The sequence below is a fragment of the Chryseobacterium shigense genome, assembly GCF_900156575.1.
GTDB lineage: Bacteria > Bacteroidota > Bacteroidia > Flavobacteriales > Weeksellaceae > Chryseobacterium > Chryseobacterium shigense.
The window spans coordinates 403,700-461,370 of sequence record NZ_FTNY01000004.1 but is presented as its reverse complement, the minus strand read 5'-3'; the positions used below and the strand labels follow the sequence as shown (position 1 = coordinate 461,370).

At 37.0% G+C, this 57,671-nt stretch carries 51 protein-coding genes and 1 tRNA gene (2 of these 52 running past the window's edge); 25 read left to right on the top strand and 27 right to left on the bottom strand.

Translation table 11 applies throughout. From position 1 onward, the window contains the following. Window positions 1-904, bottom strand: partial view of a tail fiber domain-containing protein gene (locus BW964_RS15635; protein WP_084175919.1) — the 5' portion only. Its footprint begins 83 nt before the window's first position; only the first 904 of its 987 coding nucleotides appear in the window; its start codon is at window positions 902-904; its stop codon lies off the left edge, out of view. 212 nt (window positions 905-1,116) lie between these two features. Continuing rightward, window positions 1,117-1,187: transfer RNA gene (locus tag BW964_RS15630), tRNA-Gln, on the bottom strand. A 98-nt stretch (window positions 1,188-1,285) separates the two neighbouring features. Here BW964_RS15630 and BW964_RS15625 point away from each other — a divergent pair. The 4 genes from BW964_RS15625 (at window position 1,286) to BW964_RS15610 (ending at window position 4,743) form a co-directional block, all read left to right on the top strand. Then, a complete protein-coding gene (locus BW964_RS15625; protein ID WP_076508544.1) occupies window positions 1,286-2,317 on the top strand; it encodes an AMP-binding protein in 1,032 nt (343 codons plus the stop codon). Window positions 2,318-2,417: 100 nt separating this feature from the next. Further along, on the top strand, window positions 2,418-2,810 hold the full coding sequence (arfB, locus tag BW964_RS15620) for an alternative ribosome rescue aminoacyl-tRNA hydrolase ArfB (protein WP_076508542.1): 393 nt from the start codon (window positions 2,418-2,420) through the stop codon (window positions 2,808-2,810). A gap of 395 nt (window positions 2,811-3,205) precedes the next feature. After that, entirely contained in the window at window positions 3,206-3,586 is a 381-nt protein-coding gene (locus BW964_RS15615) for a GreA/GreB family elongation factor (RefSeq protein ID WP_076508988.1), read from the top strand. A 182-nt stretch (window positions 3,587-3,768) separates the two neighbouring features. Continuing rightward, the gene (locus tag BW964_RS15610; protein ID WP_073334290.1) at window positions 3,769-4,743 is read left to right on the top strand and encodes a deoxyhypusine synthase family protein; all 975 of its coding nucleotides are present in this window, start codon (window positions 3,769-3,771) and stop codon (window positions 4,741-4,743) included. A 256-nt stretch (window positions 4,744-4,999) separates the two neighbouring features. Here BW964_RS15610 and BW964_RS22580 read toward each other — a convergent pair whose 3' ends face one another. Continuing rightward, window positions 5,000-5,146 carry a hypothetical protein gene (locus tag BW964_RS22580; protein WP_165789172.1) on the bottom strand — a complete coding sequence of 49 codons (147 nt, stop codon included), beginning with the start codon at window positions 5,144-5,146 and terminating at the stop codon, window positions 5,000-5,002. A 115-nt stretch (window positions 5,147-5,261) separates the two neighbouring features. Here BW964_RS22580 and BW964_RS15605 point away from each other — a divergent pair, with 115 nt between their 5' ends. After that, window positions 5,262-5,558 carry an MGMT family protein gene (locus tag BW964_RS15605; protein WP_076508540.1) on the top strand — a complete coding sequence of 99 codons (297 nt, stop codon included), beginning with the start codon at window positions 5,262-5,264 and terminating at the stop codon, window positions 5,556-5,558. A 536-nt stretch (window positions 5,559-6,094) separates the two neighbouring features. Here the strand turns inward: BW964_RS15605 and BW964_RS15590 are convergent. The 6 genes from BW964_RS15590 to BW964_RS15565 form a co-directional block, all read right to left on the bottom strand. Then, on the bottom strand, window positions 6,095-6,475 hold the full coding sequence (locus tag BW964_RS15590) for a helix-turn-helix domain-containing protein (protein ID WP_076508987.1): 381 nt from the start codon (window positions 6,473-6,475) through the stop codon (window positions 6,095-6,097). A gap of 501 nt (window positions 6,476-6,976) precedes the next feature. Further along, a complete protein-coding gene (gene htpG / locus BW964_RS15585) occupies window positions 6,977-8,869 on the bottom strand; it encodes a molecular chaperone HtpG (protein ID WP_076508534.1) in 1,893 nt (630 codons plus the stop codon). Between the two features lie 106 nt (window positions 8,870-8,975). After that, window positions 8,976-9,701, bottom strand: coding sequence for a phosphodiester glycosidase family protein (locus tag BW964_RS15580; RefSeq protein WP_076508532.1), 726 nt, complete (start codon window positions 9,699-9,701; stop codon window positions 8,976-8,978). A 75-nt stretch (window positions 9,702-9,776) separates the two neighbouring features. Next, window positions 9,777-10,784 (bottom strand): recombinase RecA, encoded by a 1,008-nt coding sequence (recA, locus tag BW964_RS15575; protein WP_034749257.1) that lies wholly within the window; start codon window positions 10,782-10,784, stop codon window positions 9,777-9,779. A gap of 179 nt (window positions 10,785-10,963) precedes the next feature. After that, window positions 10,964-12,175: an oxygenase MpaB family protein gene (locus tag BW964_RS15570; RefSeq protein WP_076508985.1), complete on the bottom strand. Its 1,212-nt coding sequence runs from the start codon at window positions 12,173-12,175 to the stop codon at window positions 10,964-10,966. Window positions 12,176-12,272: 97 nt separating this feature from the next. Next, window positions 12,273-13,034 (bottom strand): LuxR C-terminal-related transcriptional regulator, encoded by a 762-nt coding sequence (locus BW964_RS15565; protein ID WP_076508531.1) that lies wholly within the window; start codon window positions 13,032-13,034, stop codon window positions 12,273-12,275. Between the two features lie 434 nt (window positions 13,035-13,468). On the opposite strand from BW964_RS15565, the gene BW964_RS15560 reads away from it, so the two are divergent. After that, window positions 13,469-14,758 (top strand): hypothetical protein, encoded by a 1,290-nt coding sequence (locus tag BW964_RS15560; protein ID WP_076508529.1) that lies wholly within the window; start codon window positions 13,469-13,471, stop codon window positions 14,756-14,758. Between the two features lie 86 nt (window positions 14,759-14,844). Here BW964_RS15560 and gap read toward each other — a convergent pair whose 3' ends face one another. From gap to BW964_RS15540, 4 genes are all read right to left on the bottom strand, one after another. After that, window positions 14,845-15,849, bottom strand: a complete 1,005-nt coding sequence (gene gap / locus BW964_RS15555; RefSeq protein ID WP_073334309.1) for a type I glyceraldehyde-3-phosphate dehydrogenase — start codon at window positions 15,847-15,849, stop codon at window positions 14,845-14,847. Between the two features lie 30 nt (window positions 15,850-15,879). After that, window positions 15,880-16,866, bottom strand: coding sequence for a 6-phosphofructokinase (pfkA, locus tag BW964_RS15550; protein ID WP_076508527.1), 987 nt, complete (start codon window positions 16,864-16,866; stop codon window positions 15,880-15,882). A gap of 83 nt (window positions 16,867-16,949) precedes the next feature. Then, complete coding sequence (locus tag BW964_RS15545; RefSeq protein ID WP_076508525.1) at window positions 16,950-17,822, bottom strand: DUF4846 domain-containing protein; 873 nt, start codon at window positions 17,820-17,822, stop codon at window positions 16,950-16,952. Between the two features lie 58 nt (window positions 17,823-17,880). Next, window positions 17,881-18,222, bottom strand: a complete 342-nt coding sequence (locus BW964_RS15540) for a winged helix-turn-helix transcriptional regulator (protein ID WP_076508523.1) — start codon at window positions 18,220-18,222, stop codon at window positions 17,881-17,883. Between the two features lie 96 nt (window positions 18,223-18,318). Between BW964_RS15540 and BW964_RS15535 the strand changes: the two genes are divergently transcribed. Continuing rightward, window positions 18,319-18,957 carry a peroxiredoxin-like family protein gene (locus tag BW964_RS15535; RefSeq protein ID WP_076508983.1) on the top strand — a complete coding sequence of 213 codons (639 nt, stop codon included), beginning with the start codon at window positions 18,319-18,321 and terminating at the stop codon, window positions 18,955-18,957. Further along, window positions 18,954-19,754: a DNA alkylation repair protein gene (locus BW964_RS15530; RefSeq protein WP_076508522.1), complete on the top strand. Its 801-nt coding sequence runs from the start codon at window positions 18,954-18,956 to the stop codon at window positions 19,752-19,754. The genes BW964_RS15535 and BW964_RS15530 overlap by 4 nt, the downstream gene beginning before the upstream one ends. Window positions 19,755-20,452: 698 nt before the next feature. Here BW964_RS15530 and BW964_RS15525 read toward each other — a convergent pair. After that, window positions 20,453-21,211 carry a TIGR03915 family putative DNA repair protein gene (locus BW964_RS15525; protein WP_076508520.1) on the bottom strand — a complete coding sequence of 253 codons (759 nt, stop codon included), beginning with the start codon at window positions 21,209-21,211 and terminating at the stop codon, window positions 20,453-20,455. Between the two features lie 104 nt (window positions 21,212-21,315). Here BW964_RS15525 and bla point away from each other — a divergent pair, with 104 nt between their 5' ends. Continuing rightward, window positions 21,316-22,203: a class A beta-lactamase, subclass A2 gene (gene bla / locus BW964_RS15520; protein ID WP_076508519.1), complete on the top strand. Its 888-nt coding sequence runs from the start codon at window positions 21,316-21,318 to the stop codon at window positions 22,201-22,203. Between the two features lie 35 nt (window positions 22,204-22,238). On the opposite strand, the gene BW964_RS15515 is transcribed toward bla, so the two are convergent. Then, the gene (locus BW964_RS15515; protein WP_076508517.1) at window positions 22,239-23,498 is read right to left on the bottom strand and encodes a putative DNA modification/repair radical SAM protein; all 1,260 of its coding nucleotides are present in this window, start codon (window positions 23,496-23,498) and stop codon (window positions 22,239-22,241) included. 143 nt (window positions 23,499-23,641) lie between these two features. Between BW964_RS15515 and BW964_RS15510 the strand changes: the two genes are divergently transcribed. The 5 genes from BW964_RS15510 (at window position 23,642) to sucC (ending at window position 28,754) form a co-directional block, all read left to right on the top strand. Further along, entirely contained in the window at window positions 23,642-24,970 is a 1,329-nt protein-coding gene (locus tag BW964_RS15510) for a hydroxymethylglutaryl-CoA reductase, degradative (protein WP_076508516.1), read from the top strand. Window positions 24,971-25,136: 166 nt separating this feature from the next. After that, complete coding sequence (locus tag BW964_RS15505; protein ID WP_076508514.1) at window positions 25,137-26,216, top strand: hypothetical protein; 1,080 nt, start codon at window positions 25,137-25,139, stop codon at window positions 26,214-26,216. Window position 26,217: 1 nt separating this feature from the next. After that, complete coding sequence (locus BW964_RS15500) at window positions 26,218-26,604, top strand: DUF423 domain-containing protein (RefSeq protein ID WP_076508513.1); 387 nt, start codon at window positions 26,218-26,220, stop codon at window positions 26,602-26,604. A gap of 69 nt (window positions 26,605-26,673) precedes the next feature. Continuing rightward, a complete protein-coding gene (locus BW964_RS15495) occupies window positions 26,674-27,357 on the top strand; it encodes a hypothetical protein (protein WP_123911934.1) in 684 nt (227 codons plus the stop codon). A 206-nt stretch (window positions 27,358-27,563) separates the two neighbouring features. Beyond that, window positions 27,564-28,754 (top strand): ADP-forming succinate--CoA ligase subunit beta, encoded by a 1,191-nt coding sequence (sucC, locus tag BW964_RS15490; protein WP_076508509.1) that lies wholly within the window; start codon window positions 27,564-27,566, stop codon window positions 28,752-28,754. A gap of 496 nt (window positions 28,755-29,250) precedes the next feature. On the opposite strand, the gene BW964_RS15485 is transcribed toward sucC, so the two are convergent. Next, window positions 29,251-30,135 (bottom strand): mechanosensitive ion channel family protein, encoded by an 885-nt coding sequence (locus tag BW964_RS15485; protein WP_076508508.1) that lies wholly within the window; start codon window positions 30,133-30,135, stop codon window positions 29,251-29,253. A gap of 95 nt (window positions 30,136-30,230) precedes the next feature. Between BW964_RS15485 and BW964_RS15480 the strand changes: the two genes are divergently transcribed. Then, a complete protein-coding gene (locus tag BW964_RS15480; RefSeq protein WP_076508506.1) occupies window positions 30,231-30,866 on the top strand; it encodes a peroxiredoxin in 636 nt (211 codons plus the stop codon). Between the two features lie 102 nt (window positions 30,867-30,968). On the opposite strand, the gene BW964_RS15475 is transcribed toward BW964_RS15480, so the two are convergent. From BW964_RS15475 to BW964_RS15465, 3 genes are all read right to left on the bottom strand, one after another. Continuing rightward, window positions 30,969-31,562, bottom strand: a complete 594-nt coding sequence (locus BW964_RS15475) for a hypothetical protein (protein WP_076508505.1) — start codon at window positions 31,560-31,562, stop codon at window positions 30,969-30,971. A 160-nt stretch (window positions 31,563-31,722) separates the two neighbouring features. After that, entirely contained in the window at window positions 31,723-32,238 is a 516-nt protein-coding gene (locus tag BW964_RS15470; RefSeq protein WP_076508981.1) for a hypothetical protein, read from the bottom strand. An 89-nt stretch (window positions 32,239-32,327) separates the two neighbouring features. Then, window positions 32,328-34,598: a TonB-dependent siderophore receptor gene (locus BW964_RS15465; protein WP_076508503.1), complete on the bottom strand. Its 2,271-nt coding sequence runs from the start codon at window positions 34,596-34,598 to the stop codon at window positions 32,328-32,330. A 187-nt stretch (window positions 34,599-34,785) separates the two neighbouring features. On the opposite strand from BW964_RS15465, the gene BW964_RS15460 reads away from it, so the two are divergent. Next, entirely contained in the window at window positions 34,786-35,841 is a 1,056-nt protein-coding gene (locus BW964_RS15460) for a Gfo/Idh/MocA family oxidoreductase (RefSeq protein ID WP_076508502.1), read from the top strand. A 184-nt stretch (window positions 35,842-36,025) separates the two neighbouring features. Here the strand turns inward: BW964_RS15460 and BW964_RS15455 are convergent, their stop codons facing one another. Then, on the bottom strand, window positions 36,026-37,921 hold the full coding sequence (locus BW964_RS15455; protein ID WP_076508500.1) for an ABC-F family ATP-binding cassette domain-containing protein: 1,896 nt from the start codon (window positions 37,919-37,921) through the stop codon (window positions 36,026-36,028). 242 nt (window positions 37,922-38,163) lie between these two features. On the opposite strand from BW964_RS15455, the gene BW964_RS15450 reads away from it, so the two are divergent. After that, window positions 38,164-38,676: a 5' nucleotidase, NT5C type gene (locus tag BW964_RS15450; RefSeq protein ID WP_076508498.1), complete on the top strand. Its 513-nt coding sequence runs from the start codon at window positions 38,164-38,166 to the stop codon at window positions 38,674-38,676. A gap of 143 nt (window positions 38,677-38,819) precedes the next feature. After that, window positions 38,820-40,466, top strand: coding sequence for an alpha/beta fold hydrolase (locus tag BW964_RS15445; RefSeq protein ID WP_076508497.1), 1,647 nt, complete (start codon window positions 38,820-38,822; stop codon window positions 40,464-40,466). 85 nt (window positions 40,467-40,551) lie between these two features. On the opposite strand, the gene BW964_RS15440 is transcribed toward BW964_RS15445, so the two are convergent. Then, complete coding sequence (locus tag BW964_RS15440) at window positions 40,552-41,415, bottom strand: glycoside hydrolase family 25 protein (RefSeq protein WP_076508495.1); 864 nt, start codon at window positions 41,413-41,415, stop codon at window positions 40,552-40,554. A 65-nt stretch (window positions 41,416-41,480) separates the two neighbouring features. Between BW964_RS15440 and BW964_RS15435 the strand changes: the two genes are divergently transcribed. The 5 genes from BW964_RS15435 (at window position 41,481) to deoC (ending at window position 45,963) form a co-directional block, all read left to right on the top strand. After that, window positions 41,481-42,743, top strand: coding sequence for an NAD(P)/FAD-dependent oxidoreductase (locus BW964_RS15435; RefSeq protein WP_076508494.1), 1,263 nt, complete (start codon window positions 41,481-41,483; stop codon window positions 42,741-42,743). Beyond that, window positions 42,740-43,411, top strand: coding sequence for a tRNA (guanosine(37)-N1)-methyltransferase TrmD (trmD, locus tag BW964_RS15430; protein WP_076508492.1), 672 nt, complete (start codon window positions 42,740-42,742; stop codon window positions 43,409-43,411). The genes BW964_RS15435 and trmD overlap by 4 nt, the downstream gene beginning before the upstream one ends. A 374-nt stretch (window positions 43,412-43,785) precedes the next feature. After that, the gene (locus BW964_RS15425; RefSeq protein ID WP_076508491.1) at window positions 43,786-44,727 is read left to right on the top strand and encodes an endonuclease/exonuclease/phosphatase family protein; all 942 of its coding nucleotides are present in this window, start codon (window positions 43,786-43,788) and stop codon (window positions 44,725-44,727) included. A gap of 16 nt (window positions 44,728-44,743) precedes the next feature. After that, the gene (locus tag BW964_RS15420) at window positions 44,744-45,214 is read left to right on the top strand and encodes an Lrp/AsnC ligand binding domain-containing protein (RefSeq protein ID WP_073334366.1); all 471 of its coding nucleotides are present in this window, start codon (window positions 44,744-44,746) and stop codon (window positions 45,212-45,214) included. Window positions 45,215-45,219: 5 nt separating this feature from the next. Continuing rightward, complete coding sequence (deoC, locus tag BW964_RS15415; protein ID WP_394333903.1) at window positions 45,220-45,963, top strand: deoxyribose-phosphate aldolase; 744 nt, start codon at window positions 45,220-45,222, stop codon at window positions 45,961-45,963. A 36-nt stretch (window positions 45,964-45,999) separates the two neighbouring features. On the opposite strand, the gene dusB is transcribed toward deoC, so the two are convergent. Both dusB and BW964_RS15405 read right to left on the bottom strand, forming a co-directional pair. Continuing rightward, window positions 46,000-46,995, bottom strand: a complete 996-nt coding sequence (gene dusB, locus BW964_RS15410) for a tRNA dihydrouridine synthase DusB (RefSeq protein ID WP_076508487.1) — start codon at window positions 46,993-46,995, stop codon at window positions 46,000-46,002. 204 nt (window positions 46,996-47,199) lie between these two features. Further along, window positions 47,200-50,391 (bottom strand): hypothetical protein, encoded by a 3,192-nt coding sequence (locus tag BW964_RS15405; protein ID WP_076508486.1) that lies wholly within the window; start codon window positions 50,389-50,391, stop codon window positions 47,200-47,202. Window positions 50,392-50,577: 186 nt separating this feature from the next. On the opposite strand from BW964_RS15405, the gene BW964_RS15400 reads away from it, so the two are divergent. Both BW964_RS15400 and BW964_RS15395 read left to right on the top strand, forming a co-directional pair. After that, a complete protein-coding gene (locus tag BW964_RS15400) occupies window positions 50,578-51,333 on the top strand; it encodes a T9SS-dependent surface endonuclease, AS87_RS02955 family (protein ID WP_076508484.1) in 756 nt (251 codons plus the stop codon). Window positions 51,334-51,421: 88 nt separating this feature from the next. Continuing rightward, complete coding sequence (locus BW964_RS15395) at window positions 51,422-52,255, top strand: lamin tail domain-containing protein (RefSeq protein ID WP_076508482.1); 834 nt, start codon at window positions 51,422-51,424, stop codon at window positions 52,253-52,255. Window positions 52,256-52,585: 330 nt separating this feature from the next. On the opposite strand, the gene BW964_RS15390 is transcribed toward BW964_RS15395, so the two are convergent. The 4 genes from BW964_RS15390 to BW964_RS15375 form a co-directional block, all read right to left on the bottom strand. Next, on the bottom strand, window positions 52,586-55,408 hold the full coding sequence (locus BW964_RS15390) for a gluzincin family metallopeptidase (RefSeq protein WP_228431967.1): 2,823 nt from the start codon (window positions 55,406-55,408) through the stop codon (window positions 52,586-52,588). 54 nt (window positions 55,409-55,462) lie between these two features. After that, entirely contained in the window at window positions 55,463-56,842 is a 1,380-nt protein-coding gene (gene pyrF / locus BW964_RS15385) for an orotidine-5'-phosphate decarboxylase (RefSeq protein WP_076508479.1), read from the bottom strand. A gap of 123 nt (window positions 56,843-56,965) precedes the next feature. Continuing rightward, window positions 56,966-57,307 (bottom strand): YkvA family protein, encoded by a 342-nt coding sequence (locus BW964_RS15380; RefSeq protein ID WP_073334454.1) that lies wholly within the window; start codon window positions 57,305-57,307, stop codon window positions 56,966-56,968. 84 nt (window positions 57,308-57,391) lie between these two features. Next, window positions 57,392-57,671 carry the 3' portion of a TlpA family protein disulfide reductase gene (locus tag BW964_RS15375; RefSeq protein WP_076508478.1) on the bottom strand. Its footprint extends 260 nt past the window's final position, so only the last 280 of its 540 coding nucleotides appear in the window; the start codon falls outside the window, past its right edge; its stop codon occupies window positions 57,392-57,394.

The window sequence follows — 57,671 nt, the reverse complement described above, 5'->3', positions numbered from 1 at the left end:
TTATAGCTTCCACCAGCACGGCATCATAATCTCCGTAGGCCGTTTGCAAATAGCCTTTGGCATCTTGGGTTACTTTATCAGGGAAGACCTCCTGTATATTTTGGGCGATAAAACCCATTTGTTTTTCTTTCGGACGAAGAATTCCTGTTTTATCATCATTCCAGTAGTAGTAAACTCCTTTCAGTCGAAGCAGTTTTTCCAGGGCTTCATTGCCGGAGATTTGCTTAATGTCTTTTTTAAGGCGTCCGTCAGAATTGGCAAGCCATGCTCCGGTAGTTGTTTTAGAAGCTTCCCCCTCTATCTCCAGAATATTTGTGATGGCCGATCTGCCTATCCCAATCTTACCGTCCTGACCTATGGTCATTCGTAAAACACTTGAATTCGTATCATTGGGGGTCGTGTAGAATTCTATTCTGGTTCCCTGTGCTGTTGTTGTAAAATTCTGAGTTGCTACAGCCATGATCCTAGAAGAATTTAAAGAAGTGCCGGTGTAGCCATTTCCTGTGTTTCCTACAAAGGTAATGGCTCCTATATTTGCTCCCGATACTAAAGCTTGGTTGATACTCCTGTCAGTAGACTCATTTTTTCTTAATGCGAAGAACGCAGGACCTGCTCCTCCAGCTCTTTCATTGATTGATCCGTTCACATCACTTAAAATGTGAAGATTGGCTTGTGGATTAGTTACTCTTATTCCGACTTTAGCATCGTCGGTTACGGTTATTGATTCTACATCTGAAGAATTTCTAACTTTAAATGATTTGGTTGATGAAGCGTTTGATTTGCCTACGACATCTAAAGTAGCTTGAGGACTAGAGGTGTTAATTCCTACCTGTCCACTTAGAGGCAAAAAAAAGCCGACAATAAACAGGAAATAAAATTTGAAAATAATTTTTGAAGTCATCATATGGTAAATTTTGGTTACCTCAAATTTACAATAATATTTTTCTTGATATAAAATTTTAACAAAAAAAATATTTATTATAATGATTATTTAAAATAATATTCTTATGGGCGGTTGTTACACCTAAAATAAGAATAAAGGTTAGGGTATTAACAAGATTTTGTATTGAGAAATAAAAAAAGCCTTGAAAATCTATTGATTAACAAGGCTTTAAGTAGACCCACAGGGATTCGAACCCCAACTGATGGTACCAAAAACCAGAGTGCTACCGTTACACCATGGGTCTCTTTATTTTGGTGAGGCAAATTTACAGCTTTTTTCTTTAGATACAAGAAAATTTTAAAGTTTTTTTTACATTTACACTCCTTTTTATTTCATACCATCATGCACATAGACTTCAAGAATCTCAATATTAATAATTTATCCTCTCAAACGGATTTCGAATATAAATTGAAAAATTTTTTAGAGGAGTGGTTTTCCAATGGGGAGACCGTAAAAGTACAGACTTCAGGTTCCACAGGGATACCGAAAGTTTTTGAAATCGAAAAAAAGAAAATGATTAATTCTGCAGTGATGACCTGTGATTTTTTGGGTTTAAAAGAGGGAAACAAAGCATTGTTGTGCCTTCCGGTAGACTATATTTCCGGAAAAATGATGGTGGTACGATCTATTCAGAGAAAATTGAAACTGATCGTAACTGAACCCTCTCTAAAGCCAACCGAATATTTAGACCAGGAAGTTGATTTCTGTGCTATGACTCCACTTCAGGTGGAGAACTCGCTGGACAAACTGCATCTGATTAAAAATTTAATCATTGGGGGAGCTGCTGTTTCTGAAAATCTGAAAGAAAAAATACTTAATACAGAGCTGCTTTCCCGTACTTCAAACCGCATTTTTGAAACCTATGGAATGTCTGAGACCCTTTCGCATATTGCTTTAAAACAAATCATTCCCAAACCGGAAGAGTATTTCACTGCTTTCGAAAACGTATCTATCACCACAGATGAAAGAGGATGTCTGGAAATATGGGCACCCAATGTGAATGCTGAGGTGCTTAAAACGAATGATTTAGTTGAAATTAAGAATGGAAAACAGTTTAAATTTCTGGGACGTATCGATAATGTCATCAATTCCGGTGGAGCGAAAATTTTCCCCGAAACACTGGAAGCGTTAGTCAAAAAAGAAATTCCGAATGAAGCTGTATTTTTAGGAATTGAAGATGATCGTTTGGGACAGAAACTTATTTTGATCATCGAAGGAGAAGAATCTGCAGATCTTTCTGAAAAAGTTTTAAAAATACCCTTCGAAAAAAGTTTTCACAAACCCAAAGAAGTTATTTTTACCGAAAAAATTCCCAGAACCCCAAACGGAAAAGTCAACAGAATAGAACTCCATAAAATAATAACCCAAAGCTAAAATATCTCCCCGCCTCTCATCTCTTCATCTCTCATCTCTTAGTCTATCATCTCTTCGTCTATTATCTATTAATCCATTATCTTTAACCCATCTCCATCCTATGAAAGATTTCTCAAAAGAACTGAGCTTTAAAACTTCCCGCAGCAGTGGGGCAGGCGGTCAGAATGTCAATAAAGTGGAAACTTCGGTAACCGTTCTTTGGCTGGTTGATGAATCCGATTTTTTTAATGAGTATCAAAAAGAACTTATCAGGGGCAAGCTAAAAAACAGAATCAATGCTGAGGGCTATATGTTCCTGACTGTTTCTGAAAGCAGAAGCCAGCTGATGAATAAAAATAAGGCGATTGAGAAAATTATTGATCTGGTTAACAAAGCCTTAATCGTTCCTAAAAAAAGATTGGCCACCAAACCTTCAAAAGGGCAGAAGCAGAAAAGACTCGATACCAAAAAGAAAATTTCCGAGAAGAAAGATAACAGGAAGTTTAAGTTTTAGAGCTTCGTTTTTTTTAGATTCTAGGTTCGGGTTGCAGATCAGGAGATTTGAGTGAGGCAGTTTAGGATAGGTTTTCCTTTTGTATGTCGGGATTTTTGATTATCTTAGGGGTATTATTTACAAACCTTAATTTATGACAGCAATTATTCCTTTATCTGCAGAAAGCCACGCTAATGGCCTTTTGTTGTCGCTGTTATACTTACATACAGATTCTTTTCTGAAGAGTTCCAAGGACTTTATCAATTAAGCCCTGTCAGGATCCACGACAGGGAAAGTATTCCAATTTATTCACGTATTTATTGTTGCAGTTTTCTACAGGAGAAAAACTGAATATAAGTGCCATCCTGCATTGGATCACTGGAATAGCTGCATCTACTCACTTAAAAGAATTAAAAATGTCCAACCATATTACTGTAACCACCGGAATTTATGATGCGATAAAAGATACACTCAGAAGAAAAAAGGTAAGCATGCCGGAAGAGAAAAGGCTTATTGAAGAACTAAGGAAAGCCAAACAGGTTTTGAGAAGAGATCTTCCAGATGACGTAGTCACTGTTGACAGAAAGGTAACGATCAAAGACCATACCCGGAATTTCGAGCACGAATATGTTTTCGTTGCCTCCGTAAAAGCTAAACCCGCAAAAAACAAATATTCCATCTTGTCAGATATTGCTTTGGCAACTGTCGGGTACAGAGTGGGAGATATCATCGACTGGCCTTTCCGGGATGGTGAAAGGAAGATCGAGATCTTAAAAGTAGAATCTTGTCACGGGTAGTTCCCGTTTAATCTATATTTGTTAGATGAAAGTACGGCCCTGAGGCCGTACTTTTTTTTATACATCAGGAACAAGGAAGCTATTTTTTATCATTTGTTAAAAAAGGATGTTCACGGAAGAGTTTCTTGAAGGACCCATGTCGCATTCCGTTTTTAAGTTTTATCTTTGCAAAAATTAAAAAAATGAGCAAACCGATTTCTGAATTTATAGAGAAATATTATCTGCACTTCAATGCGGCTGCATTGGTAGATGCATCTAAAGGGTATGTTGCACATCTTAAAGATGGCGGAAAAATGATGATCACTTTGGCAGGTGCGATGTCTACTGCTGAATTAGGGAAAATTCTTGCAGAAATGATCCGTCAGGGAAAAGTTGATTTTATCTCTTGTACAGGCGCTAACCTTGAAGAAGATCTAATGAATCTTGTGGCACACTCTCACTACGAAAGAGTTCCTCATTACAGAGATTTAACGGCACAGGATGAGTGGGCTTTATTGGAAAGAGGACTGAACAGAGTTACCGATACCTGTATTCCTGAAGAAGAAGCTTTCAGAAGACTTCAGAAGCATATCGTGGAGATCTGGAAAGATGCTGAAGCTAAAGGTGAGCGCTATTTCCCGCATGAATTCATGTACAAAATGATCCTTTCAGGAGTTCTTGAGCAGTACTACGAAATTCCAAGAGAAAACTCATGGATGATCGCTGCGGCAGAGAAAAACCTTCCAATCGTGGTTCCGGGATGGGAAGATTCTACGATGGGTAACATTTTCGCTTCTTACTGTATCAAAGGTGAGCTTACCGCAACTACTATGAAATCAGGAATTGAATATATGATGTACCTGGCAGACTGGTATACTCATAATTCAGCTGGAAAAGGAGTTGGTTTCTTCCAGATCGGAGGAGGTATCGCAGGAGATTTCCCAATCTGTGTAGTGCCAATGTTGTATCAGGATATGGAAATGCATGACGTTCCTTTCTGGTCTTATTTCTGTCAGATCTCAGATTCTACAACATCTTACGGTTCGTACTCAGGAGCGGTTCCCAATGAAAAAATCACATGGGGTAAACTGGATATCACTACACCGAAATTTATCGTTGAAAGTGATGCAACCATCTGTGCACCACTGATGTTCTCTTACATCTTAGAAAATTCTTAAGAATCACTTCTTATCAAAATACAAACGCTTCAATTCACTTTGAAGCGTTTTTTTATTGTTGTCCTCGTCATTGCGAGCGAAGCGAAGCAATCTCATTAATACACCATACATTATACATTATACATTATACAAAAAAATGGCGTGCCCCTCACTACCGCAATCCCAATCCTCGGGTCGGGCTCTTTCGGGCTCCACTTCGTTCCGGTACGCGGTACCGCTCGCTTCGCTCGCGCCCTCCATATCCCTCACGCGAGGTTCAGTCCAGAGAATTGACCAGCACAAAATAACGGTAGGCTAGAATTCCCTTCTCCATTTTACTGAGACTGTTCGGATCCTTGTTGCTCAACTTGGGGAGCATCTTTTTATTCACTGCATTCAGCAGTTGGAAAAATGATTTTTTCATACCTTTATATTTAAAATCAAACCTCATTGAACTATTAACCATTCAAAAATGATGCAAAAACGGTTAAAATTCACTGAGCCCCTTATTTTCACCGCTAAACAACCCCTGATTGACTATGGACGAAATTTTCAAACAACAGATTTACGAGATTACCCGACTGATTCCCAAAGGAAGAGTTTCCTCTTACGGAGCTATCGCAAAAGCGGTAGGATATCCCAACCATTCCCGTCACGTAGGAAAAGCGATGGGAGGATGTCCCGAAGATGTTCCGGCACATCGTGTGATATCAAGTTCCGGAGTATTGTCTGTTCCTGAATTTCAAAAAAGACTCGAAGCAGAAGGTATTACCGTCGAAAATTTAAGAATCAAAGATTTTAAAAAACTCTTTTGGAATCCGCTTGATGAGATTTAGAATTGAAGATTTTAGCGTTAAGATCAGGATATTTTGGTTCATCAATAAAACGAAAACCAATGAAACCCATTTCTCATCCCTATTCCTTTTTATCGCTTTATTTTCAAAAGTCCAGATGCATTCATGAAAGAAAAGATAAAACAGGGCCTTCCGATCAGGGAAAGTTGGTTTTTGACAATACTATACTTCAGGCACTAAAGTCTTTATCCAGTCAAAAGGAGATCACCTGGAAGGATTGGTCAATAGTAAGGACAAATTTTGAAAGCCATTGATCCATTATAATAAAAAAGAGGTTCCAGCGGCAAAGCCGCTGGAACTCCCTAAGAAAAAACGGTCATTCCTTACTGCACCGATAGATGTTAGATTTCCCATCACATTCCCCTTCTTTGAAGGGGTGGATTTTTGCCTGCAAAAAGACGGGGTAGTTAAAAATAGACATAGCCAATGACCATCATAAAAAAATGTCCTGAATACTCAACAGTATTCAGGACATTTAATGAAATATATTCGTTATTTTAAAACGGTAACCTTATTTTCTATCTTCTTCCTTTCGGAGTTTTCAGTTCTTCTTTTAATCTTGCATTTTCCTCTTTCAGTAAAGCAATATAGCCCTGAAGATTCTCAATAATCGATCCTGGGATGTTATTAAACTGCTGATTGATATTTCCTCCTGAAGCAGCTCCATTAAATATGGGATGATCATTGTTAATAACGACCTTGGATTCCTCTTCCTCATAAATTTCCTCTACAGAAACATCCAAAAAACGGGCAATTTTGTCCCATTCATCTTTAACGATTCTTACATCACCGCTTTCCTTTCTGCTGTAGTTGGATACATCAGTCGCGATAATATCAGCGATCTGCTGCTGAGTATAGCCTTTTTGTTTTCTGACGACGCGTAATTTTTCTTTTTGCATATCCGACATTTTATACAAAAATGGAAAAAAAGGATAATGTGCACAATAGAAAATGGAAAAAATGTAGAGTAGGAGGTTGAGATTTAAGGAAAAGTGAAGAAAAAGTTTAGAATATCAAAGGTATTGCATCAATGTCTTTATTATTTACGCTTTTGTTTTTATATTTTACACGCAAAGGCGTAAGGTTTTTAAAATGTATCATTTTTTAAAACGCAAGAAAATCAAAGATTTTCAGCAAGAGGAAAGTGAGCGTTTAGTTTTTTGATTTATATGATTTGCAAAGAATCTGGATTGATTATAAAATTATTTCATTTCTCGTAATATTATCGGTGTACAATTTTATCGGAGATAAAATCTTTGCGCCTTAAAACAGTATGATATAAAAAAAAATTTTGCGTCTTTTCGTTTCCCTAACTTCGCATTCGGTTTGATTCAAATTTAAAGCATAAAAAAAGACTGCTCCCAATATGAGAACAGTCTTATTATTTTTTAGAGTATTGATTATTTCTCCAGTTGTTTATAGCTTCTCTGAATAAAATCTGTCAGGTCTTTTCCTTTAAGCAGATTCTGTGAAAGCTTCGCAAGATCCAGAGCATACTTGATTAAAGTTTCCTTTTCTTCAGGACTTTCAGTCTTTAAGATCTGGTTTGAAAGTTCACTGTTTGAATTCACTACCAGATTATACATTTCCGGGAAGCCACCCATTCCAAACATACCACCGCCGCCGGTAGCTTGCATCTCCTTCATTCTTCTCATGAATTCAGGCTGCGTGATCGTAAACGGAGCGTCATTGCTGTCAAGATCTTCAAGCTGTACAGTGAATTTGGCATCTTTTACAGCCTCTTCCACGTTCTTCTTTAAAGATTCTTTTTCAGTTTCAGTTAATTTAGAAATGACAGGCTCATCTTTTTTGATCAGGTTATTAATATGATCTGCATCCACTCTTGCAAATGAGATTTTCTCCTTTGATGTTTCCAGTTTCTGGATCACGTGAGAAATGACAGGCGAGTCTAATAACAGAACGTCATACCCTTTATCGTTAGCCGCCTGAATATAGCTGTGCTGTTCATCTGCATTGGTTGCATAAAGAATAACAGTGTTACCATCCTTATCCGTGTGCGAAGGCTGAATCTTTTCGATCAGCTCATTCCATAGGAAGTATTTTCCATCTGTAGTAGGATATAACGTGAATTTATCTGCCTTTTCAGCAAATTTCTCTTCGGTGATAATTCCGTATTCAATAACGATTTTGATGTCATTCCATTTTTTCTCATAATCTTCACGGTTTTCGTTGATCAGAGAAGACATTTTGTCGGCCACTTTTTTAGTGATGTAAGAAGATATTTTCTTTACAGCACCGTCCGCCTGAAGATAAGAACGGGAAACGTTCAACGGGATATCCGGAGAATCAATGACTCCTCTCAGAAGCATAAGGAAATCGGGAACGATTCCTTTTACTTCATCCGTTACGAATACCTGATTTTGGTACAGCTGGATTTTATCCTTATCAATATTTAAATTGTTGCTCAGTTTCGGGAAGAATAAAACGCCCGTAAGATTGAACGGATAGTCAACATTCAGGTGAATATTAAACAATGGCTCTTCAAACTGCATTGGATAAAGCTCGTGGTAGAACTTCATATAATCCTCACTCGTCAGTTCGCTTGGGGCGATCGTCCATGCTGGTGTTGGGTTATTGATGATATTATCCACTTCTTCCGTTTCTGCAACAGCGTCTTCCGGAGCATCTTCCGGTAATGGAAGCGTATGAGTTTTGGTCCCGAATTTAATCGGAACTGGCATGAATTTATTGTATTTTGAAAGCAGTTCACGAATTTTTGCTTCTTCTAAAAATTCGGTTGAATCTTCTGCAATATGAAGAACAATCTCCGTTCCTCTGTCTGTTTTGTCAGTGGTTTCCTCAAGAGTGAATTCCGGACTTCCGTCACAGATCCATCGTACAGCTGGTTCATCTTTGTAAGATTTCGTGATGATTTCCACTTTTTCAGCCACCATAAATGCAGAATAGAATCCAAGACCAAAATGACCGATAATTCCGGAGTCTTTTGCAGAATCCTTATATTTCTCAAGGAATTCTTCAGCGCCCGAAAAAGCAACCTGGTTGATGTATTTTTCAACCTCTTCAGCCGTCATCCCGATTCCCTGATCGATGATGCGAAGTGTTTTTTGTTCTTTGTCGATTTTTACTTCAAGCTTCGGATTTCCGTATTCCACTTTAGCTTCTCCGATACTTGTTAAATGCTTTAATTTTAAAGTAGCATCCGTGGCATTTGAGATAAGTTCTCTCAGGAATATTTCGTGATCACTGTAAAGAAATTTTTTGATGAGAGGGAAAATGTTTTCCACAGATACATTAATATTTCCTTTAGTCATAATATTTTAGATTTTTTAATTTCCTTATTATGCTCAAAAAAAATACCGATTTGAACAAACTGACAGATTGGCATTTTTTTTCTGTGGGCTGCAATCCTGAAACTGGTTACTTTTCTGTGGTAACACCAATCATGACTCCGAAATCTCCATCTTCCTGAACCCAGTTTGCTTCCGGGAAATAAGCTCTTGAGACAAAACCGTCAAGATATAATGCATTTTTGCACCCCAAGCTCTTAAAGAAGGAAGCAAAGTGGTAAAAGTTTATTTTTTTCTTAGACATCACAAAAACCGGATGCCCATTTTTCAAGATTCCGACACCGTTTCTGATATTTAAATTACCAGAGTTTCTTTGAAAAATGGGATTTATTTTTCCATTGATGATCAACATAGGACCGGATTGCGTCGCAAATTGTATATCGGAATCTGTTTTGAAATTTTCAGTGGGAATAATGGCTGATTCGTTAGATTTTGTTTTATAAAAAATGCCATTGGGTTGTAAGTAGAAATTTCCTTCACCCTTCAATGTATCAATGGGATGTAAAGTTTTAAAATTTTCTATGTATAATCCTTTAGGAATATTGTTTTCAATGAACATGCCGCCATTCATAGCGAATTTTAAATTCTGATTTTTAATGTTAATGTAATTTTTTAAATTCTCAATATTTCTTAAAGGCTGGTTTTGATTATTTTTCCAAAAAAATTCTATTGTCTCGTTTTTTGTATCGACGGGATAGACGACGAAATCAGGGTTGATCTCTCTGTCTTTTTTACAGGATAAGAAAAATATAAATACCGAAATACCGGCTATTTTGGATAGATTATTCAGCTTCATTTGAGTTTTTATTTAAAATTACACAAAAAAAAAGACAGCCCGAAGACTGTCTTAAAGGTATAGATTGAAAAAAAATTATTTCACTTTATTTTTCAATTCTTCTTTGATTTTATTTTCTAATTCCTCAGCTAGCTCAGGGTTGTCTTTCAACACATCCTTTACAGCGTCACGACCTTGTCCCAATTTAGTTTCTTCATAGCTGAACCAAGAACCGCTTTTCTTTACAATTCCCTGTTCTACAGCCTGATCAAGAATTTCTCCTGTTTTTGAAACTCCTTCACCGTACATAATGTCGAATTCAGCTTGTTTGAAAGGTGGCGCTACTTTGTTTTTTACAATTTTCACTTTCACACGGCTTCCTACTGCTTCATCTCCGTTTTTAATAGGTGCACTCGCTTTTCTGATATCTACTCTTACAGAAGCGTAGAATTTCAATGCGTTACCCCCTGTAGTTGTTTCAGGGTTTCCGAACATTACCCCGATTTTTTCTCTCAACTGGTTGATGAAAATGACGGTACATTTTGTTCTGGAAATGGTAGCAGTCAGCTTTCTCAATGCCTGAGACATCAATCTTGCATGAAGACCCATTTTAGAGTCTCCCATTTCTCCTTCAATTTCTGCTTTTGGAGTTAATGCTGCAACGGAGTCAATAACCACAATGTCGATTGCTCCTGAACGGATCAGGTTATCGGCAATTTCCAGAGCCTGTTCCCCGTTGTCCGGCTGAGAAATAATTAAGTTTTCAAGATCGATTCCTAATTTTCCTGCATAGCCTCTGTCAAAAGCGTGCTCTGCATCAATAAATGCTGCAATTCCACCTGCTTTTTGAGCTTCTGCAATAGCGTGAAGTGTTAAAGTTGTTTTACCGGAAGATTCAGGTCCGTAGATCTCAATGATTCTTCCTCTGGGATATCCGCCTACTCCAAGAGCGATGTCTAATCCCAAAGATCCGGAAGGAATCACTTCAATGGTCGTATCAATTGTACTGTCACCCAAAGTCATTACCGTTCCTTTTCCGTATGTTTTATCTAGCTTGTCAAGCACTAATGCAAGTGCTTTTTTCTTATCGTCTATGTTGCTCATCTGTTGTTAAAATAATTGCTCAAAATTACGGAATTTTACCGTCAAAAACTAATAATATTTACTGTGAAAAACTGTTTTTATCGTTAAATAATAATAATGTTTTGAGGCTGATGTTATTCATTACGAATGGAATGTGAAGTTTTATGATTCAAAACATAAAAAATATTTTTTTCCCTTGACTATACTGGCTGCCCAGTATTGTTCTGTCGAAAATTTGAATTTTTAGTCACTCGGAGATAGTCTTCCAGTACTTTCATCTGGTCTTTGTCGCCTTTTTTTATTCTTGCATCCCGGCTTACTATGGTATCATAGATTTTGTTGAATATGATCTTTGTTTTGGGAAACAGTTTTCTGTTCAAAACCTCCGGGATCTGAAGTCTTTTGCATACCTCATCATCCAGCAGAAACCAGGTACAGCAGATGTGCAGATATCTGAGATTGGTCCTCTGGAACTTAAATTTTAAAATTGGATTTTCCAGAGATTCATTTAGTAAAGAATGCGCTAGCAAAATAGAATCTTTATCGGAAGGAGGCTGAACAGAAGTCCATAAATGAAAAAATTCTGTTGCCTGCTTTTTGCTGTCGGGAAGAAGTTGTTCAGGAATTCCCAATAAGTATCCTACATATTTCCAAAGATGAAAAATTCCTTTTTCCTCTTCTTCTGAAAAGGTATTTCCCAATTTTTGAAGACTGTGAAGAAAAACAAGACTGAAACCAATATACGTAGCCATCATATCCCATGAATTGATAGGCTCACCCCAGTTTTCCGTATCCCATTCCTTATCATATTTCTTGATCGAAAGTCTGGCGTACGAATGGATCAGGCGGGTCTTAATAGCAAATTCATAACCTTTTGCGTGAATTTGGAGCGCATCATACCGCGTTGCATTGACCCAAAAGTCCAGCGTTTCTGAAAGACGTTTTACCGCACCTTTTTTCAGAGCCTCAGTAGCGGTGAGGGGTTTATTAAGATAGGCATAATCATAACCGCCGATCAGACAGTAATCCCTTAATGAGATCAGCGAGTCAACATTACTTCTCATGCAGAGCTCTGCGCCGCTTTTCAGCAAGCTGTAGTCAAGCCAATCCGGAATCTGCTGGGTCTGGCTGAAAAGTTTTTTTACGCTATCAGGAACGGCATCTGTTTCAGATACTCCGTTTCGGATATAATTTTCAATTTCTCGTGAGGCTTCATGAAATTTTTTAGTAAAATAAACCTCTTTTACCACTTCATCTCCCACCTCATCTACATGATAAAAATAGCGTGAAAACTTTTCAAAGTCCTTAAAATTCACCTCAGCTCCCGAAAAGTCGATCAGTTGTTTCCCGTTTCCTTTTTCCCAGAAATGTTTGAAATGAGGAGAATCTTTAAAACGCGGCTGTAGTATCATGTTTTCCATTATTATAAAAATACAAGTTTTACACCGAAATGGACTGGTGAGATTTATCAGCCTTTCATTAGGTATCCTGACGAAAAATAGCAAATCATTAGATAAGTCCTCTTTCAAAGGCTTTCTTGACAAGCTCTTTGCAGTTTCTGGAATCTGTTTTTCGTAAAATGTTTTTTCTGTGGGTACGCACTGTATGTTCAGAGAGGATAAGGGCCTGGGCAATTTCAGGTCCTGAATATCCTTTTGTGATAAGGGCCAGAATTTCCATTTCTCTTTTCGTTAAATGTTCAGGGAAACTCTCAGGTTTCGAAAACGAGTCCAGTTTTACCTGATGAAAGTCATTTCTGGGACCTATCCCTGAAATCAGGACGGTGTAAGGATTTTCTTTTGTGATATGATGGATGTTTATCGCCTGAATAGGAATTCCGGTTTCATCTTCCATAGTGATCACAGACTGGTGATGGAAGAGTTCATAGTTTCCTTCCGCTGTTTTCATTCTGAAACAATAGCTGCATTTGATGTAAAGCTGATGTTCGAAACCTATTTCTGTCATTTTGTCGATCAGAGTCTGTTCAGCTTTCATCACAAATTCTATATCATCAGGGTGGGTGAGGTCTATAACTTCTTTTAAATTTTCAGGATAACTGTCGAGCCCGTGAAGTCTGAGGATATTTTCATGATGATGGGAAAGCGTACTATTGGTAAGATTGAGGGCATAATAATAAAACTCGCCGATGGCAAACATTTCACTGATAATGCGCTCAATAGGTGGTTTATCCTGGATAATTCTATCTCTTCTTACGCCTGGGTATGTATTCCAGACTTCAATAAGAGGGTGTTTTTTTTCTGAATTCTCCATGAATTAATTGGTTTATGCTAAAATAATTAAAATACTTGCAAAATACCACAAAAGGGGGATTTTTTTACGATGATAAAATTTTAAACTTTGTAATAACTAATAACCAGGAAAACTCAATTTACTTTATCCCGTTTTGTTTACTGATTGAATTTATTCTATAATTCATTTTTAATCAAGAAAAAAATAATTAAACAAAGCATAAGCGGACCGCCTGAACGGCTATTGAATAAGAAGCTTTAATGAATGTTATAAAACAGTTTACTCTTTTCTTTTTAGTTGTTTGAAAATGATAAACTTATAGCCTCTCGTTGCTGGGGGGCTTTTCTTTTGGCTTAAGTCTTATCTTCCCATTCCTTATGGTATCTTTAAAATCACCCGAACGGGTAATTTACTTGTATTCATGGATTTTTAAACTTTGTATAAAACTAATAGCCATGAAAACATATGTATTACTATTGTTCCTGCTTTGGCTGGGAATGTTCAAATCTCAGGGAAAGCCAGAAGAGGATGTTAAAGGTTTACTTAAGACTTTAGTAGATAAGGATTTAGATTTTATCAAAGAGAGGTCGGGAAAATATACTCCTATTGTATCTGCGTACACTTATAACCAAATGGTGAAGAAAGATTTTTCTATGCTTGTTACAGGATCTACAGAAAATAATCAGGTGGGAAAGTATGCAGCGCTTTCCATTGATAAAAATGAGCAGAGTTTTTCCTTGAGTCCCATTATTTATATACCTGAAAAAAAAGACGAAGAAAAATTTAGACATGTTTTTTCAATAAATACCAGTGGAAAACTTAATAATAACGGCTTTTTTGATTTTTCAAATAGAAAATTGTTAAGAGTAGGGGGAAGCTGGACCGCACTTTTATCTTCAAGATATTCTTATGGTGAATTATCTCGTGAAACCCGGGATAAAAATAAAGAAATTTATGGGTTAGTACGGGAAGATTTAATAAAAAAAATGGATTCTCAAGACAAGTTGGAAAAAATTAAATCTGATCAATCGGACTATAAACAAGTGTACCATCAGGAGGTTGAAAAATATGAAAATTTAGTGTACAAAAATATTTGGACTACAAAATTTTTAGCATGGACGAAGCTTGATGTCGGTTACTCCGAAGATAAACTTAAAATAATAGATAGCATTAATGTCCAGAATTCAGTGATGGACCCTATGAATAAAAGCATTAGCGGGGCTTATTTTTCCCTATCCGGAAATATTTATTATGGCTCGAGAAAAGGTTTTGGATTATATCTGAATGCACAATTATCATATTCAAAAAAGACTTCTCTTTCTGAAATATTCTCAACGGTAGAATGGAACAGGATCCGGTATGGAAGTGGAACCAATAATACCGTTTATTATGATATAGAAGAGCATAGTGTGTATATTACCAATTTTAATACGCTTAAGCAAAAATATAAACGAGATATTTCTGTACAAGTTCTCTGCTTTATACCACTTGGGCAATCCAACTTGATAGGTTTGGATGTAGGTTATCAGAATAAAGAGTTTATCACACCTGGTACAACTACTTTTACGAGTAATAAGAATATTTTCAGTGTTGGAATTATGTTTCCGCTGCGAGATAAAGATGGAAAGACCACCATCAATATTGAGCCTTTCTGGCGTAATACTTCTTTCAGTAATTACGATGAAGGAAAAGAGGAAAGTTTTTGGGGTGTGAAATTCGGGGTTCCTCTAAATCAGCTTTTCTAAAATAGATTATAGTTTATTCTACGATACTAAGAACAAAAAACCTTCCCATCGGGAAGGTTTTATATTACTTATTTGCTCATTACTGATTATAAAGAAGCAGAATGAATCAGCATATCTACCAATTTGTTTGAGTAACCCATTTCGTTGTCATACCAAGAAACAAGTTTTACAAAGTTTGGAGAAAGCATGATACCAGCGTCTTTGTCGAAGATAGAAGTTCTCTTATCTCCTACGAAGTCCTGAGAAACCACTGCATCTTCAGTGTATCCTAAGATTCCTTTTAATTCACCTTCAGAAGCAGCCTTAATAGCAGCACAGATCTCATCGTAAGAAGTAGCTTTTTCTAATCTTACCGTAAGGTCAACTACAGAAACGTCAACAGTGGGTACTCTGAAAGACATACCTGTTAATTTTCCGTTTAATGAAGGGATTACTTTTCCTACCGCTTTAGCAGCACCTGTAGAAGAAGGGATAATGTTGTTAAGAGCAGCTCTACCACCTCTCCAGTCTTTAGCAGACGGTCCGTCAACAGTTTTTTGAGTAGCTGTTGTAGCGTGTACCGTAGTCATAAGACCTTCTACGATTCCGAAGTTATCGTGGATTACTTTAGCTAAAGGCGCTAAACAGTTTGTTGTACAAGAAGCGTTGGATAAGATTTTGATATCGTCAGTAAGCTCCAGGTGGTTGACACCCATGACGAACATCGGAGTGTCGTCTTTAGATGGAGCAGAAAGGATTACTTTTTTAGCTCCGGCGTTGATGTGAGCCTGAGCAGAGTCTTTAGATAAGAAAAGACCTGTAGATTCTACGATATACTCAGCACCTACTTCATTCCACTTTAAGTTGTTAGGATCTTTCTCAGCAGTTACTCTGATTTTTTTTCCATTTACGACAAGATCGTTACCTTCTACAGAAACTTCTCCCGGGAAAATACCGTGTACAGAATCATATTTTAACATGTAAGCCATGTATTCTGCGTTGATTAGGTCATTGATTCCTACTACTTCAATGTTATCTCTTTCAGTCATTGCTCTGAAAACAAGACGTCCAATTCTACCAAAACCGTTGATACCTACTTTGATTGTTGACATAATAGTTTGTTTTAGATTTATAAAAAATAATTAGATTGCTAAAATTTCCGAAATCAGTAAAAGATCTTTATTGATTTCATTATGTTTTTTAATGGCATCTTCGATAGGCGTGTATACCATATCATTGGAACGCATTCCGGCCATTACATTTGTTTTTCCTTCCATTAATCCCACTACGGCACCGTAGCCCAGTCTGCTGGCCAAAACCCGGTCTGCACAGCTCGGAGAACCTCCTCTCTGAATATGTCCCAGGATCGTTACCCGGATGTCATAATCAGGAAATTCTTCCTTCGTCTGATTTGCAAGATCGTAGATGCTTCCCAGTTTTTCACCTTCAGCAACGACCACGATACTGGATGCTTTTCCTGTTTTTTCAGCTTTTCTGAAGTTTGCGAAAAGATCCTGCATGCTGTCTTTTTTCTCAGGAATAAGAATGTCCAGTGCACCAGTGGCCAGTCCGCTGTTTAAAGCAATAAAACCGGCATCACGCCCCATCACCTCAACAAAGAAAACCCTGTTGTGGGAAGTAGCCGTATCACGAACCTTATCAATAGCTTCCATCGCTGTATTCAAAGCAGTATCGTAGCCAATGGTATTATCCGTTCCGAAAATATCATTGTCAATAGTTCCCGGTACACCGATGACCCTGATCCCGAATTCTTCGTAGAAGACCTTGGCTCCGGTAAAAGTTCCGTCACCTCCAATACATACCAATGCATCGACACCGTATTTCACACAGTTGTCATAAGCTTTCTGACGTCCTTCCGGAGTTCTGAATTCTACGGATCTGGCAGATTTCAGAATGGTTCCGCCCTGGTTGATTATATTTTTTACGGAACGGGGACCCATTTTCAGGAAATCATCATTGATGAGCCCGTTATAGCCTTCCCTTACTCCGTAGCATTCGATATTATAATAATTGGCGGTTCTTACCACCGCTCTTAATGCTGCATTCATACCTGGAGAGTCACCTCCTGAAGTAAGAACTGCAATTTTTTTTACAGCACTCTCTTTCATCTAGTAAAAAATTTCGAACACAAATTTACAAAAACAAGTTCAGATAATGGCAGTAAGTTGAGAAGAGTTTTGAATATATATAATTAAAAGCTTCTAAAATTTGTAGGTTTAAAAAAATACCTCGCTGTTTTGGTTTCAGAAGAATTTACATCAAGACGGTACCATGACGAAATATTTTTATCAAAAGGATTGGATAGCATATGAATAGATTGCGCCGGAGTGAATCCCTGGCTTAATAAAAATAACTTTTCACCTTCCTTATTCTGACAGACTCCGGAAATGAAAACAATATGTCCCGGACTTCCCGGAGTGATCAGGATATCACCGGTTTTGAGATCTGAAGTTGCTGCGACCGGTTTTGTTTCCTTATTCAATGAAATAGTTCCGGCATAATTGAAAATCAGATCAAGGTATTTTCTGAAATTGGGGTACGAATCATCAAAATCTGCTGTTTTTCTAAAACTCACCGAATTTCCATTCACGAAAGCCCGGATACCATTTTTATAATCATTCCAGGAAACCAGATCACCACTGGTAAAATGAAATCTGATCTCGTCAAATTTTTTAGCTTTATACAAATACTCAGCTCTCAGACGGATGGCTGCATCAGCACACTGTTGCAGATCTTTATTTCCGGTATCGATATCAAAAACAGCTTCATGAACGTCCTGCGTGGCAATGGGAGTTCCGTCATATTTTAAAATGGGAGTTCCGTAAGGTTTCAGCTTGAAATTTTCAATGAAATATCCGAAAGAGCCAGGTTGACTCTCAGCCCATGTATATCCTTCGGGAGCCGAGAATCTTTCCCTGATGGTATTTTTATCTTTATTGATTTGAACGGAACCCTCCGACACCTGAGTTCCGGGGATTTCGATTGTGCTTCCTGATATCTTTTTATCTTTGCTGCAGCTTGAAATAATGATGGTCAGTATCAGAATAAGAATATTTTTTTTCATGCAGGTTCTGTTTGATGACAAATATCCGGGATTTTGGTATATGAAGTGAAATATAACTTTAAACTTTCTCATTTTCAGGGATCAAAAGTTTTCCCCAATCATTCAGATGCCAGAGGATTTCTACCAGTTTTTCTCCAAGCTCTGTTAAGGTATATTCAACCCTTGGAGGTAATTCATTAAACGATTGTTTAACCAAAATACCGTCTTCCACCATCTCATTAAGCTGCTGGTTCAAAACTCTGCGGTCCACCTTAGCAATTCCCCGAAGAAATTCACTCGGCCTTTTTTTACCTTCATTGATCTGCCACACAATAGGAATTTTCCATTTTCCACTGATGGTATTGACGGCTACTTCCAACGGACAGATTTTATTTTCCTCAGCTTTCTCCTTTGTTTTCATAAAATTGACTTTTTTATCCCTATGGGTGAAAAATATGCGTTATTGCCTATTCTGATTCACTTTTACACCTTTGTAAAAATAATAAAATTTATAAAGATGAATACTCTGGCCCAACAGATTCACGAATTAAATCATACCTTATCTTCACAGCTTCCCAAGGAAGTTTTGCAGGCCTTTGAAAAATCTATTGAAGAATTAAAAACCAGTAATCTGGAAGAAAGTTGTCTTAAGGTAGGTGATATAATGCCTGAATTTTTTCTTCCCAATACTTTCGGACAAATACTATCGTCCCGGGAAATTCTTAAAAAAGAAAAAATAATCATGGCTTTTTACAGAGGAAACTGGTGTCCGTATTGCAATCTCGAGCTGAGGTCTCTTCAGGAAAAACTTTCAGAAATAAAAGGAAAAAATACTTTTTTGGCCGCTGTTTCTCCACAAACTTTACATCACTCTAAAACTACAGTTGAGAAAAATAACCTTGGTTTTGATGTTTTGACAGATGCCGGCAATACTTTTGCGAAAAAGTTAGGGATCGTCTTTCAGTTACCGGATTTTCTACTCCCTTATTACAGAAGTCTCGGCATTGATCTTACCGATTTTAATAATAATGAAGAAAATACACTGCCGGTTCCCGCTGTATTTGTAATTGATCAGGAGGGTTACATTATTTTCAGGTTTTTAGATGTAAATTACATGAACAGATTGGATATTGAAGAACTTATTAAAGTATTATGACAGAAAAGCGAAAAGGAGCCCGTTCCATCAAAGACATTCCAAATGAGATTCTTGAAAAGCTAAATCGGGGAGAGATTGAAAGTGTCAATCTTACAGAATGGCTGGCGGTAGATCAAAGACGGTTGCTGGAAAATTTGCTTCAGCAGAATCACCGTACAGAATATTTGAAACCTATTGTAGAAAATGTAGACCAGCTGAAAAAACAAACCGTTAATACCATTAATGAAACCATTGGAATTGGTTTACTTAGTCTGGCTTCTAAAAATAGTGATGATGAATTTCTTCTCAAACTTTCAGCCCATCCGGCAGATCTTGTACGTTGCTGGGCTTCCTATACCATTGGACGAAATAATAATTTGAAAATTAAAGAAAAATTAGACAGGATTAAGCCATTTGCTTCCGATTCTCATTTTGGAGTAAGGGAAATCTGCTGGATGGCAGTGCGTCCGGATATATCCAAAAATCTTGATGAAAGCTTATCTGTTTTATCAGATTGGACGCTGCATGACAATGAGAACATGAGACGTTTTGCCAGCGAATCTACAAGACCGAGAGGAGTTTGGTGCGAACATATCGATGCTTTAAAACAAAATCCCGGACTTGGACTGAAAATTCTCGAACCTTTACGGTCAGATTCTTCAAGATATGTGCAGGATAGTGTGGGAAACTGGTTGAATGATGCAAGCAAATCACAACCTGAGTTTGTCATAGAAACCTGCGAGGAATGGCTTAGGGAAAGCCCAGGAAAAGAGACACAGTATATCGTAAAAAAAGCTATGCGAACCCTTAAAAAGTAAGACTTATCCACAAAGAAAGAATGGTGATGTAAGTTTTTCATTACATATGTCACGGATTTTCAAATTTTTAAATGATTTTTTCAAACCTCTATTCTCGTTGATCATAGAATAATTTGCTCCATTTGACAGGAAAAATAAGATTGAAAAAGCCTCAATGTTAACGGAATGTTAACTTAAAAAAGTTATCCACAATATGAGTTTTTGATTAATGTGAATTATATATCTCATGAAATGAATGATTTAAGTAATACAAATCAAAAAGGGACTTTAAATCAGGTCTTTTTTCACCGAAATAAAAAGTTATCCACAATGTGGAATGATTGATTCAGATTTTAGAACTTATTTCCAGAGATCAGCTTTTTAATCCGAACTCAGCGATAAGAAAATTTAATTGATAAAGACTTGAAGCGGGAAGGACGAGGTTGAAAGTTATTATTGGGTTTTCATTTTTAAAAGATGTCATAAAATTTGATTTCAAATAGCTTTAAACGCTATGATCACAAAATATTTTTAATTAAACCTGAAAAAAATGTTCGCAAAGGTGTTCCACTCAGCAAAGACAGGTTGCTGTTTTTGCTGAGTGGAACACCTTTGCGATCAAAAAAATAAAAGAATCATTGCGTTATATTATATATGATCAGGATATTGACAAGCAATTTTATCCCGAACGCACGTTATTTAAAATTTCTTAGGATCTGTTACCATTTTTCAGTCAGATATTTCCAGTATCTTTTCGGAACATGCTGTACATGCAGTTTTAAATTCTTCCTTTCCGTTATATTGGTCTTCGTAAAATAACGCTGCCAAAGCGTTTGGTAATTCTGTTCCTCATCATGGAATTTCTGCTGGTACTGGTGAAGGTCTAGTTTTTCTTCCGGATAAAAAAACTCACAGTTTTCCAGGTCGTACAAAATTCCGTAATTCCGTCTCAGATCGTAGATCATCCATTTTTGATCCTGATAGCGGTCTTTAAAATGTTTCCGGATCAGAGGAAGAACATCAAAGTCCGGATCTATTTTGGCAAAGAAAACTCCGTCCTGCATTTTTTCAAACCTGACAAAAGCGGTCATTCTGTGCCTTTCACGATCTACAGATTTACAGATTTTTGATATTTTCAGCATGTCTTCATCAGCATAATTCTGAAGAATATTTTTATCCGAATGCTTGATAGATTGTTTGACAGCAGAAAGAATGAGATGCTCCCGTTCCTGATCTTCGGACAGGAAAGTTTTCAGGAGCTGATGAACGCCCGATCTTCCGATATTCTCTTCCAGTTTTTGGAATACCCTGTCCGCTTTATCACTTTGCGTGATCACTTCATGAATCTCTGCAAAGATATTTTCCTGATAAAAATTTTGTTTCCCTGCAATTTCTACATCTTGATAACGGTATTCAAAGACTTCAAATACTGCAGTTAAAAGCCCGTCGAAACTTCCGTCATAAAGTAATGTGGTCATGATGATCAGATAAAATTATTTTTTACTACAAAAATGGGTTGGTCTAAGTATTTATTTTGTTTCTTTGAAAGAGTAGTCAAACTTACAAAATAGAGACGGTAAAGATGATAAAAAATATTTTTTTAACGCTGATATGTTTAGTTAGTATTCAGCTGAAATCACAATCCCTTCAGCAATTAAAAAAAGACTTACAGCAAATAATTTCTACAAAAAATGCAACATTTGGAATTTCTGTCAAAGGAATTGAAGACCAAGATACTTTAAGCATTAATGGAAATAAGAGAATGCCGATGATGAGCGTTTTTAAATTTCATATTGCATTAACAGTTCTGGATCTCGTGGATAAAGGTAAGCTTCAGTTGAATCAGAAATTTTTCATTAAAAAAGAAGAACTTCTTGCCGATACATGGAGCCCGATGAGAGATGAATTTCCGGAAGGGAATATGAATCTGACCCTTGACCAACTGTTAAGATATACTGTTTCGCACAGTGATAATAATGGCTGCGATATATTGCTGGAGATTATCGGTGGAACTCAAACGGTTCAGAAATTCATCAATAAAAAAGGAATTAAAGATTTTACCATCCGATTCAACGAGCAGCAAATGTCCGGAGAAAACCTCTATACCAATACCACAACTCCTATCGCAACGACCGAACTTCTTGAAAAATTTTACAAAGGAAAAGTATTGAAGGAAAACACGACAAGATATCTGTACAAAATAATGGTGGAAACCTCAAGAGGGCTCACATGGATGAAAGCGGGTTTGCCTGAAGGTACCGAACTGGCACACCGTACGGGAATTTCCGGCACCGATGAAAAAAATCTCAGAGCAGCAATGAACGACGTAGGTATTGTAACGCTTCCCAACGGGAAACATTTCATCCTCTCAATATATCTGAAAAATATTACAGAAGATAGAGTAGTCACAGAAAAAACGATTGCTGACATTACTAAGACCGTATGGGAATATTATTTGAAAAAACCATAAACTAAACTTTTCCTGCCCGGTTTTTAAAATCAGCTTTAGAACAAAGTCAGCTGTTGCGAGAACTGATTGTGAAACTTGGAAGAACTTCCGCCGATCAAGAGTTTTCTTAAATTCTTATCGGTCAGATATCGTAAATACGCATTGCCTGCGTTAAAGTCAATGAAATATTTTGCCCGGTTGACCGCAGCGCCCAGCTTTTTCAAATGATCCATATTTAAAACCTGAAAACGACGGGCCTGAACAATTTTCTGTGCAGTTTTTACACCAATTCCCGGAATCCTCAAAATCATTTGATAATCGGCAGTCTGCAGATTAATAGGGAATTGGTGAAGATGTCTCAGAGCCCAGCTCAGTTTAGGATCTACCTCCAGATCTAAAAACGGCATATGAGGATCTAAAATTTCTTCCGCTTTAAATCCATAAAACCTCATCAGCCAGTCCGACTGATACAAACGGTTTTCACGAAGCATAGGAACTTCCGTAGTCAGAGAGGGGAGTCTTTTATCCTCCAAAACAGGAACATATCCCGAATAATACACCCTCTTCATGTTGAAGTTTTTATAAAAGTGATCCGCCACTTTGATGATCTGTAAATCGTTTTCATTGGTGGCTCCTACGATCATCTGTGTAGACTGTCCTGCAGGCGCAAACTTCGGGACTTTTCTGAAAATTTTCTTTTCATCTTTATACTGAATAATGCCTTTCTGGATATAGCGCATCGGATTGATCATATCCTGGCGGTTCTTTTCAGGAGCCAGTAATTTCAGACCGCTTTCTGTTGGGATTTCCAGATTCACGGAAAGCCTGTCTGCGTAAAGAGCGGCTTCCTGCATCAGCTCATCACTGGCCCCCGGAATAGATTTTAAATGAATATACCCGTTAAAATTTTCTTCAGTCCGTAATTTTTTGGCTACTCTTACAAGACGTTCCATTGTCGTATCTGCATTTTTGAAAATACCGGAACTTAGAAACAATCCTTCAATATAATTTCTGCGGTAAAAATTAATCGTCAGATCCACTACTTCTTCTACTGTAAAACCTGCTCTTTTAATATCATTGGAACTTCTTGAGACACAATAGGCGCAGTCGTAAATACAATGATTGGTTAACAGAATTTTCAACAGCGATACACATCGTCCGTCTTCCGTATAAGTATGACAAATCCCGCTTACGGAACTATCTCCCAAAGCGCCTTTTTTATTCTTTCTCGTCCCTCCGCTGGATGAGCAGGAAACATCGTATTTCGCAGCATCCGCAAGGATTTCAAGTTTTTCTTTCAGGCGTTCAAAATTCATATTTTTAACCGGATGTTATATTTTGTATCAATATTTTATTCAAAAATAGTTACAAAATTTATAATTATCACTCTTTTTCGATAGAAGTTATCAACAATGGTGACTTACAAAATTACTATCTTTACCCCTATTAAATTTATGCTATGGATCATAAACCGGTAGAAGGTTTTTCGAAACTTACCAAGCAAGGCAAAATAGATTGGCTTGTGAGCGAATACCTTGAAGGAAACGAAGAATATCAAAATATACTAAAACAATATTGGAATGAAAATGCTGATCTTCAGAAACTTCACGAAGAGTTTTCTGAAAATACGATCTCCAATTTCTATATGCCTTACGGAATTGCTCCGAATTTCCTGATCGACGGAAAGCTATTCGCCCTTCCAATGGCGGTAGAAGAAAGTTCAGTAGTCGCTGCCGCTTCCAAGGCGGCTAAATTCTGGATCGATAAAGGAGGTTTTAAAACAACCATTATCAACAATGAAAAACTGGGACACACCCACTTTATATTTAATGTAGAATCTCATAAGCTTCAGCATTTTTTCAATTTTAATCTGAAGAAAAAGTTGTATGAAGCTACGGAAGCGATCACAGCCAATATGAGAAATCGCGGCGGGGGAATTTTGGATATTAAATTAGTTGATAAAACTTCTGAAATGCCCAATTATTACCAGCTTAAAGCAAGTTTCGATACGGTAGATTCCATGGGTGCGAATTTTATCAATTCATGCCTCGAGCAGTTTGGAAAAACATTGAAACAAGAAGTAGCCACAAGCGAAGATTTTACACAGGAAGAAAAAAGCTCGCTTCAGGTGGTGATGAATATTCTTTCCAACTTCACGCCCGACTGTCTTGTGAGAGCTGAGGTTTCCTGTAAAATCGAAGATTTGAAGGACGATAGTGGTATTTCCAATGAAGAGTTTGCAAGAAAATTCAAACAGGCGGTGACCATCGCTGAAATAGAACCTTTCCGTGCCACAACGCACAATAAAGGAGTGATGAATGGAGTAGATGCTGTAGTCATTGCCACTGGTAACGATTTCAGAGCTACAGAAGCCTGCGCACATGCCTACGCTGCAAGAGACGGACAATATAGATCTTTAACTCACTGCACGATAGACAACGGAATTTTCAGATTCTGGATTGATCTTCCGATTTCTGTGGGAGTTGTAGGAGGACTTACGAATTTGCATCCTTTGGTGAAATTCTCTCTGGCCCTTCTTGGAAAGCCTTCTGCACAGGGATTGATGAGTATTCTGGCTGTTTCCGGTCTTGCCCAGAACTTTGGAGCGCTTCGTTCTTTAGTGACCACCGGTATCCAGAAAGGACATATGAAAATGCACTTGTTGAATATTTTAAACCAAATGGGAGCTACAGAAGCCGAGAAACAACATTTTGTAACATATTTTAAAGATAAAACAGTAAGTCATCATGAGGTTATTCATGAGTTTAACCGATTAAGAGCTCAATAATGCTGCAGATCATTTTACCTTTACTATTTATCACCTTCGGAATCTTTTTAAAGAAAACGACATCCCCGGGATTCAGAAGTTCTAAAAAATTTTCCACTCTCTTTATGATATTGGGGATCTCGACTCTGGTTGCGAAAATTATTTTAATCTATATAAAATCCAAATAGTGAAACGGAACCTATTCTTTTTCCTGTTGATATCAGGTTTAAGTTTTTCACAACAGAAAAATATAAAGATCAGTGATCTCCAGCCGAAATCTGAAAATGCAGTATTTCCAGTGGTTTCCTATGTGGGAAATCCCTTGGTGGAAGCTAAGATCAATACTTTTCTGCAGGTCAATGAACTGGAATATGTTCCGAATTCAGGTTCTGATCCTTTTAAGAAGGCTTCTACGGCTACGAATTCCTATGGCAATTATCTCTATTTCTACAGCTGGGAGAAATTGGAAACCCCTAAAAATATTGTAAGCATCGGGATGGACGGGGAGGCTTCGGGAGCGTATCCTGAAGGGTTTTCAAAGTGGATTAATTTTGATGTAAGAACCGGAAACTTTATCAACTGTCAGGATTTATTTCAACCCAATTCGGTGAAAGCAGTTGAAAATATCATCAACCAAAAAGTCAAAAAGAGAGTTAATGAATTTCTTTCAGAATTAAAATCTGATAAAAATCCTACTGAAGAAGTGCAGGATCAGATCGCGATGTATGAAGACTGCTTTATGGAGCATACTTTAGAATACATCGGATATTATTTTGGCAAAGATAAGCTGACTTTTGTGGCCGGAAGGTGTTCCAATCATGCGATGCGGGCACTGGATGATCTGGGAAGCCACACCATAGAAATTCCTTATAAAGATCTTGAGAAATACTGGAGTACCTATGCGAAAAATCTTTTATCTGGATCTGAAAAAACTGATAAAACGCGCTTCCAGTATAAATTGCTGAAAGGAAAAATTGACCATAAATACCCCATTACGGTTTTTATCAAACATCTTTACACCGATAATAATGAGAATTCTTTTTCAGCCATGTATTGGTATGATAAAAATAAAAAACTGATAGAATGGGAAGGGAAGATCAGCGAGGATCATATTTCCATTACGGAAAATGATTATTACGATGAAAAATTAGAAAAATGGGTTCCAAGGGCTTTTATAGAAGCGGATAAAAAAGGAAACAAGATCATCGGAACCTGGCAGGATCACAAAACAAAAAAATATTTAAATCTAGAATTAGAAGAATTATAAAATGAAAACAATTACTTTAATTTTCGGTGCTGCCTATGGGATGCTGTCTGTTATTCTGGGAGCCTTCGGAGCACACGCTTTAAAAAAGATACTGTCTGTGGAAAGACTTGAAAGTTTTGAAACGGGAGTGAGATACCAGATGTATGCTGCCTTCTTTCTATTGATTGTTGGATACATTCTGAAATTTGATACTTCAGCACAAAAATGGATCTCCATTTTAATGATTGCGGGAACAATGCTGTTTTCTTTCAGTATTTATTTCCTTAGCTTACAGGATTATCTGGGGGCCAACCTGAAATTTTTAGGACCTATTACTCCACTTGGAGGTCTTTTTATGATTATAAGCTGGGCCATGCTGATAGGGTATTTTGCTAAAACAAAAATATAATCAGCGGAATTCTGGTTACCAACATCAGTTTCGAATATTGATACCACTTGCTCACCTTAAAATCAACAAATGAATAGCCGCTTTACCTTATTTTTGATGACCCTCGTTATCTTTTCTCTTAGTGTTCAGACAACACAAGCACAGGAGAAGAAGAAATGGCAGAACCGGAATATTTTAACGGAAGTGAAAACTATTCAAAAACGTTTTTCTGATAGCATCAGTCATTATGATTACAAAAAAAATGCTGATCTGTACAGTAAGAAATATAAAGGTTTTTACATTGAAAAAATAAGGAATCTGGAAAGCCTGTACCAAAGTATACTCGATCAAGAGACCATCATCGGGAAGGTAGATAAAAGTATTTTATTTAAAACAACAAATGGAATACAGGTAGAAAACACAGTAGTGCCGGGAGAAATAGTCTCTCCGAATGGAGTCAAAAGTAAATCTGTGGATATCACCGAGGTAGAGAATTATCAGCAGCTTGAAGATTTAAAAAAACGGTTGACTGTTGATTTTCCGGTTTACTTAATAGAAGATGAGGAAGGAACCTATCGGTGCCAACTGAATTTTATCATTGATGTGGATGGGAAGTTCAAAAAAGTACAATACAGCGGATCGTCCGGTACGGAATTTAAGATCATCAGTGCCTTATTCCTGTATGCCATCGGAGGTTTGGAAAAGCCTTTGTATTATGATAAAAAGCCCATTATACAGCTTTTTTCCCAGCCGATTGTATTAAGGTTTCAATAAAAAAAGATTACCCTATTTTCAGGCTGGTGAAATTCCATTTATTGAAAGGCAGTCTGAAAATTACCCGACGAATAAAGCAAAATTGATATATATGTTAAAAATCAAGTTTCCGGTCCCTTAATTTTTAGGCCAATAAACTTGAACTTCCATGTCTTTTTAGTAAATTTGTCAACCTTTAAATTTTAAAATAAAATAATAAAAATAATATGAATCTTCACGAGTATCAATCAAAAGAGATTTTATCAAAGTACGGAGTTGCTATCCAACGTGGTTTCGTAGCGAACAATGTAGAAGAAGCTGTAGCAGCTGCTGAAAAATTGACTGCTGAAACCGGAGCTCAGGCTTGGGTGGTAAAAGCACAAATTCACGCAGGGGGTCGTGGTAAAGGTGGTGGTGTAAAGTTCTCTCCAAACATGGATAAACTTAAAGAAAACGCTCAAAACATCATCGGAATGCAGTTGGTCACTCCACAAACTTCTGCTGAAGGTAAAAAGGTACACTCTGTTTTGGTTGCAGAAGATGTTTATTATCCGGGAGAAACTGAAACTAAAGAATTTTATGTTTCTATTCTTTTAGATAGAGCTGAAGGTAAAAATACAATCGTATATTCTACTGAAGGAGGTATGGACATTGAGCACGTTGCAGAAGTAACGCCTCATTTGATCCACAAAGAAATCATTGATCCTGCTTTAGGTCTTCAAGGTTTCCAGGCTAGAAAAATTGCTTTCAACCTAGGTCTTGAAGGAAATGCTTTCAAAGAATTCACAAAATTCATTGCCTCTCTTTACAATGCTTACACGGGAATTGATGCTTCTCTTTTCGAAATCAACCCTGTGTTGAAAACTTCTGATAACAAAATTATCGCTGTAGATGCTAAAGTAACTTTAGATGGTAACGCATTGTTCCGTCACAAAGACTTAGCTGAACTTAGAGATACAAGAGAAGAAGATCCAATGGATGTGGAAGCTGGTGAAGCTGGTCTTAACTTCGTAAAGCTAGATGGTAACGTTGCTTGTATGGTAAACGGAGCTGGTCTTGCAATGGCAACAATGGATATCATCAAATTATCTGGTGGTAGCCCTGCTAACTTCCTTGACGTAGGAGGTACTGCAGATGCTCAGAGAGTACAGACTGCTTTCGGAATCATCTTGAGAGATCCTAACGTAAAAGCAATCCTGATCAATATCTTCGGAGGTATCGTAAGATGTGACAGAGTAGCTCAGGGTGTTGTAGACGCTTACAGAGCGATGGGTAGCCTTCCGGTTCCATTGATCGTGAGACTACAGGGAACTAACGCTGTTGAAGCTAAAAAATTAATTGATGAGTCAGGTCTTCCTGTACATTCTGCCATTACTTTAGAAGAAGCTGCAAACAAAGTAAAAGAAGTTTTAGCATAAGCTGAACTTTTAAATAAATTGAGAAACCGTTCCATTTTTTGGAGCGGTTTTTTTTATTTTTAACCACAAAAGGCACAAAAGTTTTTTTACACTTAAGTTTATTTCAAGTTTAAATTCAGGCAGCAAAAGAGAGCGCCTAAGTTTGATAAAAAATCATAGATCTTTTGGAAAGTAAATTTAAAACATTAAGACTTATTAAGATGGTAAGAATATTAAGGTTTAACTTCGTTTGAAGGCGGGAAGCTTAAAAAATCAGTTGATTTTTTCTTAACCTTAGATCCTTCATTAATCTTATTGTTTTAAAAAGTGTGAAATGAAAATCTGTAAGAGATAAGAAAATATAAGACAAAAGGTTTTATTGAGCACTTAATATATTTTAAAGCTAAAGTACTTTAATGATTCTGTAGCCAGCATTCTTCAGAAAGGCAGCTTGAAATTAAAACACCGTAAATAATTTGAAGCATAAAAAAGCCGCTTAAAAAAAGCGGCCGATATTTTATTTGTCCTGATTTTCAGCGGGAAGAGATTCGCCATTCGTTATACTGATACTTGTAGGCGTTACCAGATGGATGTTGTCTGCATCCAGACGCTCCTTGATCTTCAGATAAGCCTCGCTTTTCAACTGAACCATATTGGCTCCTACCTTCATCCAGAATTTTGCCTGGAGGTTAAAATTGCCCTGTTTCAGATCGGTAAAAATAACTTCTGAAGTATCCAGACGGTCTACACTGTCAAGACTTTTAATAACATCAAGCATTCCTTTCTGTGCTTTGCTGATATCTTCATCCGCAGGAATCTCGAAATTTAAAATAATTCTGCGCTGCGGAGAAGCGGTAATATTATAAAAAGGAGCATTAAAAATAACCTGGTTAGGAATATAAGCCTTCTTGCCGTCATCAGTAATGATCTTCGTGGTCAGAAAACCGATTTCCTGAACCGTTCCGGAATGAGCTCCGATGGTAATATAATCTCCTATTTTAAACGCCTTATCAATCCCGATCAGCATTCCTGAAAAGATACTGGATACCAGATCCTTTAAAGCCACCCCGGCAATGACCCCGGCTACCCCTAAACTTCCGATAAATTTCCAAAGGAAACCACTGAAGCCCATAATTTCAAGGGCAATAAACGTTCCCATCATCATGATCAGAAATCTGAAGATGCTGATTAAGGTCACCAGAGAACTTTCCTTCTGGCTTTTAGGGAAGAATTTATGAAATAGTTTTACAGCCCCTAAACTAAGGTACTTGCTAGTTATAAGAAAAAAAGAAAAGACTAAAATTCCGACAATAAGTTTGGGGGTAAGTTCGGCAAACCTCATATACCAGCTTTCCAAAACCCTGTAAATAACATCTACGTAGCGGTGTCCAATGTTCTGCATGAATAAAATTTTTGATTAAAGATATAAATTTCTAACAAAAAATTTGCCAGTTCAAAAAAGTCTACTAAATTTGTAGACTAATAAAGCAGAATATTATGTCAATTAAATTAGGAGATACAGCACCGAACTTTCAGGCAGAGACTTCTTTAGGTGATATTAAGTTTCATGAATTTTTAGGTGATTCATGGGGAATCCTGTTCTCGCATCCTGCAGATTACACGCCCGTATGCACTACCGAATTAGGGTATACTTCGAAACTGAAATCAGAATTTGATCAAAGAGAAACCAAGGTCATTGCTTTAAGTGTAGATGGAGTAGAAGACCATCAGAACTGGATCAAAGATATCAACGAAACCCAGAACACGGATGTCCAGTTTCCTATTATTGCAGACAAAGACAGAAGAATTTCAGAACTCTATGATTTTATTCATCCGAATGCGTCATTGACTGCTACCGTACGCTCTTTATTGATTATTGACCCTGATAAAAAAGTAAGACTTATTATCACTTATCCGGCTTCTACAGGAAGAAATTTTAATGAAATTTTGAGAGTACTTGACTCTCTTCAGCTTGTAGATTCCCATAAGGTTGCGACTCCTGTCAACTGGGAAAATGGTGAAGATGTTATTATTCCACCCGCCATTTCTACGGAAGACGCCAGGAAAATATTTCCGAAAGGCGTGACAGAAATAAAGCCGTATCTGAGATATACGCCTCAACCCAATACATGATTTATTTGATTTTTTATAGTTTAGTTTTAATTTGTACGAAAATCGCCCCGAAAAATTTTTCGGGGCGATTTCAATTTTTTTATTCGGAAAATTAGAAAATGATTAATTTCTTACATCATTCGCTACTTCCTTAGCTTTTGAAGTAGGTAAGTAAATACTAAATCCTACGTTGAAAGTAATATTGGAATTTAATCCTTCGCTACCAAATCCTGCTCTTCCTTTATATTTCACTAGACCTTCCAAACCGATATTAGGCGTAATGAAATAAGAATAACCCGGACCTGCACCGAAATCTAAACCGGTTGTAGAGTCTGCATTTTCCACTGATCTTCCTCCGATACCTACGTTACCTTCAAGGAACCATCTACCGTGGTGAAGTAAGTTATCCACCCCTTTTTCTCCCGGTGATAGATAATAACGTCCCAAACCACCTACACCATAAGTAAATTCAGTAGGGCTGCCATTCGTTACTTTATTGATACCTAAGTCTACATATCCCCCTACAGCAACATTATCCTGAATGAAGTAAGCTCCTTTAGGCTGAATACCGATATTGTATCCTCCACCAGTATTTAAACCGAAATTACTTGATATTAAGCTACTTCCTACCAGCCAGTTCCCTTTTTGAATCTGAGCATTAGCCGTTGCAGTCAAACCTGATACTGCCAATATTCCTGCAAAAATTAGTTTTTTCATAATTTATTATTTTAATAATTAAATGTGATCATTTATACGTTAAAGAAAAAACAAGAAATGTGCCAGACTTCTTAATTTAAGATAAAAACTCAGAATAACTGTTAATTTAAGGTTAATTGAAATGTGAATTATTCGGTTGATTTTTTGATGATTTTATAATTTACAGACAGAGAAGAATTACCGATATAATAAGGCCTGCGATTGTAAATTTGATCCCTCGCTTGAAAGCTTTTGTTTTAGGATTAAACATCCAGAAACTTGAAATCACAAAGAAAAATAAAGAAATCCCAAAAAAGGTATTGAGAGGGGATAATGTTTCCTTAGATTGAGATTTATGAAGCTTTACCATCTTATCCAAAACAAAAGGAAGCTCCATTTTGGAATATTGAGCTTTTCCTGATGCCGCATCATAAGTTCCACGCTTAAAGTGAAGAATATTCCCTTCTGTTTTTTCTACTTCCAGACCCTTGATCTTCAGCTCCTTTCCCAATTCTTTTTCTGAAAGATGGGCAGCAATGGTTTTATCATATTTTTTTTCCTTTTTAAGAAAATCCGTATCCCTGTAAACCAGTAAAACTCCGCTCAGTGCATATATAGCCATGATTCCCGCAAGAAAATATCCCAGATAGCGGTGTGTGATTCTCATAAAAGTTCTGGTGTCCTTGATTTTATCCATATCGTATTGTTTGTTTTTTAAATTTAAAAATGGAAACTGCAAAAATGCAATTTCCACTTTGAATGATAAAATTATTGTCGTATTAAATTCTAAAGCTTGTAAGTCAGCGTAAAATAATAGTTTCTTGGAGTAATAGGATTCACGGAATAATTTTCGTGTACATTATAATTTTCTACATCAAACAGGTTGCCCACTTTCCCTTGTATTGAGAATTTTTTCCACTCGTACCCTACGGACACGGTTACTGTTGTGTAGTCTTTTAATTCAAAAATTCGGCTTACCCCATTTCTTGAAGCTAAACTGTTGCTTCCGGTTTTGGTGTCATTCCAGCCTGCCAGACGATTACCGATATAGTAGGCTCCTGCCCCTATTTTTAATCCCTTGGCAAAACGGGTAAATTTGTAGAATACGGAAGCATTGGCTGTAGTAGCCGGAGTTCTTACAATTCTCTGTTCTTCCACATATCCAAATTGTTCCGGCGTATCAAGGTAGATCGAATTATTATAAGAAAAACCTCCGATAATTGATAAGTTCTCACTAGGATTTCCCGTAATATCCAATTCTACGCCACGGCTTCTCATTTTTCCTGCGAAATCTTTTAAAAGCCCGTTAGGATCTATCTGTAATCCTGCATCATTTAAAGCAACCTGATAATAATTTTTGTATAAAATCTGGTAGACTGTAAGATTAATCGCCAGGGCATTATTCCATAGGTTTTTCTTGGCTCCTACTTCGTACTGGTCAATATAGGTAGGTTTAAGCGCCTGGTCCTGTCTGTCTAAACCAACATTATTAGAGAATGAATTGGTATACGTTGCAAATACCGAGAGATTACTGTCTGGCATATAGACAATACCCGCTTTTGGAGACAGAGCCATATCGGAAGAGCTTGAAAATGGAACATCAGGAGTCGTATGATCCTTGAAATTTTCTTTTCTTGTGCTTTTGTTTTCTACATAAGACCATCTTAAACCTGCCAGCACCTTGAATTGCTTGGAAATACTGATGAAATCCTGAGCATATACTCCTACTCGCTGGGTTGGGATTCTTGAGCGTTCAAATTTGGCTACGTGCTCAGACGTAGGCATATTTCCTCCTGCCCATGTAGAAGGATCATCCAAGTAAACAAGTCCGTTAGGATTTCCGTTGGTACCATACAAATAGGCGGTGCCATAAACAGCCTTTTTAGGATCAGCAATGGTAGGATCATAATAGGTATAGGAATCTGCAAGACCATAATCAGCATCTGCTCCTATTAAAACCTTATGATTGATTGTTCCGGTGTTGAATTCACCATTAATATTGGCTTGAAACGAGGTGTAATTCTGTTCGTTATAAGTTCTGTTTAAAGGTCTTTTCCAAGCCAGTCTGTTGCCTGTTGTATATTCCCATTGTACCCTTTCTGTTGAAAAGTAGTCCTTGGTATAGTTTTGATAAGAAGCGGTAGCATTCAGAGACCATTTTTCATTAAACTGATGGTTAAATGTAATATTAGTAGACAATTGTTCTACATTTTGATATTGCCAGTCGGTTCCTAAAAAAGCATTTCTTGAAAGAAGGTTATTCATAGAGTAGCTTTTATCAGCATTGGTGATTGATCCAATACCAAAATCCGGTGTGAAATTATTCTTCAGATAATCTGCTTCTACAATTAACTGAGATTTTGGACTTATATTAAATAAGAATGAAGGATTAAAATAATATTTTTCAGATTGTACAACATCTCTGAAACTTTCAGCATATTCGTAAGCACCGTTGATCCTGAAAGCTATATTTTTAGATAAAGGACCATAAAGATCAACAGTCGGTTTATAAGAATTCCAGCTTCCTCCGTTAAGACCTACGCTTCCTCCAAAATTGAATTTAGGCTTTTTGGTAATCATATTAATAATACCTCCTGCAGCAGTATTTCCATAAAGCATGGCGTTAGCTCCTTTTAATACTTCAACTCTTTCAAGACCGCTTACTTCCGGAAAAACACCGCTATTGACTCTGGTTCCGTTTTTGAAAATATTATCATTTCCTAAAATAAAACCACGCCCTCCAAAACTATCCTGAGAATTCCCTCTCGAAGAAGTAACATACATACCGTTTACATTCTGAAGAACATCACTTAGCTGTTTAGCCTGCTGTTGCTCAATGATCTCATGCGTTACAATAGAGATGGCCTGTGGATTTTCCATTACCGTAAGTGTAGACTTGGTAGATAATGTTCTTGCCTGATTTGGATTTCCCGTTTTGTGAAGGTTGATGTCTTCTATCGTCTGGGATCTGATGGTATCTGCTTCCAGATTTTTCATCTGAGCATCTACAGACAAGGCGGCCAATAAAAGTCCTAGAGAAGCTAGCTGTTTTTTCATTTCTTATTTTTATGTAGAATAGTTTTAAATAGCGGCAAAAATAAGAATTCGAAAAGGATTAATTTAGAATTAATAAAAATAATAAAATGATTTTTGTCATATTTTAAGAATGTAATAAAAGGGTCGATTCTAGCTGAAGGCTGTCAAACTGAGGATTATTGAATATATTTGTTTAAAAATTACACCTATGCAATTGGTAAAAGCAGGGCTTTGTGCCTTTGGAATGAGCGGAAAAGTGTTTCATGCTCCGTTTTTAAAAGAACATCCCGGATTTTTTATGGCTGCTATCGTAGAAAGAAGCAAAGAAGAATCTAAAGAGAAATATCCGGAAGCAACTATTTATCGTTCCGTAGAAGATATGCTTCAGAATGCAGATATTGAACTGGTCATCATCAACACCCCTGTTCAGACGCATTTCGAATATGCTAAAATGGCGCTCGAAGCCGGTAAAAATATAATCGTTGAAAAACCTTTTACCGTCAGTGTATCAGAAGCAGAACAACTTGTAAATCTCGCAGAAGAAAAAGGACTCTTTCTAAGTGTTTATCAGAACAGAAGATTCGACCGTGATTTTTTACAGGTTCATAAAATAATGAGTGAAGGGAAACTGGGAGAGATCAAAGAAGCTGAGATCCGTTTCGACAGGTTCCGTACGACGCCAAGTGGAAAACAACATAAAGAAGATCCGGAGCAGACCGGTTCAGGTTCACTTCATGATCTGGGGGCTCACCTTGTGGATCAGGCAGTACAGTATTTCGGCTATCCGGAAAAGCTTTTCGCTGATGTGTTTTCCATGAAAGGAGAAGAATATGCGAATGATTATTTCGAAATTCTCCTTTATTACAAAAATAACTTAAGGGTGAGACTGAAATCATCTGTATTTACCAAAGAAGCTCATTATGCGTATGCTATTCACGGAGAAAAAGGAAGCTTTCTGCAGGAAAGGACTGATAATCAGGAAAACGAACTGGTTGCCGGAGCCATACCCGTTTATGGTAATGAATGGACAGAACCATTAAAAGGAACAGATGGAATCTTAAACTTTTTAAATGAGAATTCAGAAACAGAAAGAATTCTGACTTCCAGCGAATCCGGAAATTATATGGATTACTACCAGCAGATCTATGAATACATTGTCTTCGGATACGCACTGCCATCTCAGGGGAGAGAAGTGGTTCAGAATATGAAGATCATTGATGCCTCTCTGGAGAGTTCAAAAGGGGGTAAAATAGTTGACTTGTAAGAGAGTTGTAAATTTTGAGTTATGAGTTATGAGTTATGAGTTATAAGTGATGAGTTATTAGTTTAGAGATGCGTGTTTCGAGTTGACATTATTATTAAGACAATTCGAAATTCTTATTTTCTCAAGTATTTGAAGCCTTACTTTCTACTAACTCATCACTCATCACTTATAATTTAAAACTTTTTTAAATTTCCTGAAGCTCAAGCCATCTCATCTCATATTCCTCAAGCTTTTCAGAAATGGTTTCAAGTTCAGCAGATAATTTTGCCACCTTTTCGTATTCCGTTTCATTATTAAGCTGATCCATGATTTTGGCTCGCTTTTCTTCAAGCTCAGGCATTTCTTTTTCTATAGTTTCCAGTTCCCGTTGTTCTTTGAAGGACATTTTTCTTTTTGGGGCAGAAGCTTGGGTTACTTCCGGTACAACTACAGCCACAATTTCTTTTACAGGTTCCGGTTTGGATGCTGCATTTTTTTCCAATGCATCCTCGCGACTTTTAGCATCTCTGTATTCTGAGAAATTTCCGATAAAATCTCTGATTTTTCCTTCCCCTTCAAAAGCCAGAATATGGTCAACAATTCTGTCCATAAAATACCTGTCGTGAGAAACAATAATCAAGCTGCCCTGAAAGTTCAATAGAAAATTTTCAAGTACCGTCAAAGTGGGAAGATCCAGGTCATTCGTAGGTTCATCAAAGATCAGGAAATTGGGATTCTGATACAAAATGTACATCAGATGCAATCTTCTTTTTTCACCTCCGGAAAGTTTTGAAATAGGCGAATACTGCGTCTGATCATCAAATAAGAATAATCTCAGAAACTGTGATGCAGAGATTGTCTTTCCGTTGGCTAAGGGGAAGTTTTCAGAAATTTCCTTAATGAAATCAATGACTCTTTCCTCTTCTTTATATTTAAGGCCTTTTTGTGAAAAATATCCGAATTTGATGGTTTCTCCCGTTTCAATTTCTCCGGAATCCTTCGGTTCAAGCCCCTGGATGATATTCAGTAAGGTAGATTTTCCGGCACCATTTTTTCCTACGATTCCTACTTTTTCGCCCCGCTGAAACTGATAGCTGAAATCTTTTAATAATAATTTATCACCATAGCTTTTAGAAATATCCCTAAGCTCCAGAATTTTGTTTCCAAGCCTTTTCATTTCGAAATCAAGCTCCAGAGATTCTTTTCTTGTATCGGTTTTGGCTATTTTTTCAGTCTCATAAAAGTCATCTTGTCTGGATTTCGATTTTGTAGTTCTCGCTTTGGGCTGTCTTCGCATCCATTCCAGTTCTTTTCTGTAAAGATTGTTGGCTTTATCGATGGTGGAATTCATATTGTCCTCACGAATCATTTTGTTTTCAAGATAAGTTGCATAAGATCCATTATGGAAATACAGATTTTTATCTTCCATTTCCCAGATAATTCCGCAAACAGCATCCAGGAAGTACCTATCGTGAGTTACCAGAATTAGCGTTATTTTGGCTTTACTCAAATAGCTTTCAAGCCACTCTACCATTTCTACATCAAGGTGGTTGGTAGGCTCATCCATGATCAGAAGGGTATGACGATGCTCAGCTCTGGTTTCCGTCAGTAATTTGGCCAGGGCCACACGCTTGATCTGTCCTCCGGAAAGGGTTCCCATTTTAGCGTCCAGATCTGTGATTTTCAACTGGGACAGAATTTGTTTCATGTCATTCTCCAGATCCCATGCTTTATGAATTTCCATTTCAGCCAAAGCTTTTTCAATGAAATCATAATCTGTGGAAAGAAGTGATTTATGATAATTCTTTAACGCCTGTATAGGAGCAGAATCAAGCGTCATCATAAATTCATCAATAGTAAGGTCAGAATCAAAATCGATTTCCTGGTCAAAAAGAACAACCTGGATGTCTTTATTAATGTTTACAGTTCCGCTGTCTGCAATTTCTTTCCCCATTAATATTTTAAGAAGGGTAGATTTTCCGCTCCCGTTTTTAGCAACAATGGCTATTTTATCACCTTCATTTACATGAAAATTGATATTTTGGAACAACACTTTGATGCCATAAGATTTAGTAAGATTTTCGACAGAAACGTAATTCATTGGAATGTAATGGTTTGATATTGATTTTGTATTGAGCGGCAAAAGTACGAAAATGTAACTAGAAAACTTTTACCCAATGCGCTTCAACTGGCCAAATTTAAATTCAGAGAATAATCTTGAATAACAATATTTTAAGATGTATTAATACATAGGATACGAGCCTTCACCAAATCATTCCTTAATTTTGGAGGCCCGGAGGCTTGATTTTTGATGCTAATGAATGCTAAATCTTATTTAAAATAATGAAAAGAATAATTGTAGACATGGATGGGGTAATGGCAGATGTGTATCATCAGCTGGTCCAGTTTGAAAAAAGAGATTCAGGTAGAGAAATTGAAGTCAATGGTCTTGTGGGAATCCCAGAAATTGAAGCATTTCCCAATGGAAAAAAACACGTTAATGAAGTCGGTTTTTTCAGAACACTTCCCGTGATGGAAGGAAGCCGCGAGGCCTTGGAATATATCAACAGCAAATATGAACTCTACATTGTGTCCGCCGGAATGGAGTTTCCCAACAGTCTGAGAGAAAAATTTGACTGGCTGGCAGAACATTTTCCGTTTATCAGCTGGGAACAGATTGTTTTGTGCGGAAGCAAAAAAGTAGTTCACGGGGATGTAATGATTGATGATTATCCTAAAAATCTGGATCATTTTGCCGGCGAAAAAATCATTTTCACACAGCCTCATAATAAGCTGATAGAAAACGAAAATTACAAAAGAGTGCATTCATGGGAAGACATCATGAAGATTCTGTAAAAGAAAAGTTTATACTTTTTTTAGAACTTCTGTCACAAACAAGGGATATTTTACAATAAATTTAACGAAACATCGAATAAATTTAATAAGATCTTGGGAGTGTTGAACAGAGGAAATAAAGAATTTTGCACCAAACTTATCCCATGAAAAAACTGAATGCTTTATTCTTTCTCTTAGCAGCTTATTCTTTCCATGCACAGGTGATTTCCGGAACGGTTATTTCCCAAAATGACAAACATCCGATTCCCTATGTGAAAATAGGGATAGAAAAAGAAAATACAGGAACGGTTTCCGATGATAAAGGTAATTTTTCCATAGACCTTTCCGGACTCGATGCTTCCCGGAAACTCAGAATAGAAGTTCCCGGCTACGAACCTTATATAGAAACTGTACAGAATTTCCGAAAACAGGATAGACCGCAGATTTTTTTAAAAGAAAAAGTTAAAGAAATAAAGGAAGTCAGCATTAAACTTAAGAAATTCGTAGATAAAAACTGGGGAGTCAATACCAAGACCAAACATGTTCTGTATTCCGTTAATCCAAAATTCAAAAAAGAAGATTTTCTGGGCGAAACTGCATTGGAATTCAATGCCAGCAAAAGATCCAAGATCAAAAATATCAATCTGAATATCGCCAGTTATACTTCCGATAAACCTGTGCTGATGCGCTACAGTATTTACAGCGAGAAAAACGGATTTCCGGATACCAATATTCTGGATGAAGAAATCACGGTGGAACTTACACAGGACATGATCAAAGACGGAACCTATACACTGGATGTCAATGACCATAATATCTGGGTCAGGGGAAAATTCTTCGTCGGAATTCAGTTTCTGAAAGAATTTGATGGAAAGATCAATATCAGTGCCGCCTTGTTCAGAACAGGTTTTTTAAGGAAGTTTTACGGAGACTGGCAAAAAATGACGCTGGCAGCACCAGCCATTAATATCGATGTCAAAGTGGATAAAAGTGGAAAAAATACCAAAGATGAAGCAGCAGATTTGGGCGACGATCTCGAAGGGCTGATTTCTGATATTTCCCGATATAAAACAGAATCCGAAAACGCGGTGTACGGAAAAAATGAATCTTCAGGAGGGTATCTTGAATTAAAAGACACCCGGCTTTATTACGAAATGTATGGTGAAGGAGAACCGCTTTTTCTTCTTCATGGCAATTCAGGAAGTATACAGGATTTTTACCAGCAGATTCCTGTTCTTTCCAAACAATTTAAGGTTATTATTGTAGATACAAGAGGACAGGGCAAAAGTATTGATCTATCGAAAAAAGATTTTACCTATACTCAGTTTGCAGAGGATGTAAAAGCTCTAGCAGACAGACTGGGATTAAAGAAAATTAATATTGCCGGATGGAGCGATGGCGGCATTACAGGACTTGAGTTTGCCATTAAATATCCTGAAAACCTTAACAAATTAATTACTATCGGAGCCAATACCTTTCCCTCAGGCGTTGACGAAAGACTGATCTCTCATATGAAAAATCAGCTTCTCGTACTCAATGTGGAAAACAAACCTGAAAAGCTCAACGAACGGAGGTTGGTGAAAATGATGTTGAATGAGCCCCATATCACTACAAAAGATCTCAAAAAAATACAAAGTCCCGTATTAGTCATTGCCGGAGATAAAGATGTGATTAAGCAGGATCATACGGAAATGATGGCAAAAGAAATACCTCATGCTGAACTGAAGATCTACAAAAATGCCACCCACATGATTCCTTTTGAAAATGCTGATGAGTTGAATGCAGATATTCTCCGGTTTTTAGGGAAATGATAGAGTTTTGGGATGGAAGAGGGAAGGAAGTGCATATCTAAGACTGGCTGCAGTAGTTCCATGATCCGGTTTTTCTCTTCCGGCCTTAGTCTAGGGTCAGTCTTTTCAAAGACCATGAATTTCCATTGTAGACATCAAGATCTACTTTGGTATTAATACCGTGAACAATGCCGTTTTCTGTAAACTGCCAGAAATCCCAGCTGCCTTCGGGAGTGGGAGAAGGTACGTCATTATAGTTAGCCAGCCATAACGGATAATCATCAAATTCTCCTTTCAGAAAATCTTTGTAATAATGATAATAGGTATAAATGATAGGTTTTTCACCGTATGTTTCTTCTACGATCTTGCACCATACTTTTAGATCCTCAATCAATTTTTTGTTTGTCTTTCTTTTTGGGATTTTTTCGATATCCAAAATGGGTGGAAGATCTCCGCTTTCCAGTTTTACATTATCCAGAAAATTATTGGCCTGGATGACAGGATCTTCATCGGCTCTGTAAAAATGGTAGGCTCCACGGATCAGGTGATGTTCATGAGCTTTTTCCCAGAATTCATTAAAATGTTTGTCCGCATTTCGGTTTCCCATGGTGGCACGCATCACGACAAACTCAAGCGGGATTGTTTTATTCCCGATGCTTAAACTGTCCCATTTGATATCTTCTTTGTTCTGATAGTGGGAAACATCGAATCCATATGTTTTATCAAGATTGGCACTGAGGATTTTCTGGATTCTTAAAGTTTCTGCTTCGCTGTTGTGAAGTTTTTTATGGCTGAATTTATTAAAGTAAAGCGCGTAATAATAGCTGATAGACTGCTTCAGATAGAATCCGGTCCCTATTAAAGCCAGAATTAAAATACCCAATATGACTTTTCTCCGGAAAAAATAATTCTTCCGACGATTCTCATGTACTTTTTTGGCAGTTTTTTTGGTGTACTTTCTGGGTGTCATAAAGTTTTGCAAAACTAACTTTTTTCACTACTAAATGCTAAATAAAATCAGTAAATTTGTGTATTATGGAAACACGCGAAAAAATCATCATTATTGGAGGAGGATTTGCGGGGCTGCAGCTTGCAAAAACATTAAATAACAAGAACAAAAAAGTAATCGTTCTGGACCGGGTGAATCATCATATGTTTCAGCCGCTTTTTTATCAGGTGGCCTGCGGGAGGATAGAACCTTCCAACATTTCCTTTCCTTTCCGGAAGATTTTTCAGCAATCCAGAAATACCCAATTTCGTCTTACCGAGGTAAAAGAGATTGATCCTGTTCATAACAGAGTCATCACGGACGGAGCGGAATTTACCTATGACAAACTGATCATTGCTACAGGATGTAAAACGAATTTCTTTGGAAATAAAGAAATGGAATCCAGAGCTTTCGGGATGAAAAATACCCAAGAAGCGATCAGCATCAGGAATCATGTACTGATGACTTTTGAAAAACTGATTCTTGAAAAGAGCAGAAGTGATGATGGTAACTGGAATATCGTTATTGTAGGCAGCGGACCTACCGGAGTAGAGCTGGCAGGAGCCTTTGCTGAAATGAAAAAAGAAATCCTTCCGCGTGATTATCCCTACATGAATTTCGATCATCTTAAGATTATTTTAGTAAGTTCCACTGAAAAACCACTGGCTGTCATGAGCAGTGAGGCCCAGGAAAAATCTGAAAAATATCTTAAAGACCTTGGGGTAACTTTCTTAAGTGGTGAGGTCGTTACAGAATATGATGGCAACAAAGTATTCATGAAGAGTGGTAAAGAAATACCGTCCAATAATGTGATCTGGGCTGCAGGAGTTACAGGAAATGTGGTAGAAGGATTTCCTGCAGAAAAGCTGGTAAGAAACAGATATATAGTAGATAGATTTAATAAAATAAAAGGGTACAATAATATTTATGCTGTGGGAGATATTGCCTATATGGAAACTCCAAAGTATCCGCAGGGACATCCACAGGTAGCCAATGTAGCCATTAATCAAGCAAAAAATTTAGGTAAAAATTTTCTGAAGAAGAATGAAAGTGAATGGAGAGAGTATGAGTACAAAGATCAGGGGTCACTGGCCACTATCGGAAAGCACAGAGCGGTGGTAGATCTTCCGTTTATCAAATTTCAGGGATTCCTGGCCTGGTATTTCTGGATGTTCCTTCACCTGATGCTCATCCTGAGTGTAAGAAATAAGCTCGCTGTCTTTTTCAACTGGATGTGGAGCTATTTCAACAAAGATTCTTCTCTGAGATTAATTATTTCACCGAATAAGAAAAACGGAACATTACAATGAGAATTGACATTATAAGCGTACTTCCTGAATTGATGGAAAGTCCGTTTCAGACTTCTATTTTAAGAAGATCAATGGATAAAGGTTTGGTAGAAGTTCACTTTCACCAGCTGAGAGACTGGGCCATTAATAAGCACAGACAGATCGACGATGAACCTTATGGAGGCGGAGCCGGAATGGTGATGATGATAGAACCCATCGATAAGTGTATTTCAGAACTTAAATCTCAAAGAGAATATGACGAAGTTATTTATCTGACACCGGATGGCGTTACGTTAAATCAAAAAATAGCCAATACGCTTTCCATTAAAAATAACCTGATTTTTCTTTGTGGACATTACAAAGGCATCGATCAGAGATTGCGCGATCTTCATATTACTAAAGAAATTTCTATTGGTGATTATGTACTGACAGGAGGAGAGCTGGCAGCCTGTGTTCTGGCAGATTCCATTATAAGACTCGTGCCGGGTGTCCTGAATGATGAGCAGAGTGCGCTTACGGATAGTTTTCAGGATGACCTTCTTTCGCCGCCTATTTATACAAGACCTGAGGTGTATAAAGGCTTAGAAGTTCCAAAAGTTTTGCTGAGCGGAAATTTTGCACTTATTGAAGAATGGCGTCACGATGAAGCGATAAGAATTACACAGGAAAAGCGTCCGGATTTGCTATAAAAATAACAGGTAAATCTGTTCTTGTGAATTTTTTTTCACATTCTCAGGATATTGAAATTAAAACGGAATAAGAATTGATAGAAGAATCAATCAGGCTTAATTTATTAATTATTTTGTTATCTTGAATATGAATTTATTCATGTTAATTTGAAAATTATGGATTGTTTTAATTCTATCTTATAGAGAGATAATTTCAAATACTTAATAATTTTGTTGTATAATAGCTTTCTTGTTGATGTTTTTTAGTTAATAAGTTATATTTATTGTATAAGTTTAATCTAAAAATATTATAAATAAATTAACGAAATTTGAAAAAAAACAATAAATTTACAACGGAAAAAGAAAGTGATAATTTAAGATAGCAATTTGTGCAAATGGAGATGTTCTCTTTTTACAATGTCGAAAACTTATTTTTACCTGATCCGAAGCCTGTTCACAGATTAGACCCAACCCAATCGGGATTGAGAAACTGGGATGAAAAAAGATATAGAAATAAGCTTTTTAAAATTTCACATGTTTTTCAGTTGATGAAGGAGGAAAATGGAGTTCTCCCATTTTTAATCGGGCTGTCTGAAGTTTCCGGAAGGAAAGTTTTGGAAGACTTGGTGGAAATGGAGCCTTTTAATTCAGAATATGGAATTGTGCATTACAATTCAATGGATGAGAGAAAGGTAGATGTAGCCCTGCTATATGATAAAAGCAAAGTATCAATTATAGATTCAGAAACTATTACTTTCTTTTTTGAAATTATAAATAAAAAAAACACAGAAAATTACGACACAACCCGAGACGTACTATTTTCTAAAATTAAATATAAAGGAACTGTTATTAATGTTTTTGTCGCCCATCTTCCCTCTAAGCGAGAAAAAGACGTTAATAAGCCCAAAAGAGACTTTATCCTTAATGAAATCCGTTCACGGATTTTGGAAATTGTGCGTGAAAAAAAGGAGCATGTAATATTGTGCGGTGATTTTAACGAAAACCCGGATGATGAAAATTTAGTAAAAATTCTCTATGACAATGATCATGAGAAGGTATTGGTAAATCCTTTTCAAGAGTTGTTCTATACAAGAAATTATTCTACTTTTCATTATAAGTCAGGTTTGCTTTATGATCAGATTATCCTGTCAAAATCTCTTTTTGATAACGATATTTTGAATTTTCAGAATGCCCAGATTTTTAATTCTGAAAAATTAAGCAGCCGAGTAAAAAATTTTGAAGGCCGACCCTTCCGAACCTATGCCGGTACACGGTATTTGGGCGGATATAGCGATCACTTTCCGGTTTTTGTAAAATTTGAGGAAACAAAAACATAAATATTAAAAGTAGAAAATGAAGAATTCAAGCAACACAAGTTATCATTTAGACTCAATTGACAAAGAGATCATTTACATGCTTATGGATAATGCCAAGACATCATTAGCCCACATTTCAAAAAATGTAGGGATTTCCACAACAGCAGTACATCAAAGGATCAAAAAACTCGAACACGCCGGAGTTATTGAAAACTCTATTTCATTTCTTAATCCTAAAAAAATAGGGTATAAGGTGATTTCGTATATCGGTATGTTTTTGGACCAGCCCAGTCATTATCCGGATGTTGTAAAATCTCTTCAGGATGTCAATGAGGTAGTAGAAGCTCATTACACCACAGGAAATTATACCATATTCCTGAAAGTTCTTTGCAAAGATAATGACCATCTGATGCAGATTCTTAGCAAACTTCAGAAGCTAAAAGGGGTCACAAGAACAGAAACTTTCATATCTTTGGAACAAGGTATTTACAGACAACTGAAAGTATAACGATTATGAACATTGCCCAATATTTGGATTCAACCTATTTGAAAACGCCCGCACAGTCCGGTATTTCAAACGAAGAAACATTACAATTAGATAAAGAACTGACACAGGAAGCTATCGATCATAGCATCTTTGCCGTCATGATCCGTCCGGATTATGTTGCTGATATCAAAAAGTATATTCAGGAAAAAGGTTCAAATGTTGCGGTAGGAACCGTAATAGGTTTTCATGAAGGAACCTATTCCATTGATGAAAAGCTTGCGGAAGCTTCAAAAGCAATTGAAGACGGAGCCGATGAACTGGATTTTGTTATTAATTACAGCGCTTATCTGAACGGAGATCTGGAGCTGGTGAAAGACGAGTTTGTAAAATGTACTCAGCTTGGCCTTAAGCATCAGAAAGTAGTGAAGTGGATTATTGAAATTGCTGCACTGACAGATGAGCAAATCGCTGGTATAACAAAACATATTTCAACCTGGGCAAAAGAGAATTTCTCAGAAAGCGATTTTCCAAACATTTTTGTCAAATCTTCTACAGGCTTTTACAAAACCGAAGGTGGAAAACCGAATGGAGCTACGTTTGAAGGCATAAAGATTATGCTGGATCATGCCGGCCAGCTTTCTGTAAAAGCAGCCGGAGGGGTAAGAACTCCGGAAGATGCTGAAAAAATGATCAGCATGGGAGTGAAAAGAATCGGAACGTCCTCCGCACTGGCATTGATTAAAAATGAATCCTCATCAAAGGGATACTAAAATAAAAAAACCATCAAATTTTGATGGTTTTTTTATTTATATCTGTGCCTGATATTCTTCGTAGAACTTCTGTGTTTCATTGATCAGCACATCCATTTCTTCCAAAGTAAATACCTCAAGGAATTTTTTTCTGAATTCTTTGAAGTGAGGAACACCACGGAAGTAATTGCTGTAATGCTGTCTCATTTCGATAAGTCCCAACTTTTCTCCTTTCCATTCCGCACTCCATTCCGCGTGCTGGCGAACAGCTAGCAAACGATCTGAAATACCGGGTTCAGGAAGGTGTTCACCTGTTTCGAAGAAATGTTTAATCTCGTTAAAAATCCATGGATACCCAATGGCGGCACGACCGATCATAATTCCGTCACAAGCGTATTTTTGTTTGTAGGCAAGAGCTTTTTCCGGAGAATCGATATCACCGTTTCCAAAAATAGGAATCTCTATATTCGGATTTTGTTTAATTCTGGAAATGTGTTCCCAATCTGCTTCCCCTTTGTACATTTGTCCGCGGGTTCTTGCATGTATGGTTAAAGCTTTAATTCCAGTTTCCTGCAAACGTTCTGCCACTTCATCAATATTGATGCTGTTGCTGTCCCATCCCAAACGGGTTTTTACGGTTACAGGCAAATGAGTAGAGGTTACCACAGCTTTGGTAAGGCGTACCATAAGGTCAATATCCTTAAGAACTCCCGCTCCTGCTCCTTTGCACACTACTTTTTTCACCGGGCATCCGAAATTAATGTCTACCAGATCCGGATTTACCGTTTCTACAATTCTTGCAGACATTGCCATTGCTTCCTCATCTCCACCAAAAATCTGGATACCAACCGGTCTTTCATAATCGAAAATATCCAGCTTCTTGCGGCTTTTCATCGCATCACGGATTAAGCCTTCGGAAGAAATAAATTCTGAATACATCAGATCGGCTCCATGCATCTTGCACAGACGTCTGAACGGAGGATCACTTACATCTTCCATCGGAGCCAGCAAAAGCGGAAATTCCGGCAGTTCTATATTGCCTATTTTTACCATGTGGCAAATTTACGAAATTCTAAACATTCGGGAGTATGATAATATCTATCGTTGTAAATGTTACCTGTCTATGTGGGAAAAGAGCTTTGATCTCAGATAGAAGACGTCAGATTTCAGACATGAGATCAGAAATATTAGACTTTCGGTGAAATTTTTCAACCATTCATTAACTCCCACTTTCATACCCTCATCCCTCCAACTCAATTAGAAACTCGCCTTTACCTGCATACTTCCGATATGAATCGTTCGGTCTCCCGAGTTTCTTCCTTCGTAATTGAGGTTGAGCTGAAGGAAAGAATTGATGGCTTGTTGAATGAAAACACTCCATACCTGGTTTTTCCCCGGCTTCAGGCCGTCCAGCATCTGGTTGCCTACAATACTGAAATTGTTTCCTGTAAAATTATTATTGATGAAAGAGAAATTTCCTCTGATTGACGTTTTTTTGCGTTCCCACTGAATTGTCCCTGTGATATCAAAAGCTTTTAATAATTCTTCTCCATCCATTCTCTTTTTCTGACGGTACGCTGATGAAAGTTCCGCCTGAATGGCATCGGTAAATTTATAGGTAGCCTTCGGTTTGGTTTCCATGTTATTAAGAAGATAATCTCTTGTTGCAAATAACTGAGATGAGTTTTTAAGCTCATGGACAGAGTTTTCCCAGTCGACCCTGAATTCTTTATTAAACCAGTATCCAACATTGACAAAATGAGATGTCTGCTGTCTTTCTTCGTTACTGAAATTAGCATTGATCAGGTTATCATTAGAAATAAAACGGTAATTCCCATTCCATCCGGATTTTTCAGTTGGATTAAATTGTACGGAAGCTAAAATATTTTGATTTTTAAGGATCTGGTCGCTGTTTTTTTCAAATGGATTCAATACCAGGACCTTATCTTTTTTATAGAATGAGTTTTGTGAATTGAGTGAAACATTAAAATTCCATCGTTTTAAAAATTTATTTTCAGAATTGAAAATAATCGAGGGATTGACAAACAATGCCAGCTGTATTTTATTTTTGTTGGAAGGAATATACCGCACAGAATTGGTATAGATCCTGATGTATTGAGCTAAGTCCGAGTACTCTGCAATTTCAAATTCGTCGAGCTGCTGGATGCCGTCTCCGTTATAATCGGTCCACTTGTACACCCCTTGTCCATCTGTCACTTTAAGGTACTGGAACTCTCTTTGGGCTTCCTGCCCGTTTCCAAGTTCGTAAAATGCCTGGAGACGCATTCCATTTCTAAATAATTGTTGATTGTAAAGAATATTTCCAACTACGAAATCATTATTTCGAGTCATATCGGCTTCATTATTTTGATAGAAGAATTTTCTGTAATGTATTAAAGCATTTAAAGTCGTTTTATCAGTTTTAATAATCTGACTTTCAGCCATAATCCCCAGAATATTATTCATATTCTCCAGTCTGTTGTTTCGTACAGAGTCATTGTCTCTCATATAGACCTTGGCAAGCAATTTTGTGCGGGTACTGTCGCCTATTTTTTTCTGTACAAAGATTTCTTTCCAGCTGAAGCTGGTCACATCCATGAGTTGTGTATCATTGTACTTCTTCTCATTATGTTCCATACTTCCCCCAAGAGCCCAGCTTCCTTTTTTGCCTGTAAACTCAGTAGAAACACCTCCTCTGATAAATTTGGTGTCCTGAAGCGTGGCGTTGGTATTAAGGTAGGATAAATTTCCTTTTGTAAAGAACTTCCCTGTGATCCATCCAAAGTCCAGATCATTTTTTATCCCTTTGTAAGTGTCCTGTTCATCAAGATAATTGATTCTGTAATTGATATTGGATTTATTATTCCATTTATTTAAAAAGCTGAATGTAAACCTGTTTTGGGTTCTCTGGCTGAATTCCTGTACCAGGTTAAAGTCTCTCGAGAATTCCACATCATTGATACGGTCCAGAATATGAAATTGTTTATCTATATATTGATATTCAAAACTTGGAGTACCTTTCCACTTGCTTTTTGTGAATGTTTTATTTCCGAAAACACGCCATGCATATCCGATATTTTGAGCTGCATCTTTTGATGAAAACAGGTTTAAATCATAGTTGCTAAGGGAGAAATCGGCTCCTATTTTTCCTTCCTTTAAAAGATATTCAGAATTCACTGAATATACCTGGGATTTCTGAGGTGAAGGAAGTTTTCGTACGGCTTTATAATCTCCCATATTATTTCCTACATACTCAAATACACGGCCGTTGTTGGTCGTCTGGGTAATTTTATAATCTCCCTGATTAATGCCGAAATACGTGAAGGAAACCTGATAAAGTGTTTCATTTTGATCCGTAGAGAATTCGTAGAAATTCCCGGCAGGATTTAATCGGTATAAAATTTTATTCACGTCATATGCAGTCACTACACCTGATGGAGCATACATGAGATTGGGATCATTTCCGGCATCGGCCAGAATCTGCTCATCTTCCTTGGAAAGATTTAAAGAAAGCGGAGCATTTTTGTTGTCATTTTCCATGAACCAATTTAATCCTACTTTAAACTTTTCCCTTTGATGCTCAACTTTTCCGGTAAATAAATATCGGGAGTAATTTCTATTCGTGTAGTTATAGGAAATGGTGATGAAATTTTGCTGGAAAATAGGTCTGAAACTGGTGAAGGTTACCTCTCCAGTATTGTAGTTGATGATGTAGTCCTGGTTCTCGCCACGCTTCATCAGAATACCGTCAATAAAAACCTGTTCAGAGCCTGAAATAAGAGTGATGAACTGTTCACCGTTTTTACCTGTTAAACGGTAAGGCCCCTGGTTACCTTCCACCCCCTGAAAACGGACTCTGTGGAATTCACTTCGTGCGACTCCCATGGAAACATCTACAAAAGTTTTGTTATCCTTTCCGAATTCCGTCTGAAATTCAAGACCCATGCTTCGTCTCTGGAATTTTGCGAAATAATTTTTAGATTCTACAAGATCCAGATGTCCGGCTCTGAGGATCGATTTGTCCTTGATATTAAGCTGCATGTAAATCTTGTCGAATTCTTCCAGAGTCTGGGTATATCCATCCGCCTGGATAGGGAGATTGTGATCCGAAATACTGGCCAAAATAGTAACATCTTTGGAAAGTCGTCCGGAGATCTGAAGATCCATAGAACTCTGTACAGATTGTCCTTGATTATTACCGAAAGTAATTCCTCTAATAATGGAACCTTTAGAGTTCAGTTCACCCAAAAATCTTTTCTTGTCATTCCTTACAAGTACGGCTTCATCTACGATTATTTTGTTATTGGTCCTTACAAAGTCCAGTGTATCTTTTGCGAAAATGTCCTGTTCAAAACGGGCTGCGAGAATGCTGTCCTTTTTAACACTGTCTTGTGGTATATTCGGATTTTTCCACGAAAATATTTGTGCATGAGCCGAAAATATGCCCATGAAAAATAAACCGATCAGAAGAAAAAAATTGCGCAAGCGTTCCAAAATAATTCGTAAAAATAGCTAAAAAATGTTAACGGAAGTGAGTTTAGGATTATTAACAGAAAATTAATCTAATTATTGTAAATCCCTGAAAAAGACTGGTAATTTTGCGGTGTAAATTATTAAAAATTAAATTTTACAGTTATGAAAAAATTTTATTCGTTAGTTGCTACAGTACTATTTGCTGTTGTAACATTAGCACAAACTACAGTTTTCAATGCAACGTTTGATGATTTAGACGGAACAGGAGGAAATGATGATTCCTGGACTGGAAATGTGGGAACAAAATCGCTTGGTACCTACACAACAGCAGGTTGGGTATTTGCAGGGGCAGGCGGAGCATCACAATGTATTAAAGCTGGATCTGGCAGTACAGCAGGTTCAGTCATTACACCAGCTTTAACAGGACTTGCAGGCAATGCCACTCTAACTTTCAGAGCTGCAGGATTCGGTACTGACAATACCTCATTAACGGTGACGATCTCTGGAGGAGGCAGCATCAATGGTACCAGTAGTTTTACATTGACTAACTCTGCATTTTCTACTTATACCGTGAATATTATTGGGGGGACAGCATCAACGAAACTTAGATTTGCCTCAGCAGCAGGTGGAAGGAGATTCTTTATTGATGACATCAAACTGGTAGTTCAGGGCGCTCTTGCAGTTAATGATACCAAAGCATCTTCAAAGAAGTTTATTAAAAATACTTCAGTAGATCATGAAATCTGTTTCGGAGTAAAATCCGACATCAAAATTTTTAATTTAAACGGAAGGTTAATTAAATCTGCTTCTGTGAACGAAAACGGAGTATTAAATGTAATAGATCTTCAGAAAGGGATTTATATTGTAACAGGAAATGTTAATGGTAATGCGGTTTCCGAGAAGATTTTGAAAAGCTAATTTTAATTAATTGTTAATTATATACCGTCATTTTAAAATAATGACGGTTTTTTTGTACTTTTACCCCATAAATTTAAAACTTTTTATAATGAAAAAAATCTTTACTATTTTAGGATTAATTTCCGCAACGGCATTTATGAATGCTCAGATTGTAATTAATGAGATCTACGGAGCTGGAGGCGGTAGTAATGCTGCTATATTATATAAATATGATTTTGTAGAGTTAAAAAATATTGGTTCCACTTCAGTTACTTTGAATGGTGCTTATTTACAGTATGCTTCTGCGACAGGTAATTTTAATGGAGGTAACAGCAATCATGCTTTGCCAAGTATAACCTTAGCTCCTGGACAAACTTATTTACTACAAGAAGGAAGTGTGGGTACTGCAGGTGGAGATTTACCAACACCTGATGCTATAGGTACTATTAACTTGTCTGGAAGTGCAGGTAAAATTGCTCTTACTAGTAATAGTACGGCCCCAACATCCGCTACAAGTTCAAATGTTCTTGACTTTTTAGGATATGGAAGTACTGCCAATGCATTTGAAGGAGCTGCTGCTCCACCACCATCAAATACAACTTCAATTGCAAGAGTAGCGGGTGATACTAATAATAATGCTACAGATTTTGTTGCAGGGGCTCCAACTCCTAAAAATTCAACTTCAGGATCACTAGCTGTTTCAGATGTTAAAGCTGCAAAAGCTGGAAACTTTGTAAAAAATACTTTCGTGAAAAGTGACGAAATTACTTTCGGAACTGATGTGAAGGATGTGAAAGTGTACAATATGTTCGGACAAGTAGTGAAGTCTGCTTCTGTTCAACAAAACGGAACTGTCAACGTTGCTGAACTAGCAAAAGGAAACTACATCGTAACAGGAACGGTGAACAATGAGCCTGTATCTCAGAAGATTCTAAAAGACTAATTTTAGTTTTTTTAATAATACAAGCTCCGGCCATTTCGTAGAAATGGCCGGAGCTTTTTTATATTATTGATCTGATCTATTCATAGTTCTATTTAAATATCGTACACAATATTTGAATAATATGAATTATATTTTATTTTAGAGGTTATTCCTTGATTATTTTACTTTTGTGGTACCCTTTTTGATGTCTATTGAATGTAAATAGGTATTGATTCGAGATTTCAGTTTGAATAAGAGAATCAAGATTTATTGTCAAAAGAATTTTAAAGTTAGTTTTCAATATAACATGTTAATAGAAGCAGCTGTAATTTGTACAGTTGCTTTTTTTATTTAATACCATCCTCTTCTGGCTGCATTGATGACTGCACCAAGATTGAGAACCAAAGTATACCTGATGCGTTTTGCATAATCCTTAAAAGAAGGTTCAAAACCTAAGGATGATTGTATCGGAAAATAGACTTCCAGAAAATCAGGAATCAATCTTACTTTGATACCACTATCCCAGATAAATTCTGCAGGACGGTCTTTATTTTTATAAATTCCGGCATCCGCATAAACATGAAATATTTTCCACACACTTGAGTCAACATTAAATGACGTGATCCACTGATTGACAGATCCCGGAATAAAAGATTTAAAACCTCCGTCAGCCAGAATAAATTGTTGGGATAGAAGACCGCTGTTGGCACTTTCACCCAAAAGATTGTAGGAGAAAGAATAATTGGACACTCTTGAAATTCCGTAATTAAACATATTATTCCGGGTATCATTTCTCACAAAATAACCTGCGAACAACCTAACGCTTAATTTTTGTTTTGGAGCGAATTCCCATCTGTAAAATCCTTCAGCCGTTATTTTATTGAAATCTTCCATGCCTTGTGTGCTCAAGCTTAAGCTTTTTTCATGGATCATCTGACTGTCACTATAGCCATACCCTGCTGTCCACAAGTTATACTTACCATAGTCTTTGTTGGCAACCATTCTGGGACTCAAATCTCTTTCCAGATAATTATAGGAGAATCCAAGGCTTCTGCTGACTGTACTCCGTGGATTTTTTCTGAAATTAAAATTAGAAAATATAGAACCTTTCCTGTAGGCCAATCCATAGTCATAATGGAAATAAGAACCCGATACTCCAAAAGTAATACTCCTGAAAATACTTTCTGCCGGAAGAAAAGAGTAGGAGATCGCTCCTGAACCTGTTAATTTTCCTGTTCCGGTACTGTAAGTGGGGGTGAATGAATACAGAAATTTCTGATCAAAGAAAGATTGATTCTTTAAATTCACACCCAAAAGGAATTTATCGTAGGTATTGTTGAAACGGACCCTTGGGCTGATGTATATTTCGTTGTATTCAGGATTGGGAATATCCTTTATAAGTTTAAATTTAATTTTTTTTGTATTCGAAAACAGACCTTTAGCGTATAAAAAGTTATCCCTGTATTTAGATTCGGGAAAAATATAATCACTGTTAAGCGTGACTTTATGAATGTCTTCCGAAGCCGGAAGAACAAAATTGGTGATCTTTTCATGCGCTCCTGTTTCTATCCAGTAAGATTTTTTTTCACCTTCACTTGTTTCCGTTTCCAGCCGTACAGGTATGGACGTATCTGTATTCTTTCCAATTTTGATCGTTAAAGAGTCTTCCTCTTTTTTTATATTTTTTAATTTGAAATTGACCCTGTTCTTTTGTTTTAAGAAATCGGAGAGATAGCTTGAACTCTTGTTTTTTTCAGCCAGCTCTTTCAAAAAGTCTTCCGGATCAATCTTTCGGTCTGTATTTTTAGAAATATAATCTTTCAGGATGTTGTTGAAATCATTATACCCCATTTTTTCTGCCGTATAATTGAAAAGACTTCCGGTTTCAAAACTACTGACAGCCATATCATTGAAATTGCTTAAAACCGTAAAATTTTCGCTGATTTTCTGATCCAGGTTCTGAGACATGATGTATTGATAAGCTAATCCATAACGGTCAATAAGTTTGACCTTGGAAGCATGGAATAACTTCAAAGGCTTTACCCCGAAAATTTTAGTCTCAGGCAGAGTACCCAATAGTTTGGATTCTTTATAGAATTTTTGAATATACTGGATTTCCATGTACGATTTTAAACCGTTTTTAAACCAGTGGTGGTTTTGCTTATCGGCAATAATGCTTTCGTCCAGAATTTTTTTCGTGATGATCCCAAAGTAATCGAGGTCTGTTTTTTCAGCATCCGTGAATAACTGAAATCTGAACTTCAAGAAGGTAATATCATTGTTTCCGAAAAAATCTTCCGTAGATCTGAACTTCTCAGAAATAAAAAGATTTTTAGGGAGGAAACCTATTTTTTCTTTAATGAATTTTAAATGCAAAGGAAGATAGAATTCAAGATTCTGTTTTTCTTCCGGTTTCAGATTATATCCGAATTTGATCTCGGTATCTTCGCCATCCACGTTGACTTTTATGGAAGGAAGTCCATTCTGTGAGATGACAAACTCAGGATCAGAATCAAGATACCCTTTAAATGCATTCATTTGAGTTTGCGGGAGATTACCTTCGATAAAAATGTTGGGTGGAAGATCGAAATTAATGGTCCAGAAAGTATTGAAACTTACGGACTCTTCAATGTCGTGATAATTTCTTTTGGAAATATTGTCCGGATCAAAATGATCCGGAACAATAAAGAAATATTTTAATGCTGTCGTTTTATCAGATGTACCGTATCCCGTAAACTTCTTGTCGGGAAGTTGTAGGCTGTAATGAAGCTGTAGGGTAATCCTTTCACCAGGCTTTAAGGCCTTTGTCAGAGGAAGAAAAAGATTCTCATCTGAAATTGAACTCACGGGCACAAACTGGTCTGCCGGGTTTATAACCTGTAAATCAAGGAGCTTACCAAGCTGGTCTGGTTTGGCAAAATGCAAATCAGTACTTCTGTCTTCCAGTTTTCTGTAGACCAGAGATGTTCCTCTTTTATTGTAAGCAGAAACCCAATTGAGAAGCTTTACAGACTGCAGGTCTTTGTCGGAATGATTGTAATACACAATTTCCTGATTAACCTCCAGCGTTTTTCTGTCGGCAGATAATTTAGCTTCAATATATATGCTGTCCTTCTGCCCGGAAACCTGTACAATTCCCCAAAACAAAACAAGGCAAGTGGTGATCTTTTTCAATATCCTGTGATAAAGCCCAAATATAAACTTATTTTGAATATATTCAGCAGGATTTTAGCCCTGAACCGTGTTTTTTTGCAAAGAATTAACATATGCATTCCAGCCTTCATTCTTATAGGTAACGGCAGCCGTTTCCGGATCTTCAGATTTGTAAATTCCTCTTCCTACAATGATGAAATCCGTGTGAAGCATTTTAAAAACATGGTCAGGAGTATTGTATTGTTGTCCTTTTCCATCTCCTGAATCTGCAAGATTTACACCTGGGGTGAAAAGCAGAAGATCTTCAGGAATCTGATTCTGAGATACCCCTCCGATTACATTCGGATGTGATAAGGCTACCTTTAAAGCTTCTTCACGATAGCTGGAAGTTGTCAGTGCACCTTTAGAAGACATTCCCACAATAGCGACAACCCCTACATTTTTAAAACAGTCTAAAGATTCGAAGCCTCCGATCACCTGCGATGTTACGAAATCTGCCCAATCGGTAATTTTAAACACACCGCTGGTAAACTGCAGTTCCTGGGTATTTCCAATATCAGCAAACTTTCTGTCTTCCATCAATAAAAACTGATGTTTTTCAGCCAACGCTTTTAAGGGAACAATTGTTTTTTCGTAGTCAAAATCTGAAATGATATCTATATGCGTTTTCAATGCAATTACATGAGGACCTACTTTTTCAGCAAGAGCAAGGAGTTCCTGTGTTGTGGTCACATCTGCGGAAGCAATCAGGTTTGATTTTTTTGCCAGCGCTGTTTCCAGTAATTTTTTAGAAACCGAGTGCTGGGTTTGCTGTAGTTTTTGTTCGTAAGAGCTTCTTGTCTTTTCTTCAAACTGAATATGATTTCCTTTCAGAAAATCCTGAATTCTTTTTACTTCTTCGTCAGACAACTCTCCGGTTTCCTGAAGAATAGTACATACTTCTGAGATATTGAAAAGCGTGTGTACTCTGTATCCTTTGCTTTCAAGCAGTTGTTTTCCGCCCTGTTCTCTGTCAAGAACCACGACGATATCCGCTACTTTCAGATCTTCTTGTTCAACTTCTGCAATAGTTTCTATCAGAGATTTTCCTGAAGTGATAACGTCTTCTACCAAAAGACAGTTCTGTCCTTTCTGATAAATTCCTTCGATCAGTTTTTTCGTTCCGTAGCTTTTTGCTTCTTTTCTTTTAATAATTAATGGAATATAGCTTTCCAAAGACATTGCAGTAGCCATCGGAAGCGCTGCATAAGGTACACCACAAATCAAATCAAAATTATCCAGAGGAAGCATTTCCAGTAAATAATTAGCCAGATTTTTTAAAATTTTGGGATCTGAAGCCAATGGTCTCAGGTCTACATAGAACGGACTTTCGATACCACTTTTTAAGGTAAATCTTCCGAATTTGATGATGCCCAGTTTGTAGCACTCTAAGAAAAATTCTTTTTTACTTTCCATTATTTTTTATTAGATACTGCAAATTTAAGGATTTGAAATAAGGCTTAAAAATTTATCACCCATTTGTCAATAAAAAACCATCCCGAAATGTTCAGGATGGTTTAAAAATATTTCTGTAAAGTATTATTTTACAATTTCTGCATCAATGATTTTAGTTCCGCTCAGCCTTTGTTCCGCTTCCCATAACAAGAACTTATCGACTTCTTTAATAAGCTTTGGAATCGTTAGTGACAATACTGCCAGGTCATCCATAACCCCTAAAACAGGTACCGCAAACTCCGGCAACAGGTCAATAGGAGAGATGACATAAAGAATTCCCAAAAGTGGAAGGATAATATCAATGGATCTCATCGGGTATTCTCCTCTTCGCCATAATTTGACCATTCTGAAAATATCAGGAATTTTTTTTACGAAACCTTTGTGGCTGATGGCTTCTTTTGCAAGATTCAATTTTGAATATTTCATTTTGTGTTTAGTTTTAATAAATTTTCAACATAGTAAATTTCGCAAATTTTATACCAATAAACTATAAAATTTAGTTAAAAAAAATTACTTGATGATATTGTCAATGAACTGATGCACAGTCTCTGTGTTCCAATCTCTGTAGGCATCCTCCTTGATGATGATTCTTCCGTGCTGATCTATCAGGAAAGTCGTCGGGAATACTTTCGGAAGAATTTTTTCGGAAATAGGACTTTGGGCAATATAGACAGGAACCGTATAATTATTTTCCTTTAAAAATTTTATGACGGCATCCTCTTTATCATTCATTGCGATCAGGACAAAATCTACATTTCCTTTTCTGGAATCATATAACTTCTGAATGGTA

Bases quoted from the DNA above. Each gene is read 5' to 3' on its own strand.
- BW964_RS15625 (WP_076508544.1), top strand. From the start codon at position 1,286: ATGCACATAGACTTCAAGAATCTCAATATTAATAATTTATCCTCTCAA.
- BW964_RS15480 (WP_076508506.1), top strand. From the start codon at position 30,231: ATGTCAATTAAATTAGGAGATACAGCACCGAACTTTCAGGCAGAGACT.
- BW964_RS15425 (WP_076508491.1), top strand. From the start codon at position 43,786: ATGGAGATGTTCTCTTTTTACAATGTCGAAAACTTATTTTTACCTGAT.
- BW964_RS15610 (WP_073334290.1), top strand. From the start codon at position 3,769: ATGAGCAAACCGATTTCTGAATTTATAGAGAAATATTATCTGCACTTC.
- BW964_RS15465 (WP_076508503.1), bottom strand. From the start codon at position 34,598: ATGAAAAAACAGCTAGCTTCTCTAGGACTTTTATTGGCCGCCTTGTCT.
- BW964_RS22580 (WP_165789172.1), bottom strand. From the start codon at position 5,146: ATGAAAAAATCATTTTTCCAACTGCTGAATGCAGTGAATAAAAAGATG.
- BW964_RS15580 (WP_076508532.1), bottom strand. From the start codon at position 9,701: ATGAAGCTGAATAATCTATCCAAAATAGCCGGTATTTCGGTATTTATA.
- BW964_RS15495 (WP_123911934.1), top strand. From the start codon at position 26,674: ATGAATAGCCGCTTTACCTTATTTTTGATGACCCTCGTTATCTTTTCT.
- BW964_RS15400 (WP_076508484.1), top strand. From the start codon at position 50,578: ATGAAAAAATTTTATTCGTTAGTTGCTACAGTACTATTTGCTGTTGTA.
- BW964_RS15615 (WP_076508988.1), top strand. From the start codon at position 3,206: ATGTCCAACCATATTACTGTAACCACCGGAATTTATGATGCGATAAAA.
- BW964_RS15435 (WP_076508494.1), top strand. From the start codon at position 41,481: ATGGAAACACGCGAAAAAATCATCATTATTGGAGGAGGATTTGCGGGG.
- pfkA (WP_076508527.1), bottom strand. From the start codon at position 16,866: ATGAAAGAGAGTGCTGTAAAAAAAATTGCAGTTCTTACTTCAGGAGGT.
- BW964_RS15570 (WP_076508985.1), bottom strand. From the start codon at position 12,175: ATGATACTACAGCCGCGTTTTAAAGATTCTCCTCATTTCAAACATTTC.
- BW964_RS15540 (WP_076508523.1), bottom strand. From the start codon at position 18,222: ATGAAAACAAAGGAGAAAGCTGAGGAAAATAAAATCTGTCCGTTGGAA.
- BW964_RS15530 (WP_076508522.1), top strand. From the start codon at position 18,954: ATGACAGAAAAGCGAAAAGGAGCCCGTTCCATCAAAGACATTCCAAAT.
- BW964_RS15590 (WP_076508987.1), bottom strand. From the start codon at position 6,475: ATGCAAAAAGAAAAATTACGCGTCGTCAGAAAACAAAAAGGCTATACT.
- bla (WP_076508519.1), top strand. From the start codon at position 21,316: ATGATAAAAAATATTTTTTTAACGCTGATATGTTTAGTTAGTATTCAG.
- BW964_RS15545 (WP_076508525.1), bottom strand. From the start codon at position 17,822: ATGAAAAAAAATATTCTTATTCTGATACTGACCATCATTATTTCAAGC.
- BW964_RS15395 (WP_076508482.1), top strand. From the start codon at position 51,422: ATGAAAAAAATCTTTACTATTTTAGGATTAATTTCCGCAACGGCATTT.
- BW964_RS15510 (WP_076508516.1), top strand. From the start codon at position 23,642: ATGGATCATAAACCGGTAGAAGGTTTTTCGAAACTTACCAAGCAAGGC.
- BW964_RS15380 (WP_073334454.1), bottom strand. From the start codon at position 57,307: ATGAAATATTCAAAATTGAATCTTGCAAAAGAAGCCATCAGCCACAAA.
- deoC (WP_394333903.1), top strand. From the start codon at position 45,220: ATGAACATTGCCCAATATTTGGATTCAACCTATTTGAAAACGCCCGCA.
- pyrF (WP_076508479.1), bottom strand. From the start codon at position 56,842: ATGGAAAGTAAAAAAGAATTTTTCTTAGAGTGCTACAAACTGGGCATC.
- BW964_RS15565 (WP_076508531.1), bottom strand. From the start codon at position 13,034: ATGGAGAATTCAGAAAAAAAACACCCTCTTATTGAAGTCTGGAATACA.
- BW964_RS15450 (WP_076508498.1), top strand. From the start codon at position 38,164: ATGAAAAGAATAATTGTAGACATGGATGGGGTAATGGCAGATGTGTAT.
- BW964_RS15485 (WP_076508508.1), bottom strand. From the start codon at position 30,135: ATGCAGAACATTGGACACCGCTACGTAGATGTTATTTACAGGGTTTTG.
- BW964_RS15560 (WP_076508529.1), top strand. From the start codon at position 13,469: ATGAAAACATATGTATTACTATTGTTCCTGCTTTGGCTGGGAATGTTC.
- BW964_RS15445 (WP_076508497.1), top strand. From the start codon at position 38,820: ATGAAAAAACTGAATGCTTTATTCTTTCTCTTAGCAGCTTATTCTTTC.
- htpG (WP_076508534.1), bottom strand. From the start codon at position 8,869: ATGACTAAAGGAAATATTAATGTATCTGTGGAAAACATTTTCCCTCTC.
- arfB (WP_076508542.1), top strand. From the start codon at position 2,418: ATGAAAGATTTCTCAAAAGAACTGAGCTTTAAAACTTCCCGCAGCAGT.
- trmD (WP_076508492.1), top strand. From the start codon at position 42,740: ATGAGAATTGACATTATAAGCGTACTTCCTGAATTGATGGAAAGTCCG.
- BW964_RS15475 (WP_076508505.1), bottom strand. From the start codon at position 31,562: ATGAAAAAACTAATTTTTGCAGGAATATTGGCAGTATCAGGTTTGACT.
- gap (WP_073334309.1), bottom strand. From the start codon at position 15,849: ATGTCAACAATCAAAGTAGGTATCAACGGTTTTGGTAGAATTGGACGT.
- BW964_RS15405 (WP_076508486.1), bottom strand. From the start codon at position 50,391: ATGGGCATATTTTCGGCTCATGCACAAATATTTTCGTGGAAAAATCCG.
- BW964_RS15515 (WP_076508517.1), bottom strand. From the start codon at position 23,498: ATGAATTTTGAACGCCTGAAAGAAAAACTTGAAATCCTTGCGGATGCT.
- BW964_RS15440 (WP_076508495.1), bottom strand. From the start codon at position 41,415: ATGACACCCAGAAAGTACACCAAAAAAACTGCCAAAAAAGTACATGAG.
- BW964_RS15420 (WP_073334366.1), top strand. From the start codon at position 44,744: ATGAAGAATTCAAGCAACACAAGTTATCATTTAGACTCAATTGACAAA.
- BW964_RS15525 (WP_076508520.1), bottom strand. From the start codon at position 21,211: ATGACCACATTACTTTATGACGGAAGTTTCGACGGGCTTTTAACTGCA.
- BW964_RS15605 (WP_076508540.1), top strand. From the start codon at position 5,262: ATGGACGAAATTTTCAAACAACAGATTTACGAGATTACCCGACTGATT.
- dusB (WP_076508487.1), bottom strand. From the start codon at position 46,995: ATGGTAAAAATAGGCAATATAGAACTGCCGGAATTTCCGCTTTTGCTG.
- BW964_RS15455 (WP_076508500.1), bottom strand. From the start codon at position 37,921: ATGAATTACGTTTCTGTCGAAAATCTTACTAAATCTTATGGCATCAAA.
- BW964_RS15470 (WP_076508981.1), bottom strand. From the start codon at position 32,238: ATGGATAAAATCAAGGACACCAGAACTTTTATGAGAATCACACACCGC.
- BW964_RS15535 (WP_076508983.1), top strand. From the start codon at position 18,319: ATGAATACTCTGGCCCAACAGATTCACGAATTAAATCATACCTTATCT.
- recA (WP_034749257.1), bottom strand. From the start codon at position 10,784: ATGAGCAACATAGACGATAAGAAAAAAGCACTTGCATTAGTGCTTGAC.
- BW964_RS15500 (WP_076508513.1), top strand. From the start codon at position 26,218: ATGAAAACAATTACTTTAATTTTCGGTGCTGCCTATGGGATGCTGTCT.
- sucC (WP_076508509.1), top strand. From the start codon at position 27,564: ATGAATCTTCACGAGTATCAATCAAAAGAGATTTTATCAAAGTACGGA.
- BW964_RS15460 (WP_076508502.1), top strand. From the start codon at position 34,786: ATGCAATTGGTAAAAGCAGGGCTTTGTGCCTTTGGAATGAGCGGAAAA.